Origin of the sequence: Pseudoselenomonas ruminantium, from assembly GCF_900113715.1 — a bacterium.
Lineage (GTDB): Bacteria > Bacillota > Negativicutes > Selenomonadales > Selenomonadaceae > Selenomonas_A > Selenomonas_A caprae.
Map to the genome: position 1 here is coordinate 1 of NZ_FOQK01000001.1, position 57671 is coordinate 57671.

Below are 57671 nucleotides of genomic sequence, written 5' to 3' on the forward strand. Positions count from 1 at the left end.
AAGTTAATATTATTCCTAGGTGATGTAGCGCTTATTATTGCTGCTTATATTATTGCCACAAGCATAGCTCTGGATCGTGATATTATCGTTAGCAATATGTATCTTTATTCGGGGATGCTGCCGATAATCTTGATTATCAGTAGTTTGCTTTTGAATATCAATGGTTTGTATTCTATTGGTAGAAAACGTTTTGCAGAAATTATTTTAAGCACGGCTGTGGCTACACTATGTACCTTTATTCTCGTTACTGCATTGAGTTTTTTTATGCATGAGTTTTCGTATTCGCGAATGGTGATTGCGATATGTTCTATTTTGCAGGGAATCATGCTTATCGCTTGGCGGTATATTGGTTGGCAATTAGAGCAGAAGTTGCATGCACAACGCACTGTAATGCTGATGGGAAGTGCTGAGGAGTGCGAGCATGTATATAACCGATTGCGCGTACAACCACAGCTGAATCTCAAACTCAAATACATTTGTACAGATATAGAGTCAAGCGACTGGCGTAAGGCAGCAGAAGATATCGATGTGATCATCCTCTGCCCTGGGATGCGTCATCGCTACAAAGTGGCTGTGATTAATCACTGTCATCAGACGGGGAAAACAACACTATTGATTCCTAATACCTACGAAATCTTTTGCACAGGTGCAGAACTGGACAAGATTGATGATATTCCCGTATTTCGCCCACAAAGTCTTAATCCCAGCTTAGAGGTGCGTACGCTAAAACGAATGATGGATATCGTAGTAGCAGGTATCGGCTTTATCTGCGCTCTGCCCTTTATGATTGCCACAGGGATAGCAATAAAAATCTTCGATCCTGGTCCTATGCTATACAGTCAGATTCGGACTGGCAAGAACGGAAAAGAATTTCGCGTCTACAAATTCCGCACCATGCGGGTAGATGCAGAAAAATACACGGGGCCAATGCTGGCACAGGAAAATGACCCTAGAATCACTAAGCTGGGGAGATTCTTACGTGCCGTAAGACTTGACGAATTGCCACAGATCTGGAATGTAATCATCGGCGATATGAGTATTGTCGGCCCCAGACCGGAGCGGCCTTTCTTTGTGGAACAATTTGTCAAGGAAACACCAGAATATGCCTATCGCCATAATGTCAAACCTGGCATTACAGGCATGGCCCAAGTTTATGGGAAATACAATACAACTGCTTTCGATAAGCTGGTTTATGACCTGATGTATATCGAAAAATGCGGACTGCTGACAGACTTAGCAATTATCATTCAGACGGTGAAGGTTCTGTTTACTAAGAGTGCTACAGAAGGTGCTGGTGTTGGACAGAAACCGCTGAATTTAGAAAAGTATGATATTGGCAATAATATTTATGGAGACTTTTAAGTACTATGGAGACTTTTAATCAATTTTTAGATGATATGGTTTCTATAATAATGCCGGCATATAATAGTGATAATACAATTTCAGATAGTATAGAGTCGGTGTTGAAACAAACATATGAAAATTGGGAATTGATTATTATAGATGATTGCTCAACTGATAATACAATAAATGTTGTTTTGTCATTTGATGACGAAAGAATATGTTTAATCAGGCAAAATAGTAATCGAGGAGTTGCAGAAGCAAGAAACATTGGCATAAAAAAAGCAAAAGGGAGGTTTTTAGCATTTTTAGATAGTGATGATGTTTGGTCGGAAATAAAGATAGAAAGACAAATGAGTTTTATGAAGACAAATGATGTAAGTTTTTCTTATACTTGGTATCATCACTTGGATACGGAAAATAATGGTAAAATTAAGGTTATTAAAACACAGCCATATGTTAATTATCAAAAATTATTGAAAGGTAATGATATTGGTTGTTTAACTGTCATGATTGATCATGCTGCATACCCTAATATTATGATGCCTAATAAGCGTCATGAAGATTATATAACATGGCTAAATATTTTAAAAGAAAATAATGGTTATGCATATTCTATTAATGAAGATTTAGCGGCTTATAGGAAAAGTTTAAATTCATTATCAAGTAATAAAATTAAGAGCATAAAGTGGACTTGGGATGTCTATAGAAAAGATCAAAATCTATCTTTTTTTTCTTCTTTGTATTACTTAGCATTTTATGCTATAAGAGCTATTCAAAAACACATAAAATGAAATGAAGTGAAAGAAAATATGAACATTGTGATTTCCTCGATGCATTTTTCTCCAGCATTTATATCGCATATGGGAGGATATGGTAATTTATGCAGGATGATTGGTGCTGATGTTAGTTTTTTGATAGATGAAAAATATAAAGAATTCGGAGAGTTTAATAGGCAAAAAATATATACGGATATTCCTAAAAATGAAATAAGTAAATATGATTTGATTATTTTTGTAAATTTTGCTGTAGAGAATGTTAGAATAGCAAGATTATGGAGAAAACAGGGGAAAAAGATTATATATGTATTACATGAATCGGATTTGGGGATGAGGAGACTATATCATGAATCTTTTGTAGGCGCAGCAAAAATTATTATTGCTGGAATTATATCTAAATACATATGTAGATTAAGTGATTTAGTTTTAGTAGCTTCGCAACAGGGAATGAATAGTTATAAGAAGTATTATAGTATGTACAACTCTAATGTACGATTGATTCCTCTGATTTTTGATGATGAAATAAGAAGTGAAGATATAAGAATTGGGAAGAAGATATTTTTTTCATATATTGGAAATATTAGTAAATCACATGCTTTTTTAGAATATATAAAAGCTATAAAAAAAATCCACGAGATAAATGGTAAAGCGAAGTTTCTTATAGCAACTAGAAATGATATTAATAATTTAATAAACAATGATAAATATGTTAAGACTATGATTGAAGATAAAACATTAATTATACAGTCTGGAAGGGATTTGAGTAATGAGGAAATTAATCATTACTATTTGGATAGTTTTTGCGTGTGGACGGCATATACATCTAGTACACAGAGCGGGGTGTTAGGGAAGTCTTTTATGGCTGGTACACCAGTTCTTGCATCACGTGTTGGTAGCTTTAATGAATTTGTGATTGAAGGTAAAAATGGAGAAATAATAAATTCATACTCTTTTGAAGTTATTAATGAAAAGATTATGCAAATATTTAATAATAAGAGAGAATATGTAAAAAATGCTAGAGATACGTACGAAAAGATATATTCATATAAAAGTTATAAAAAAACTTTTGCTAAAATTGTTGATGAATTAAATGGATAATGGAAAACAGAGGTAAATAATGGAAATATACATTTTTCTATATGGATGGAGCATTATTTTAGCCTTGTTTTTTCTGTTGCTTTGTAAAAATAAATTCAAGAAAATCTATATTCTATTAAATGCAATACCAATGATTACGGTTTTGGGGTTTCGAGGAATATATACTGGGGCAGATACATATACTTATGTTTCTGCATTTGAAATTATCGGAGTACATGGCAACGGATGGTTAGACTGCGTTGATATGGAATATGGCTATATCATATTTAATAAAATAGTATATACTTTGTTTGGGGATGTTAGATATTTATTTATTTCTATTGCAGGATTAAGTATTGGAATTTTATGTTGGTTTATAAATAAATATTCATGTAATATTTATTTATCGCTGATTGTGTTTAATGGAATAGGTTTTTTTATTTCTAATGTAAATACAATAAGACAATGCTTAGCGACTTCTATCTTGTTAATTGCATTAAATTATATTATTGAAAACAAAAAATATATAGCAATATTGTTTGTCATGATAGCTGGATCGTTTCATATGACGGCGTATTTGTTTTTTCCGTTGGTCTTTTTACAACCATTAAATATGAAAAAAATATTTTTAGTGATAATGTCATGCGTATATGTTGTTTTTTTGGTACATGATGCTGGATTGATGGCTGTAGCATCAATCCTTCCAGAAAAATATTTGCTATATATAGGAAGTGTACATGATGTTGAAAGTAGCAAAATAGGTTCTGTAATTCGAGGTGTAGCATATATATTCATTTCTCTTGTTAGTATTTGGCAGTATCATACTGGAAATACTTCTCTTGATAAAGAAATTGATAATAAATTAAATAGTCAATGTGTGTTATGGTTTGCTATGCTTGTTTTTCTCTCAGGGCTAATATTATGCATTCAATATGATGTGGCGATTATAGGACGAATAGGATATACTTTTACGATTTTTATCTGTTTGCTAGTTCCGATTTTCTTTTATGGAATGGGAAAAGTGGCAAGGATGTTCGCTATACCAATATTTATCATCGTGTTAACGCTTCAATTTTTTTATATGATTCAAAATCTACCTAAAGACAGAATATATTATTTTTTATATTAGTGGTTACATTTTTTTACTATTGTATGGGGGGATATATGTGAAACGAGTATTATGTCTTATTGCAAATATGGACACAGGTGGAGCAGAAACATTACTTATGAAACTATATCGAACAATGAATGTTGAAGAATATCAGTTTGATTTTTTAACATATGCTGGGAAAAATGGATATTATGATAAAGAGATTATTAATCGAGGTGGCAAGATATATCCTATAACACCTGTAAAAAAAATCCTATAAAATGTTTTTATGATGTTTATACTGTTGTGAAAGGCGGAGGATATAAATCAGTTCTTTTGTCTGTTCCATTTTCTGTTTATTCGATTATGTTATTAATAGCAAGAATGGCTGGAGCAAAAAAAATAGGTTTACGTTGCACTAATACAAAAGTCGGTGATGGAAAAATATCTTACACAGTATTGCATTACATTTTTAAACCTTTTGCAAAAGTAGTGACTAATGTGAAGTTATCGCCATCTGTTCTAGCTGCAGAATGGATGTTTGGTAAAGGCTGCGTTTATAAAAAACAAGCAGTGATATTAAATAATGGAGTGCAGTTAGATAAGTTTATTTTTTCTATACAAAGAAGAAAGATGATTCGAGAAGAATTTAATGTTTCAAATAAACATGTTTACGGGCATGTTGGTCGGTTTGTAAAACAAAAGAATCATATATTTCTATTAAAGATATTTCAAGAGATATGTAAACAAGACTCTGAGGCGGTTTTGCTTCTGGTTGGTACGGGAATGTTATTAGAGGATATAAAAAAGAAGGTTTATGAATTAAAGATAGAAAACTCGGTTATTTTTGCTGGGGTTAGAAAAGATATTCCAGATATTATGATGGCACTGGATGTTGTTATTTTTCCATCTTATTATGAAGGTATGCCAAATGTGATTATTGAAGCACAATGTACCGGTTTGCCATGTATTATTGCAGATACAATTACACGTGATGTTCAAGTAACAGATCTTATTGAATTTCTAAGCTTAGAGGATGATGCTTTGATTTGGGCAAATACAGCAATGAAAAAAATGACGCTATCTAAAGATATAAAAAGAAATATTTATAATAGTATCATGAAGGAAAAAGGATATGATATCAATGATGTTACTTGTAAATTCTTGGAATTAATGACATAAAGGATAAATATATACTATCAAATATTTCGATTATATAATTGGGAGTTGTTAATTTTGTTGAAATGGATATTAGATAAGTGGAATAAGAAAAAAAATACAATAGATTACTGGAGGGGGGAAGGTACAAGAATTGGTGAACGTTGTTTTGTACATCCTGATGCAGATTTTGGATCAGAACCATATTTGATTTCTTTGGGGAATCATGTTCGAGTTAATAATGGCGTAAAGATGATAACACATGATGGTGGTGTCTGGGTTTTGCGAGAGTTTCCTAGTATTAATCGTCATAAAGAAATTGATTTGTTCGGGAAAATTTCGATAGGGGATAATGTTCATATAGGAACTAATGCTATTATTTTGCCAGGCGTGTCAATAGGTTCAAACTCTATTATTGGAGTCGGTGCAATTGTTACGCGTAGTATACCGGAGAATTCTATCGCAGTTGGTATTCCAGCACGTGTTATTGAAACTGTAGATGATTATTATGGAAAAAATAAATATAAATTATTATACACTAAACTAATGACTGATATTGAAAAAAAGAATTATTTATTAAAAGAAGATATTGAGTTAAAAAACAAATAATAATGGGAAAAGGACAGAAATGAAAAAGGTACTTCAAATTATAGAACATATGGGAGCTGGTGGAGCACAAAAGATTATTACAGATACATTGATTCTTATGAAAAATGATAAGAAGATTAAATTTTCGCTATTGGTGCTAACAAGCAAAAGTAATTCTAGTTATGAACAACTTTTAGATAAAGAAAATATTCCCATTGTATATTTACATTCTACAGAAGGTTACAATGGTAATAATATTATTCGTAAAATTTTAAACAAAGTTAAGAATAGAATTATAGATCAATATTTGATTTATAAAAAACTAATGGAAATCTCCCCGGATATCATACATAGTCATATTACTCCTATACAGATTAAGCTGTTTATTCCTTTTTTGGTTTCTAGAATTCCTATATGGATACATACTATGCATTCAGACCCGCTAAGATTTTCCTGTTTTATAAGATGTTTTACTAAAATATTATGCCGGTATATTAATTTTTTTCCAGTGGCCGTAACAAAAGGACAATTGAATCGCATAAATAAATATTATAATATAAATAATTGCTATTTATTGCGAAATCGTATAAATGTATTTTTAATAAAAAAATATATAAAAGCACTTGATAAAAAACATGCTAGACGATTGTTTAATATACCAGAAAATGCCTTTGTAGTTGGTGGAGCAGGACGATTTGTACAAATAAAAAAATTTGACAAACTTGTAGAGATTTTTTTCGAATATCAAAAATACAATAACAATTCTTTTTTGATTTTAGTTGGTGATGGCCCGGAGAGAAGAAAAATATCGGATTTGATAATTCAGTATAAATTGGAGAAAAAATCGATAATTATTGGGAGCCTACCTACGGATAAGATGATTATGTTCTATTCAAGTATTGATGTGTTTTTACAGCCATCTATTTCTGAATCATGTTCATTAGTTGCTCTTGAAGCACAAGCTGTAGGCATACCAGTCATTGTTTCAGATGCAATACCAACAGACATATTATTTAGCAACAAAACTGTTCAGATGAAAAAAGATGCATCTATTCGTGAATGGGCTGCAGAAATTTATAAACCTTCTTATCTACAACCGCAGGCATCAATAGATAATTATGATATAAATACTTTAAAAAATGATATATATAATATATATCATTCGATTTTATTGAGAGTAAAAAATGGAAATTAAAACTAAAAAATCAGATATTATTTGGAATTATTTAGGTGTTTTTCTTGTAATATCTTCACAAATTATATGGTTGCCTTTTTTGTTACATTATTTATCTAATGAGTTATTGGGGATTTGGTATATTTTTGTTAGTATTGGAGGCTTAGTTACATTATTTGATTTTGGATTTTCTTCTCAATTTTCGAGAGGAGTAAGTTATGCATGGAGCGGTGTAACGGAATTAAAAAAGGAAGGAATATCGTTAGTAAGAAAAGAATCATTACCCAATATTAATTTGATTAAATCTATCATTAAAGCTTGTAAGATGATTTATTTTTTTTTAGCAAGCATTGCTACATTAATTATGTGTACAGGTGGTTCTTTATATTTATATAATATAGTACCTAGATCATTACATAATGAAATTTTACTTGCATGGCTGGTGTATATTATTGCAGTATTCTTTAATTTATATATAGGATATTATGTTGCAGTTCTTCAAGGAATTGGAGATATAAAAAAAATGAACCAAGCAAAGGTAATAGCAAGAGTTGTTATGCTATTTGGAGGGATTGTTGCATTAATTATGCAATGGGGATTATTAGGTTTGGCAGTATCCTATCTTTTAAGTGGCTTTATCCAACGGATTTTATGTAAATATTTCGTTTCTTTCCAAGTGCGGAAAAATTCAAACGTAGAATATGAAAATTATGTGTATAAACCTTTTGAAATTGTAAAAATATTATGGCACAATGCTTGGCGGGATGGGCTAGTAACAATATCACAGTATATAACTGGTCAAGCAAGCGTTTTGCTTTGTGGTGCGTTTTTAACCTTATCGGATACAGGAATTTATTCGGTATCGTTACAAATTATAAATGCAATAGTACAGATAGCCCGCAGTATGAGTTCTTCATATATGCCAGCAGTACGTTCAATGTTTGCTAATAATAATTTATTATCAGCAACAACAGTTATTTCGAAATCTGTGGTTTCTTATTATATTATTACTTTATTATCTATTGTTGTATTTATTTGTTTAGGGATACCGATAATTCAGTATATAAAACCAAATTTTTTAATTGATAGGTGTGTATTCGTGGTATTGTCTATTCATTTAATTTTAATAGATAGACATCGCTTGTCGGCTGCATTTATATCGTCATTAAATGAGTTACCATACACTTCGGCATTTATAGTTTCGAGTTTTCTGGGAATTTTTTTTGCCTGGATGATGATGTCCTTTTTTAATTTAGGTATTTGGGGACTGATTCTTGCACCACTTACCATTCAATGCTTATATAATAACTGGAAATGGCCATTATATTTAAATAAATATTTAAACACATCAGAATATACTATCTTAAATAATGGGGTTGTATGGATACGACTAACTTTTATTAAATATATCCGTAGATAAAAAGTGTGTAGAAGGTGAAGTTGTACTTCACTGATTATGGACTTGGATAAGAAACTGGTGTATTGCCTTCTTGATATGTTAAAAATAAACTTCGTACATTTAAAACAAGCTTGCAGTAATACATGGCAAAGGAATGTAATTTATTAAATGCTAACCTTATGTATGGTTTTTTATAGGTGTGCCATAATATAGCAGTTTCTTAACTGTGAATTTAATTATAAAGGTGTGAAAAAGTATTGAAAATAATAATAATGGCCGGTGGTGGTGGTTCTCGATTATTTCCGTTATCCCGCAGGTCTTATCCAAAACAATTTTTGAGATTGGAGGATGATATCTCTTTGCTAGCGCATACGGTAAAACGATTTATGTCGTTTATTCCAGCTGAGGATATTATTGTCATTACCAATCAAAAATATCTGTATCATGTGAAAAATGAGCTGAGTGAGTGTCATGCAGAAGATGCTCATGTTTTATTAGAGCCAGTAGCTCGAAATACGGCTCCAGCCATTGCTTTGAGTGCTGAATTTTGCCGTTCTGCTTTAGGCTGTGATGAAGAGGAAATTTTGTTAGTGGCTGCGGCTGATCATGTGATTCGCCCATTGGATAAATTTCAGCAATGTGTGAAGGCAGCCGAGCAGGCAGCAGAAACAGGCAAGGTTGTTACCTTGGGTATCCCGGCTAAACAGCCGGAAACAGGGTATGGTTATATTGAAGCCGGGAAAGTGTGTGGTAATGCTAGGCTAGTAACTTCTTTTAAAGAGAAGCCAGATTTAGCGACTGCTGAAAAATATGTGGAGGCAGGGAATTACTATTGGAATTCTGGTATGTTTGCATTTTCTCTAAAAACTATTACACAAGAATTGACAGCATATCAACCAGAAATAGCCCAGCAAATGGCTAGGGGATATGATTATATGCTAGCTAATTTCAATAAGTTGCCAGAAATTTCCATTGATTATGCTGTAGCAGAGCGTTCGCGTAACGTATGCATGGTGGAACTGCTTTGTTATTGGAATGACATTGGTTCTTGGGACGCTATGTATGATATTTTACCCAAGGACGGTGATGGCAATGCAGTGAAAGGCGATGTTTTAGCGCTTGAATGCAAGGATTCCTTGATCATGGGACGCGACCGTTTGATTGCCGGTATTGGTCTTGACGATTTGTTGCTGGTAGAAACCGATGATGTAATCGTCGTAGCAAAAAAGGGGGAATCACAAAAGGTCAAAGATGTAGTGGAAAAGCTTAAGGCTATGCACCGTAAGGAGGCTGTTGAACATACGACGATTTATCATGCATGGGGAACCTCATCCATTATTGGACAGGGGAAGGGGTATTGCATGAAAAAAGTTCGGGTTATGCCGGGAAAAAAATTATCGTTGCAGATGCATTATCATCGGACGGAACATTGGGTTATACTGCGTGGTACTGCGGAAGTTATACGAGATGGAGAACGTATGTTTATTCATGAGGAAGAATCTGTATTTATTCCGCAGACAGTAAAACATCAGTTGTCGAATCCCGGAAGAATACCATTGGAGCTCATTGAAATTCAGAATGGCGCTTATATTAGCGAAGATGATATTGTGAGATTGTCTAATTGATACTTTTTAATGCGTAAGGAATGATTTGATGAGTTATTGCACAAAAGCGTTTGGAGCGTATGATATTCGGGGGATTTATCCCGAAACAATCAATGAGGAAATCGCTTATAGGATTGGTAGATTTTTTCCAATGTTATTTGCCGCAAAGAGAGTAGTTGTTGGTCATGATATCCGATTGTCTGGACCGTCAATAAAAAAAGCCTTGATACAAGGTTTAGTGGAATCGGGCTGTAATGTTATTGATATCGGTCAATGCGGTACGGAGATGATTTATTTTGCGACGTTCCATTTGAAACTCGATGGCGGCGTGATGATTACTGCCAGTCATAATCCGCGAGAATACAACGGCATGAAGTTTGTGCGACAGGAGGCAAGGCCTATCTCTGGGGATACCGGTCTGCTGGATTTGAAGCAGCAGGTTGCAGATGGTGAACTGCCTGCTATGGCAGAAATTTATGGTAAAGTAGAATCGATAGACATTACGGAAAGATATGTGAAGCATATCTTGTCCTATGTGGATGTGACGAAACTGAAACCTTTGAAAGTGGTTGTCAATGCTGGTAATGGTGCAGCAGGGCCAATTCTTGATGTGATGGAAAAATACTTGCCATTTGAGTTAGTAAAGGTTCACCATGAACCGGACGGTAGTTTCCCTCACGGGGTTCCTAATCCGCTACTCTTAGAAAACCGTGATGCAACGGCAAAAGCTGTACGGAAGCATGGTGCTGATGCAGGCGTAGCATGGGATGGCGATTTTGATCGTTGTTTTATGTTTGATGAGCAGGGCAACTTTATTGAAGGATATTACATGGTCGGCTTTCTTGCGAAAGCATTTTTGCAAAAGAATCCCGGTGAAAAGATTATCTATGACCCACGCCTTACCTGGAATACGGAAGAAATTGTTATAACTAATGGTGGTATACCAATTATTTCTAAAAGCGGCCATGCATTTATCAAGGAAAAGATGCGTAAGGAAAATGCTATTTATGGGGGCGAAATGAGTGCCCATCATTATTTTCGAGATTTTTCCTACTGTGATAGTGGCATGATTCCGTGGCTTTTAGTGCTGGAATTATTGTCTCAAGCCAATGGTATCCGGTTATCCGGATTGATGCAGGAACGTATGAAACGATATCCTTGTTCTGGGGAAATAAATAGCAAGGTTAAAGAGGTTGATGAAGTATTAGCACGGATTGAAGCCGAATATGGATCACAGGGCAAGGTTACGAAAACAGATGGTTTATCGGTAGAATATTCCAATTGGCGTTTTAATTTACGTAAATCTAATACGGAGCCGGTTATACGTTTGAATGTAGAAACGCGGCGTGATGAAGTGTTGATGGAAAACAAAACACAAGAGTTGCTGGCAAAAATTCGCGCATAAGAGGAGTGTTTTCCGTTGATTAAAGAGGAATCAAGAATGTGATTATGAAGATATTTTTGGGGGTGAGGGAATGTTCGTAGTCAAGAAATCATCCGAAATGATGAATAAGACGTTTCGCTTGCCAGTCGATTTACTAGAAAGGTTGACCGAGGTGGCTAAATCACAGGATGTGTCGGTCAATAACCTGGTGCAGCAATGCTGTGAGTATGCGCTTGGAGACATGGCAGGGGGAGAAAAGCCGGAGACGAAGCAGAGGAAGTGAGCTTATGACGGAGCTTTCGAAGAATCTCCAGCATATCCGCGCGGCGCGTGGTTTGCGGCAGCAGGATGTAGCGGATGGACTAGGCATCAGCAGAGCTACCTACGCAAACTACGAGGCGGGGCAGCGAAGCCCGAATAATGTCATGCTGATGAAGATTGCGGCATTGTTTCAGGTGCGTGTCGATGATTTGTTAGGCTTTCAGCCAGATGACAGCCGTCTGTTGCCAGAGGAAATTTCTCTGCTTGAGCGGTATCGGCGCTTGCCAGCGTCCAAGCAGGAGTTCTTTTCGCGGCTGGTTGATTTTGAGCTACAGGAAAATCTGAAGGTAGACAGCAAGAAGGCATCGTTCTCCAAGAAATGAGAACGATGCCTTCTGTGCGGTGTTATTGAAATAAGTCACTATGTGTTCCTGTACGATAGGCGAGTAGTTCTAGTTCGTTGTTGTCTATGCGGTAGATGAGCAACCAATCAGGCAGGATATGACATTCGCGGAACATGGCATAATTGCCGGAAAGTGCATGATCGCGGTGCTTTGGTTCTAAGGCTTTTTCCGATGCAAGTGTTTCAATGATTTTCTTGAGTTCGTGCATCGGAAGACCACGCTTTTTGGCTAGTTTGAAATCTTTTTTGAACTTTGTAGAGTAACGGACGTTAAGCATTCAGGTCATCCCACATTTCGTCTACTGTAGAAAAGGAACGACTAAGATTCTTTCCTGCCAGAGCGTCGTCTAAAACTTTTCTGGTTTCTGCATTGGGGATGTTGGGGGCGACAATATCAAAAGGAATGCGCCCTTGGTTCACAACCTGACGGCAGAAAAGATGGATTGCTGTGGACATGTTGAGTCCCATGCTTTTGAGTGCAGCTTCGGTTTCTTTTTTCAATGCTGAATCCATGCGCACTTGTATTGTTGCTGTAGCCATACTGATCCCTCCTATACGTATATTTTACAGCTGATATGTAGGTAAAGTCAATGAAATCGCAATGACTTGTAGTGCTTATTTTATATATGTGCAATAAAAAACATCGTTCTCGAAAAAGAGAACGATGTTTCAGTATTCGATTAAGCGAAGTACATGCCTTCACTGATGGTGTTGGCGAGTTCTTCTTCGTTCATGTCGCTGGTATCTTTTGGCAGGGCTTCGTAGACGTCCATGCGGTTCTTGATGAACTGGGTGTCGATGTTGCCCGTGCGGAAGTAGGTGTCCTTGAGGATTTTCTTGTGCAGCGATACGGTGGTCTTGACGCCGTCGATGCGGAATTCCTTGAGGGCGCGCTCCATGATCTTGATGGCGTCGCCACGCGTGCGGCCATGGGCGATAATCTTGGCGATCATCGAGTCATAGTACGGCTCGATGGCAAGGCCAGCCGTCACGCCGCTGTCGAAGCGGACACGCGGGCCGCTCGGCTCATGCAGGAACGTGATGTCGCCCGGGGACGGCAGGAAGTTGTTGTCCGGGTCCTCGGCGTTGATGCGGCACTCGATGGCGTGTCCCGTGAAGGTGACGTCCTTCTGGGTGAATTCGAGGGCTTCACCGGCAGCGATGCGGATCTGCGTGCGGACAAGATCGATGCCCGTGACGGCTTCGGTGATGCCGTGCTCGACCTGGATGCGCGGGTTGATTTCCATGAAGTAGAATTCGTTGTTCGAGAGGTCGAGCAGGAATTCTACGGTGCCGATGTTGGAGTAGTGGACGCTCTTGGCGGCCTTGACGGCGAGCTGGCCGACGCGCTCGCGCATATCCTGCGTCAGGGCAATCGATGGCGACTCCTCGAGGAGTTTCTGGTTGCGGCGCTGCAGCGAGCATTCACGCTCGCCGAGATGCAGGACTTCGCCGTAGTTATCGGCGACAATCTGCACCTCGATATGGCGGGAGCGCTCGATATAGTGCTCGAAGTAATATTTCGTCTTCGTGATGTCGACGAGCAGGTGCAGGATGTTGCGCAGGTCTTCTTCGTTGCGCGCAACGCACATGCCTTTGCCGCCGCCGCCAGCGACCGGTTTGAGGATGACCGGGTAGCCGACTTCCTCAGCAGCCTTCATCGCTTCCTCGTTGCTCGTCAGCGGATCGCTGCCCTTGGCCATCGGGATGCCCGAGGGTGCAATGGATGCGCGGGCGATGTCCTTATCGCCGACGAGGCGGATGGTTTCTGGCATCGGTCCAATCCAGGTAATGCCAGCATTCGTGACCTGCTCAGCAAAGTCAGCATCCTCAGAGAGGAAACCATAGCCCGGATGGATGGCATCGGCGCCGGACTCGCGGGCAGCAGCGAGCAGTGCTGCTTTGTTGAGATAGCTTTCCATGGCATCGGCCGGACCTACGCAGATGGCGTGGTCAGCCAGACGGACATGCAGAGCCTTGGCGTCGGCTTCGGAGTATACGGCTACCGTCTCGATATCGAGCTCCTGGCAGGCGCGGATAATGCGAACGGCGATCTCGCCGCGATTCGCGATAAGAATGCGTTTAAACATAGGATTACCTCCTAAACTTAACAAAGTAAATATAAATAAGTTTAAATAAGTCTATTAGTGTCAAGTAACTGGTATTAGTACCTGTTCCTAACAAGACTTCATGAAGGAATTCTAGCACAGTTGTCTGATAAATGCAATGATAATTTTCGGTTATTGTAATAATTCTTTAGAAGAATTATTTATACTGTATACAGATTTGGCGTTTCATTTGACCGGTCAAATGGAGTATAATAAGAAGCATCGATTATAAGTGACGACAATACAGGGGAAAGGAAGTGAGCCGATGAACGAGACGGTGGAGGAAAAGCTCAAGCTGCTGCCCGATAAGCCTGGCGTCTACATCATGAAGAATGAACAGGGCAAAATCATTTATGTGGGCAAGGCCGTGGTGCTCAAGAACCGTGTGCGGCAGTATTTCCAGTCGAATAAGAACCATACGCCGAAGGTGCGGGCGATGGTTTCGCATATCGCGGACTTTGAGATCATCATGACGCATTCTGAGGTCGAGGCCTTGATTCTTGAGTGCAATCTTATCAAGAAGCATCGGCCTCGCTATAATATCAGTCTCAAGGATGATAAGAGCTATCCTTACGTCAAGGTGACGGTGCAGGAGGATTTTCCGCGCGTGTTCATCACGCGGCGGGTCTTGAAGGATGGGGCGCGTTATTTTGGCCCGTATACGAATGCGACGGCAGTTCATGAAAGCCTAAAGCTGCTGCGGCGTCTGTTCCCGCTGCGGACCTGCAGGCATCTGCAGGAGCGGCCGTGCCTTGAGTACCATATCAAGCGCTGCCTGGCACCGTGTGCCGGCAAGGTCGAGAAGGACGATTATGATGCGATGATCCGTGCGGTGCTATTGTTTTTGGAAGGGCGCACCGATGATGTGGAGCGGGAGCTGCAGTTCCGCATGGAGGCGGCGGCCGATGCCTATCATTTCGAGCTGGCGGCGCGATTGCGCGATCAGCTGCTGGCTGTGCGCAAGGTAGCGGAGAAGCAGAATATCGTCACAGGTTCGGGCGATCAGGATGCCGTGGGCATGGCGCGTTCGGAAATCGGCGTCGTTGTGCAGATTTTCTTCATCCGTGCAGGCAAGATGATTGGCCGTGAGCATTTCCTGTTGCAGAGCACGGAAGAGGAAAGCGACGAGGCAATTCTTGCGGCTTTCTTGCAGCAGTATTATCATCGGGCCGCGTTTATTCCACGCGAGGTATTGCTGCCGTTGGAGCTGCCAGCAGCTGAGCGCGAGCTGCTCGAAGCCTGGCTCAGTGAGAAAAAGCGCAAAGCCAAGGTGCAGATTTTGTGTCCGCAGCGTGGGACTAAACATGATATCGTGGCAATGGCTGCGGGCAATGCGCAGAAATATCTGGCGGATGAGGCTGCACGCATCAAGCAGGCCAACGATCAGACACGCGGGGCAGTCGAGGAGCTCGGGCGTTATCTGGGGCTCAGGAATCCGCCTGACCGCATGGAGTGTTTCGATATTTCACATATCCAGGGCAGTGAGACGGTGGCGTCGATGGTCGTCTTTGAAGGCGGCCTGCCGAAGAAGTCAGACTACCGGCGGTTCAAGATCCAAAGTACGGAGGGAAAGCCTGATGACTTCCTGTCGATGCGCGAGGTGACAACGCGCCGTTATGTCGGTCTGCCGGAAAATGAGCTGCCTGACCTCATCGTCATTGATGGTGGTAAGGGTCAGCTCTCATCGGCACTGGAAATCATCCGCCAGCATGCCGGACATAAAAAGGTGCCGGTGGTTGGCCTGGCCAAGCAGTTTGAGCTCGTATTCCGTGAGGGCGAGTCAGAGCCGGTGGTACTGCCGCGCCATAGCCAGGCATTATACCTTATCCAGCGCATTAGCGATGAGGCCCATCGGTTTGCGATTACCTATCATCGCAAACTGCGCGGCAAGCGCAATCTTGTCTCGGTGCTTGACCATATCGTCGGTATCGGGCCGAAACGCCGGCAGGCGCTATGGTCGCATTTCGGCACGCTCAGCCGTATCAAGGCGGCTGGGGTTGAGGAACTCATGGCGGCGCCAGGCATGAATCGGCCAGCGGCGGAGGCCGTCTTTAATTTCTTTTTGGCACAACAGGAATTTCGAGGGAAGGATAAAGATATAAATGAAAACAGTTGATTTGCATGTCCATTCGCTGGTATCTGATGGCAGCTACCGTCCGGCTGAGCTGGTTAGGCTTGCCAAGGAGCGTGGCCTTTCGGCTTTGGCGCTGACCGACCATGATGTTATTGCGGGCAATGCGGAGGCCGCTGCAGCGGCAAAGGAAGCTGGTATCGAATTCATCCCGGGCATGGAGCTTGCGGCGACTTTTGGCGAGCGCAAGGTGCATATCGTCTGCCTTGGCTTCGATCCAAAACATCCATCGTTTCAGAAGGTCTATAAGAAGATCCGCGCGGTCAAGGAAGGAAAAATCGAGGAAATCATAGCCTACGTCAGGGACAAGGGCGTAGATATTTCCGTAGAGAAGGTGCGTCCCTTTGCCTATGATGGCCCGTTTGACCGCTATGCCATCATGCGCTATCTGGTGTCGCTGCACATGTATGACCGCGCCCAACCGCTCTGGGATAATTATCTCGATCCGGCGGCTGCTGAACTCGGGCTCAATAAGACGATTACGGTCGAGGAAGCGCTGCCGCTTATCCATGAGGCGGGTGGCGTGACATCACTGGCGCATTTCCATAAGAATATCGGCCTCAAGGGTTTGACGCGTGAGCAGCAGGAAGAGGCTATCTGTTATCTGCATAGTCTTGGCCTTGATGGGATGGAGCGTTATTATCCAAACTATACCGAGGAAGATAAGGCGTTTGCTGCGGCCATGATTGACAAATACAGTCTGCTGCCAACGGGCGGCACGGATTTCCATGGTACGAACCGTCCGGGAATCGAACTCGGGACAGGTATTGACAATAATATGGCCGTGCCGTATGAGTTCTTTGCCCAGGTCAGGGCGCATTGCGGGAAATGATAGGATAAGACACGGGATTAGAGGATAGCAATGGTTAGGATAAAAGATGTAGCGAAAGAAGCAGGGGTAGCAGCAAGTACTGTATCATTGGTCATGAACAAGAAAGGCTATGTTTCGGAAGCCACACGGCAAAAAGTCGAGGCTGCCATGAAGAAGCTCAAATATGTGCCGAGTGAGGTAGCGCGCAATCTGTCTCTTAGCCGGACAAATACGATCGGTGTCATCATGCCATCGGTATCGCATCCATTTTTTGGTGAGGTCATCGAAGCACTGGAGGCTGCGCTTTATGACCAGAATTGCAAGATGATGCTATGTTGTACGCAGCATAAAGAAAATGGGGAGCGGACCTTTGTGGATATGCTCAAGCGGCGGACTATGGATGGCATCATCATGGGCGCCCATTCACTGGATGTTTCGCTGTATGCAGATGTCCAGCAGCCGATTGTGGCCTTTGACCGTTATCTGAATGATCGGATTCCGATTGTGCATTGCAATCATAAAAAAGGAGGACAATTGGCGGCGGAGCGCTTTTTGGCGCATGGGTGCAGGCATATTGTCGAAGTCATAGGTTATCAAGGGGTACAGACGCCAGCCAATGAATATCATTTCAATGCGGCAGATATCTTACACGCGCATGGGGTAAGGGTGGACGTGGTTGAGATGCCGTGGAATGCGTTTGATTATCCGAGTTTTGCAGCGGCAGCACAGCAGTTATTCCAGCAGTATCCGGATGTAGATGGCGTACTGGGAGCAGATTTGGCTATTGCGGCGTGTTTGCATGTCGCTGCCGCGCTGGGGCGGCGTGTCCCTGATGATTTGCGCTTGCTTGCCTATGATGGCACAGCAGTGACGCGGATGGGGTTAGAGCCGATCACTGCTGTGCGGCAGCCGATTCGTGAATTGGCGGAGCTATCGGTACGTAAAGTGCTGCAGATGGTCAATGGTATGTATGAAGACGGTCCTTGGGTTATCGATCCGTTTATCCTGGATGGCAATACTTGTTGAGTCCTATTTTTTATTATATGCTATATATTTGCCGCAAATACTATTGACAAATCGTATTTGCGGCGTTATTATTAATACATCGAACCGATTCGATATTGGTTCGATGTATTTTCGAATAAATCTCGAACCGGTTTGAGAAAAAGAAGAAGCTATGGGGGATAATCGATGAAAGAAAAAATACGGGTGAATAATCAAAGATATAGACTAGGGTATCATTTGATGACCAGCGGCGGATGGATGAATGATCCCAATGGTTTTTCCTGGTTCAAAGGCTATTATCATATGTTTTATCAGTATTATCCATATGCGGCTGAATGGGGGCCGATGCATTGGGGGCATGCGCGGAGCAAGGATTTGGTACATTGGGAGACGCTGCCTGTGGCGTTGACACCAGATGAAGCGGAGGATGGCTGCTTTTCTGGCAGTGCGGTTGTCTATGAGGACAAACTTTGGCTGATCTATACAGGCCATCATTTGACCGACCCTGCAGACAGCGAGGCGTTTTATCAGGATCAGAACCTTGCGTGGTCAGAGGATGGCGTTCATTTCGTAAAATATGAAGGAAATCCGGTCTTGCAGGTACCGGCGGATAATACAAAACATTTTCGCGATCCTAAGGTTTGGCAGGAGGCGGGGACTTTCTATATGGTGCTGGGGAGCCAAGGGCAGGACGGCTTAGGACGGGCGCTGCTCTATCAGTCGAAGGATCTCAAGCAGTGGGAGAAGGTCAGTGTCTTAGCAAAAGCTGCAAATGTAAAAAGTGAAGGTTATATGTGGGAGTGTCCGGATTTCTTCCCTCTGATGGGGCAGGACGTTTTACTGATGTCGCCGCAAGGGTTAGAAGCGCAGGGCGATCGGTTCCGCAATCTCAATCAGACGGGCTATATGCTGGGACAGGTTACAGATGACAAGGAATTCATTCGCGGCCAGTTCGAGGAAATCGACCATGGGCATGATTTTTATGCTACGCAGACCATGCTGGCACCAGATGGAAGAAGAATCATGGTAGCGTGGATGAATGCTTGGGATTCGCCCATGTATGAAAAGACAGATGGCTGGGCGGGGGCTTTGACGATTCCTCGGGAATTATCCATAAAGGATAATCATATATATCAGCGGCCGATTCAAGAAATGCAGCTGCTGCGCGAGAAAAAATTATGGGATGGCAATCTGGCTGCTGGAAAACAGCTGGCGATACCACGTACGGCTGAAGTGGAGCTGGTTTTTGGGGATATCCCCGATGGCAAGCAAAAGCTTTTGGAATTGAGTGATGGACAGCAGACGCTTAGTTTGGAGATAGATAGGAGGGACAGGCGTCTGATGCTTAGGCGTACGACGGAGGATGGTGAGCGGTCGCTCACCATGCGTTCGGCGGCGCAGCTGGATTTGACGGTGTATATTGATAATAGTTCTGCAGAATTGTTTGTGAACGAGGGGGAATTTACGTTTACCGAACGGATTTATTGGCAGAACGATTTGACGATGCAGCTTCCCTGGGGGGCTGAAGTTGCTAAGGTTTACGCCTTGGAGGCACAGGCCAATCAATATTGACCGCTAGATAATCGGGGCAGAAATGGTATGGATAAAGGGGGATTTACCATGAAATTTCTACAGGCATTTCAAAATCCATTTTATCGTGTTGGTTCTACACAGTTGTTGTTATTCTTTATGGGCTGGGGAATCTGGTGGTCATTTTTCCAGATATGGCTCACGACAAAACAAGGTTTTTCGGGGACTCAAGTAGGTACGATTTTTTCGTTTGGCTCGGCGGTCGCGCTGGTCTTGATGTTTGTTTATGGTTCGATTCAGGATAAACTTGGCATGAGGAAAAATCTGTTGCTGGCTTTGATCGGGTTACAGATATTCATAGCACCGTTCTTTACCTGGGTGTATGTACCGATGCTGGAAAACAATTTTTTCCTTGGTGCGATGGTTGGTGCGGTTTATTTGGCAATTTCGTATTTGGCGGCTTGTCCTGTGTTTGAGGCTGTGACTGAGCGCATGAGCCGGCGGTATCATTTTGAGTATGGACAGGCAAGAGCATGGGGCTCCTTTGGCTATGCTGTGGCAGCGCTGGCCGCCGGATTCCTCTTCACCATCAATCCGTATCTGATCTTTTGGACGGGGTCGGCGATTTCTGCCATATTGTTCGTGAGCTTGCTGGTATGGAGACCTGAGCGCGACACGACAAATCTGGCGCATTATGAGGATAAAGAAGAGAGCAGAAAAGATAATAAAACACCATCGATGCGAGAGATCCTGGGTGTATTCAAAATCTTTGACGTTTGGAAGATCATACTTTTTGTGGTTATGAGCTGGACGTTTTATACGGTGTTCGATCAACAGATGTTTCCGGAGTTTTTCACCCGTTTCTTTGCAACGCCGGAACAGGGGCAGCAGGCTTATGGTGTGCTGAACTCCGTTGAAGTATTTTTGGAATTCCTGATGATGGGGTTGGTGCCTGTATTCATGAGAAAGATTGGTGTCCGCAAGGCCATTCTCCTCAGCTGTGCAATCATGATCTTGCGTATCGGCGGCTGCGGCTTGGTTACGAATCCGTTCGGTGTAGCAGTGATCAAGCTGTTGCATGCTCCGGAGACAGCACTGTTTATTTTGGCCATCTTCCGTTATTTTACGCTCCATTTCGATACGCGTATCTCGGCGACGCTCTATATGGTGGGCTTCCAGATTGCTGCGCAGGTTGGCCAGATTATTTTCTCGGCTCCTTTAGGAGCACTGCATGATTCAATTGGTTATCAGCCGACATTTCTGGTGATCTCTGGAATCGTGTGTGTGGCAAGCGTGTATGCCTTTGTTGTTCTGCGGAAGGATGATCAATGCGTAGAAGGCCAGCCGCTGGAGGCGGTGCTCGAGTGACGTGGCCTCGCTGCAGCCGGGAAAAATAATTGCAGGGAGGCAGGAATTCATCTTTGGTGAGGCGAAGTGTACTCCTAGGATAACAGGTGTGTAGATATTTTAGGAGGTTCGGTTATGAAGACTTGGGTTTGCTCCGTTTGTGGCTGGATTTATGATGAAGAAAAGGGAGATCCGGATTACGATCTGGCTCCAGGCGTTCCTTTTGAAGAGCTGCCGGATGATTTCGTCTGCCCGCTCTGTGGTGTCGGCAAGGACATGTTCGAGGAACAGTCGTGACGAGTGGATAGGGATGGATCCTGTCCACTCTGTATGGTCAAAGAGGCCCTTTACGAAAGGGGCCTCTTTTATTTTCTGACGAATTGTTAGCAGGTCTTATGATAATAATCATAATTTATGATAAAATAAGAAATTTCAAGGAAAGTCATTGCTTTTTTGGTCGTACTTTGTTATAATTTACACGTAATGAATCATAAGTGTGATTCATAATAATAGGCATTCCGAAAGCGGTTTCCATTATGGTAGTGGAGGTGCCGTTTTCAAATTATAAGGAGGCAATCTATTATGAAAGTAACAGTTGTTGGTGCAGGTAACGTTGGTGCTACCGTTGCAAATGTCCTGGCAGTCAAGAATTTCTGCAGCGAGGTCATGCTCGTGGATATCAAGAAGGGCTTTTCCGAAGGTAAAGCCATGGATATCATGCAGACGGCACATATGCTGAACTTCGACACGCGGGTCATCGGTGTAACGGCCGAGATCGGGGATGAGAATGGCTATGCGCCGACGGCTGGTTCTGATGTCGTTGTCATCACGTCCGGCATGCCGCGTAAACCGGGCATGACGCGTGAGGAGCTCATCGGCGTCAATGCTAAGATTGTCAAGAGCGTTGTTGATCAGGCGCTCAAATATTCGCCGGATGCTATCTTCATCATCATTTCCAACCCGATGGATGCTATGACGTTCCTGACGCTCAAGGACTCCAAACTGCCGCGCAACCGCGTCATCGGCCAGGGCGGTATGCTCGACAGCAGCCGTTTCCGTTATTTCCTGTCCAAGGCTCTGCAGGAAGCTGGCTATCCGGCTACGCCGACCGATATCGATGGCACGGTCATCGGCGGTCACAGCGACAAGACGATGGTTCCGCTCACGAGCCTTGCTACGTACCGCGGCATCCCTGTAACGCAGCTCCTCTCCAAAGAGCAGCTGGATGAGGCTGTTGCCCAGACGAAAGTCGGCGGCGCTACGCTGACGGGCCTGCTGGGCACCTCCGCTTGGTATGCTCCGGGCGCTGCAGCAGCTGCTATGGTCGAGGCTATTGCCCTTGACTCCAAGAAGCTCATGCCGTGCTGCGTATACCTCGATGGCGAGTATGGAGAGAAAGACCTCTGCATCGGTGTACCGGTTCTGCTCGGCAAGAACGGTATGGAGAAGATCGTCGAGTACAAACTCGAGGGCGATGAGAAAGCTAAGTTCGATGAGAGCGTAGCTGCTGCTCGCAACACGAACGCAAAACTCGGTGATGCACTGAAATAATCCAGTGATGAAACTGGATCAATAGAGATAGGGGCATGTGCGGTTGGCACATGCCCCTATTTTCATAAAATCTTGTAAAATATCGGCAAAATGCTTAATGTTTGCTGGAAATTTGACGATATAAACTATGTAAGGTATGATAATAACCGCTGCCATCACCAGGGAGGTGGTTGATATGGTAGACCGCATTGAAAGAGTATCCCGTCTCAAGGGAATCGATTCAGGCATTGGCAAGTTCTTTGAGCGCAAGGAAGGCTATGAGGACGATCCAAAGAAAAAGAAACAGTTTGCTGACGTGCTCGACCGCGAGCTGGCCAAGGATACACGGCCAGAGAACGAGGCAGGGCCCGGCGCGCCGAATGCTTACCGTTTGGAGATTTCGGCCCGGCCTACCCAGTCGTTGTTCTATCGTGGAGGCGTGGACCTCAGCAAGGTAGAAGGGAAGATCCATGACGCTGGATGACGAGAAGTATATGAGGCTGGCACTGGCGGAAGCGCAGAAGGCCTATGACAAAGAAGAGGTGCCCATTGGCGCTGTCCTTGTGGATGAGGATGGCGCTGTTGTGGCGCGTGGGCATAATATGCGGGAGAACTGGCATGATGCGACGGCACATGCCGAGCTCATTGCTATCCAGCAGGCGTGCAAGGATCTGGGGCGCTGGCGTCTGTCAGGGCTCACGCTCTATGTGACGATCGAGCCGTGCCCGATGTGTGCCGGGGCTATCGTGATGAGCCGCGTCGACCGCGTGGTCTACGGCAGTACCGATGCCAAGGCCGGAGCCTGTGAATCGGTATTCAACATCCCGGGGAATCCGACGCTCAATCACCGGCCTGAGATCACGGCAGGGATCCTGCAGCAGGAATGTGCGGACATCATGAAGCGGTTCTTCAAGATGCGACGGGAGCAGCGCAAAGCCGCAAAAAAAAAGCCTTCCCCTATGGGGAAGGTGGCAGACGAAGTCTGACGGATGAGGTAAAGGGTTATCAGATATCCCAGTGCAGTTTTTCCGGGTTTGGCGTGGCTTTGTCGACCTCGCTGAGGATCCACGAGGCATTGTCGTGGGTGGCAGCAAAGGCCTTTTCGAGACCTGCTTCGTATCCGGCAGGGATTTCCATGCTATGGATGGCCATGTGCATGTAGTCCTTGGCGACAAGCGTCACACCGCGTTCGGCTGAGAGCTGGGCCTTGAAGCGGTAGCCATAGTAGAGATAGCTGTTGTGCTCGACCGGGATGTCCTTGTAGGCGGCGATGCGCTCATCGGCCTCGCTTTCGGCTTCGCTGGTCATGCCCAGTTTGTGCATGAGATTCCAGCGGTCAGCCCAAAGCTCGCCACGCAGGATGTATTTGTAGAGGAAGTCTGTGCCCTCGGCGAGTTCGATGGCCTGATTGATATGCGTCAAGGCCTCGTCGTTTTGGCCAAGGTCTTTTTCAAGTGAGCTGAGGCGCTGCAGTGCATAGACCTTCTCTTCGACTTCTTCGGATTTTTCCTCGTCGGGCTCAGCCTCGACGACACTGTGGAAGAGTTCGAGGGCTTCGTTGGTTTTGTCGATGCCCTGCATGGCGAGGAAATGCGCAAGACGCGCGCGGGCCTGCCAACTGTCCATACCGCCCATGAACAGCGATTCGGGCGGCTTGGCCGGGGAATCCATTACGACGTGCACCAATTTATGAAATTCATCTTGAGTCATGAAAAAAACCTCCTGAACGTGATATAATGATAACATTATATCATGAATCCTGTGATTTGGCAGGGCAGGAGGTCTTTTTGTGCGATTGAAGGCGTTTATTCTCAAGCTGTGGGCCCGGATGCAGCAGGTCGTTGAGTCAAGGTCAGGCTTGATCCTCAGCCTGTTTGGGCTGAATTTCTTTACGATTGCCTGGCAGAATATCCACATGTACAAGGGCAGCCAGCTCGATGTGCTCGGGGTGGATGCCTTGTTCCTGCTGGCGGCAGCGACGCTGGTGGTCAGCGTGCTGGGCTGCGTACCTCTGCGGAAGGTGCGCACGATGCTGGCAGCGCTCTTGCTGGGAATATCCGCTGTGCTGGCGGCGCTGGAGTGTTTTTCCATCTACCACTATGAGGCGCTGGTCGGTGCGGGCATCATCACGGCTGTCTTGCAGACGAACAGGCAGGAGGCTGGCGAGTTTTTGCGCATGTATGTGGGCTGGCCGGGCTTGGCGATTGGCCTGCTGTTCTTGGGGGCATGGGGCGCCTTGCACTGCCATCCGCTCAAGCTGCAGTTCCGGCCCTGGACACGGCACTGGCGCAGCCGGGCCCTGCCGCTGTTCTTGTTGGCTGGTGGTGCTGCGGGCGGCTGCCTGTGGCAGTTCTATCATTCGTTTGTCATCAACGATTCGCTGGATATTCCGGCTGTGCGAGTGGCCCGGGCCATGGATACGTCGGTGCGCAACATTCGGGCTTTCGAGGAGCTGCGCCAGCAGGCGGCTGCGGATGTGACGCTTACGGCTAACGGCAGCGATGTGCCCTATGTCGTGTTCATCCTCGGCGAGTCGACCAACCGGGAGCGCATGCACCTGTATGGCTATCCGTTGGAGAACACGCCGAATCTCGATGAGCTGGCAGCGAAGGGGGAGATCGCCGTGTTCCGTGACACCATCGCGCCGCAGGGCGCGACGGTGGCGGTGCTACGCGAGCTGATGACCTTCAATGATGCGGAGTCGGACAAAGAGTGGTACGAATACAACAATCTCATCGATGTCATGAAGGCTGCGGGCTATCGCACGTACTGGCTGTCCAATCAGGAAAGTTCGGGCATCTGGGGCAATGTCGGGCAGCTGTTCGCGGAACGCAGCGATGTGCGCCGCTATACGCAGCTGCGCGAGTCCCATGAGGAAGGGGGCAGGCTCGATGAGGAGCTGTTCCCGCTGGTCGACGAGGCTTTGCAGCAGCCTGCTGCGAAAAACTTCTATGTATTGCACCTGATGGGGGCGCACAGCCTGTACTACTTGCGCTTCCCGTATATCTTCACGAAGTTTTCCCTGGACGATATCCCTACGCCGCAGAATGACCTGTCAGAGGAAAAGCGCACGGAAATCGCCCAGTATGAGAATGCACTGTTCTACAATGACTTTGTCGTAAGCTCGCTGATGGGGAAATTCCAGGATAAGGAAGCCCTGGTCATCTACTTGCCGGATCATGGGGAGACCATCTACGACAACGGCAGCAATTTTGCTGGTCATGTCGAGGAGAACCCCAATCGTCAGCAACTCGAAGTACCGTTGGTGTTCTGGGCCTCGCCTGCATACCGCCAGAAGCACCCGGAGAAGTGGCAGGCCATTTGTGCGGCTGTGAACCGGCCCTATATGACTGATGATATGATCCATACCCTGCTGGATATCCTGGATATCCGGACGCCGGAGTTCAATCCAGCGAAAAGCGTCATCAATCCGGCCTTTGCTGCTGACCGCAAGCGCATGGTGCGCGGGCGTGACTACGATGCAGATATGAAAACGAAATGATTCAGAGTCTCACGACTTGCTGGACGCGGGCTGCGGCCAGCGGATCGTGGGTAATGATGAGCAGCGTCCGCTGCTTTTCATCGAGTTCGTCAAGAACAGCGGTGAGAAGGGCGGACGCTGTTTTTTCGTCGAGCCCTGCGGTCGGTTCGTCAAGGAGCAGGATGGGGGCAGGGCGGGCGATGGCCAGCGCTGTCAGCAGCCGGTTGCGCTCACCACCCGAGAGATTTCCTGCACTGCTGGTGAGCGGGCTGTCGAGTCCTGCTGGCAGCTTTCCGATGACGGCGGCTAGCTGGGCAACCTGCAGGCTGTGCCAGATCGCTTCGTCGCTGATGCCGGGGATGAGCCGCAGAAAGAGGGAGCGGATGCTGCCGGCAGGAAGATCGCAGCCTTGCAGGGGGGCGGAGAAATATTCTCGCTGCTGGGCAGGGGACAGGCTGGTGCTATCCTGCCCCTGCAGGCGGATGGTACCGGCAGGAACTGGCCAGCAGGCCGTGAGCAGGCAGCCAAGCGTGGTCTTGCCACTGCCGCTGTCCCCGAGGATGGCAGTATGTGCTCCTGCTGTCACCGTAAAGGAAATGTCGTGCAGGATCGGCATTTGCTCGTGGTAGCCAAAGGTCAGATGGCTGACGGCAAGCAGTGGCGCCGTGGCAAGCGGGGAAGAGGCCGCAGATGCGGGGGGAGGGCAGGTGGCGGCAACGGGGACGGAAAAGAGCGGCGCTGCTGCCTGCTGGCTCTCCTGGAAGGCGCGGGCGGCTGCTGCCAGCGGCTGGAACTCGCTCTGCAGGGCCAATAGGAGAAAGAGCCAGACCGTAAGCTCGATGAAGGTCTGTGTCCCGGAAAGGGCGGCAGAGGTCAGGCTGGCGAGGAGCAGGATGAGGACGAGTGCATCAAGGACTTGCAGCAGGAGGTCGCTGTATAGTGTCTGGTGCTGGCCTTGCTGCTGCTCCTGACGCAGCTGGCGGGCAAGTGCTGCCAGGCGAGATTGTACGGCTGGCAGACTGCCAGCCACCAGCAGTTCCGCCTGGCCTGAGGCGGCATCCAGGAGCGCACTGCGATAGGCGGCCTTGGCTTGGCCGCCAGCTGCGCCATGGGGTGTTTCCAGCAGACAGGGCAGGAGCAGATGGGAAAGCCAGAGCAGCGGCAGCAGCAGGCTGACTGTGCCGATGGTGCCGAAGAGCACAAAGGAGGTCAGCAGGCTGAGCAGCAGGCTGGCAATGGGCGGCAGCAGCGCACGCAGGTAGAACTCACGCAGAGTCTGGCAGCTGCTGGTCAGCTGATGCAGCCATAGTCCCTGGGATGCCATTCCCGTGCGCAGGGGCAGGGTGGCGGCTGCCTGGTCGTAGAGCTTCAATTGCAGCTGGGTATGGCTGTGGAAGGCTAGCTGATGGGAGAACCAGCGGTCTGCGTAGCGGAAGACTGCGCGGCCGATGCCGCAGGTGCGGACGATGGTGATGCCGAGAGCCAGCTCAGCCAGTGGCGGCTGCAGTGCGGCCGAGGTTATGAGCCAGGCGGCTGCTCCCATAAGGCCGAGCGCACAGATGGCCGCGGTCAGGGAGGCGGTTGCGGCAGCCGCCAGCTGGCCGGGGGCTGCCAGCCGCAGCAGAGGGCAGAATAGCTGGTAAACGGATTTCATGGGCGATCGGCTCCTTCCGTAGGATAGGGGGCAAGGTGGATGATCTTATCGGCTATGGCCTGGATGGCGGGATGATGGGAGATGATGACGAGGGTGCGCCGGTGGGCAAAGGCGGTCAAGGCGCGGATGATTTGCTGCTCCAAGGCTTCGTCCATGCCGGCGGTGGGCTCGTCGAGCAGGGTGACCGGGCGGTTCTGCAAGAGGGCACGGGCAAGGCCTAGGCGTTTGCGTTCGCCCTGGGAAAGGGGCAGGCCGTTGCCGCCGAGTTTAGTATCAAGCCCTGCAGGCAGCCTGTGCAGAAGGCCGTCAAGGGAGGCGAGACGCAGGGCCTGGCGGATGCGTTCAGCTGGTACCTCTTGGAAAAGGCTGACGTTCTCTTGCAGGCTCGCAGCGTAGAGATGCGGCTGCTGCGGGACATAGGCGATGAGTTTTTGCCGGCTGGCAGCCGCCATGGTCGCCAGGGGCTGGTCGTTCAGCAAGACCAGCCCTTGGTCGGGCGGCAGCAGGCCAGCCAGGAGCTTCAGCAGGGTGGATTTGCCGCAGCCGCTGGGGCCTGTGATGACGGAAATCTTATGGGCGGGGAATGTTTCCTGCTGCAGGCCGAGGAGGATGTCCTTGGTGCCCGGATAACGGTAGCGGATGTCTTGCAGATGGATGGCTGGCGGCAGCTGCAATTGTTCATGATGGCCATCAGCCGCAGCTGGCTGGGGGGCGAGGACAAAGGCCTGCAGTTTTTGCCAGGCGGTCAGGGATTCGATGGCGGCATGGAAGATGATGCCGCCTTGCCGCAGGGGCTGGTAGAATTCTGGGGCCAGAAGCAGGAGCAGGAGCGCCGTGCGGAAGGCGAGGGCATTGTCCAGCAGCCGCAAGCCGGTGCTTACGGCGACGATGGCAATCGACAGGGTCGTGATGAGCTCCAGGGCAAAGGAACTGGCGAAAGCCAGCTTGAGTACCTGCAGGGAGGTCTGCGCAAAGCCCTGGCTGAGCGTTCGGAGATCCTGACGCTGTGCTTGTTCTTGGGCGAAAAGCTTCCAGGTCATCATGCTGCGCAGCATGTCGTCGAAGCCGGCATTGAGCTGCTGGAGACGATGCCATTCCCGGCTGCTGGCGGTTTTGGTGGCCTGGCCTATCAGATAGAGCAGGAAGGGGGCAATCGGCAGGGTAAGGGCGAAGAGCAAGGCGGTCAGCGGATCGGCTGCAAGGGCAGCGGTGAGGATGACCGGTGTGCGGAACAAGAGTGCACTGGTCACTGGCAGTGCCTTGCTGAGCAGGTGGTCGAGCCTATCGACGGTTTCGGTAGCCTGCAGTGACAAGGCTGCCGGTGATGCGGACGTATGGGGAACGTGCTGGTGCAGACGCAGGCGGCACGTCTCGCGCCAGCTGGCGGACAGGCGGATGATGATGCGGCGCTGCTGGAAGCTTGCCAGCAGCTGCAGGCAGAGCATAAGAAACAGCGCCAGCAATACTGGCGCTGCAGCAGGAAAGCCCGTGAATGCATGCTGATAGACATTGGCAACCAGCCCGGAGAATTGCCAGGCGATTGCCAGCAGCAGCAGGCTGTGCAGGAGTTCCAGGCCGGCAAGAGCGAGCAAGGAAGTCTTATAGGTGGTGATGATTTCTTTGCAAAGTTGTTTGGTCATGATTCCTCACTGTTCTTGACCGGTCAGTTACTCAATGGGTGTCATTGCAATCGTTGGGGGAAATGCGCTGGCGGAAGATCCAGTAGGTCCAGCCTTGATAGATCAGGACGACAGGAACCAGGCAGGCCGCTGCGATTGTCATGATGGAGAGTGTGTAGTGGGTAGAGGCGGCATTGACGATGGTCAGCGACCAGGCAGGATCGAGACTGGATACCATGAGCCGCGGGAACAGTCCGGCAAAGAAGCCGACGGTAGTGGCGGCGATGGCCAGCGAGCTCAGTACGAAGGCCAGGCGGGAATGCCCTTGGAACAGGCGCAGGTACCCCACGATGAATGCGGCACCAGCGGCCAGGAGACACAGTCCGCCTAGAGCGCTCTGGAAGAGATCGGTGTTGAGGAAGGTCAGCAGCAGGCAGAAGACAAAGGCGATGATAGCCAGAGCTCCAGCCTTGGCTGCGAGTGTCCTGGCCCGTAGGGTGAGTCCGTGGCTGGCCAGCCGTTGGGTCAGGAAGGCGGCCCCGTGGAAGGTGAAGACAAAGAAGAAGGTCAGTCCGCCGATGATGGTATAGGGGGTCAGCAGGTCAAAGAAGCCTCCCAGATAGATCATTTTCTCGTTGATGGGCAGCCCCTGGATGAGGTTCGTGACGGCAACACCCCATAAGAAGGCGGGGACAGCACTGCCGAAGCAGATCGCCCCCTCCCAGAAATGGCGCCAGCACGGCGACTCATGACGGCCGCGCAGCTCGAAGGCCACGCCGCGCAGGATGAGGGCGACGAGCATCAGGAACAGGGCGAGGTAGAAAGTCGAAAACATCGTAGCGTAGACGTGGGGGAAAGCAGCGAACAGCGCACCGCCAGCAGTAATCATCCAGACTTCGTTGCCATCCCAGACTGGGGCAATCGTGCGCAGTACCTGTGAGCGCTCGCTGTCGTGCGGGCTCATGAAGGGCAGCAGTATGCCGACGCCGTAATCAAAGCCTTCGAGCAGGAAAAAGCCTGTGAACAGGACGACGATGAGCACAAACCAGATCAGATTGAGTTCCATCATGAATCCCTCCCTTCAACAGGAATCGAAGTCGTGCGGATATGGCGCAGAGCGATGTAGAGAGCGGCGATGGCCAGCAGCAGGTAGAGGGCCGTAAAGCCGATCATGGTCAGCCAGACTGAACCGGCAGTGAGATTGGGCGAAACCGCATCGGCTGTCTTCTGCAGGCCAACGACAATCCAGGGCTGACGGCCGGCTTCTGCGATGAACCAGCCAGCCGAATTGGCAAGGAAGGGCAGTGGCAGCAGGAAGGGCAGGGCCTTGAGCAGAAGCGGGAAGGCCATGACGCGATCCATCTTCGCCAGCAGTGCGATGGCGAAGGCCAGCATCAGCATGAAGCCGCCAGCTGCCACCATGATGCGGAAGCTCCAGAACAAGGCCGGCACGTCTGGGCGATAATCACCGGGGCCGTACTTTGCCTGGTATTCTTTCTGCAGGGCGTTGATTCCCTTGACCTCTCCTTCGGGCTTATTGTAGAGCATGAAGGAAAAGACGCCGGGCACAGCCAGCTCGCAGTCGTTGCGGTTCTTCTCCATGTTGATGTCGGCCATGATGGCAAAAGGTGCCGGATCTTCGGTTTCCCAGAGGGCCTCCATCGAGGAAAGCTTCATGGGATTGGCCTCAGCAAGATACTGCGTGTGCATATGGCCGCTGCCCATGACTCCGAGGAGCCCGATGGCCATGTAGATGGCGCCGGCCTTGAGCGTCTGGGTAAACGCATAGCGTGAAGCCTCGTCGTGGAGAACTTTCCAGGCAGAAATAGCCAGTACGACAAAGCCGCCTGTCGAGATACCGGCAAATAATGCATGTGAATATTCGCCGAGGACATAGTGATTGGTAAGCAGGGCGAAGAAATCGGTCATGACGGCACGCCCGTTTTCAATGGCATAGCCGACTGGATGCTGCATGAAGCTGTTGGCGACGAGGATCCAGAATGCCGAGATATTGCTGCCGATGGCGACAAGCCAGATGCAGGCGCAGTGGAGTTTCTCAGACAGCTTATCCCAGCCGAAGACCCAGATGCCGAGGAAGGTCGACTCAAGGAAGAACGCCGTGAGTGCCTCAAGGGCCAACGGCGCGCCGAAGATGTCGCCCATGAAGCGCGAGTACTCGGACCAGTTCATGCCGAAGTGGAATTCCTGCACGATGCCAGTGACGACGCCCATGGAAAAATTGATCAGGAAGATCGTGCCGAAGAAGCGTACCAGCTTACGGCAGGTTTCCTTCCAGGCCGGGCGCTTGGTGCGCACATAGCACGTCTCGAGCAGGGCGACGAAGATCGACAAGCCCAATGTTATCGGGACGAACAGGAAGTGATACGTTGTCGTGATGGCGAACTGCCATCGGGATAAGAGCAAGGCTTCCATATGATTCCCTCCTTTGCTATATAGATGCAGACATAAATTCACCTTTATTATAAATCAGAAAATTAAGAATTACAATAAAATAAAAACACCGCTTCCGTTTGCGAAAGCGGTGCTGGCGACAATCAAGCGCGCAGTGAATTGAGCAGGATGAGGATAGCGGCAAGGAGCTGTCCGGCAGCTGCGCAGAAGGGAGGCAGGAAGGGCCCGCCAAAGACGTGCAGCAGACCCAGGGCTGGCGGCAGCAGCAGGAGCCAGGCAATGGCGGCAAGGATGCGATTGGCCTTGACGATGCTCATGGTACTGCGGCTGATGGTAAGCAATGACGAAAAATCCCAGAGCTTGCCGCTTTTGAGGACGATGGAAAAAGCGGGCGGTGCCTGCGGGGCGTCCGCCGAGACGGGAGTTTCGGGCAGCGCGCCAACGTGGATGCTGAGATCGGCAGCAGCCATGGCGGGCATATCCGTAGCCGGATTGCCTGCCATGGCCAGCGTTGCACCATGGGCACGCAGCAGCTGGATCTCGCGGACCTTGTCCTGGGGGGAGAGGTTCGCATGGGCTTCATCGATAGCAGCCTGTTTGCGGACTGCGTTGGCTGTGCGGCGGCTGTCACTGGTCAGCATGACAAGTTTCAGCCGCTGGCGGTGGAATTTGTGGAAGGCCGTGATGTTGTCCTGCGGGATCTCGTCGGCCATGGCGATGATGCCACGGCAGTATTTATCGTTGGCGACGAATACAGTTGTCTGTCCGCGCTGGGATAGCTGGTCGGCCTTGGTCAGCAGGTTGGCACTGATCTCGATGCCTTCTTCCTGCAGCCATTCGCCTCTGCCGACCCGCAGCGGTGAGCGGTTGATCAGGGCCTCTACGCCGTAGCCGGGGAATTCGTTGGCGGCCGACAAACGCTGGAGATGCAGCCGGCGTTCGATAGCGGTCTGGTAGATGGCCTGGTAAAGTGGCTGGCTGGAATCGCGTACAGCCGAAGCGGCGAGCGCGAGCAAGGCGCCTTGGCTGATGCCCTCCGGAACGAGCGCGGCGACATAGGGATGGCCTTCTGTGACGATGCCGCCCTTGGCGACGGCAAGCGTATCGATTTTTGCCGTCTCGGCAATCACCGCCGGACTGGCAAGATCGATGTCCTCCTTTGCGGCCCGTTTCGCACCGCGGGCAAGGGCGACGGGGCGCGAGAGCCAGAGCGGTATGGGCAGGCCAGCCAGCAGGATGGCAGCAAAGATATTGATGGTTTCGGGGAGCGGCAGTCCGGTGGAATACCAATAGCCGCTCATTCCGGCAGCGAGCAATACGGCCAGGACGGTGAAATAACGGATGTTTGCTTGTTTTTTCATGCGTATGACCTCATTTTCTCAGTTTTCTGATTCTTATTATCCTGCAAAAAGCAGAAATGTGCAATAGATTAGGGGGAAACACTTGAACCCGTGGGGAATTATTGCTATCCTTATAAAGAAAAGTATGCGAAAGGACGTGGTTTCGTGATTAAAGTGGAGGGCAATGCCAAGATAAATCTCACCTTGGACATTCTGGGCAAGCGTCCCGACGGCTATCATGAAGTGGCGATGGTCATGCAGTCAATCGGCCTCAGTGATACAGTGGAAATGGAGAAGACGGATGGGCCCATCGAGCTGACGATCAATGTGCCATGGCTCAAGGCCGATGAGAAGAATCTGGCCTGGCGGGCAGCGGCATTGATCAAGGAAGAATACAAGCTGGCGGGTGGCGTGCGTATGAAGCTCACCAAGCGCATCCCGGTGGCTGCGGGCCTGGCAGGTGGCAGTACCGATGCTGCTGCCGTGCTGCGCGGCATGAAGGAGCTCTATGCGCTGGATATTTCGGAGGAAAGACTTTGCGAGCTGGGCTCTCAGCTGGGCTCGGATATTCCCTTCTGCCTGCTTGGCGGTACGATGCTGTCGACGGGGCGCGGTGAAGTGCTCAAGCGGCTGCCGGATCTGCCAGCAACGTGGGTCGTGCTGGCGAAGCCGCGTATCTCGGTCTCGACGGCCTGGGCTTATCAGAATTATGATGCACAGGGAGCAAAGGAGCATCCGGATAATGAGAGAATCCAGCAGGAAATTGCCCGCGGCGACCGAAAAGCTGTGGCCGGATTATTGTGCAATGTGCTCGAAAGTGTTACTATTAAAAAGTATGATGTGATTTCCCAGTACAAGCAGATGATGATGCAGCAGGGCGCCATGGCCAGCATGATGTCTGGCAGCGGGCCGACCGTTTTCGGCTTGGCAGAGAGCAAGGAGACGGCTGACAGGATTGCTACGCATATGCGCGAGCATACCGATGCCTATGTCTATGTCATCCGCACGACGGGGAAGGTACAGTAAACGTAGAATATCACTAAGCTACCAGAATTGAGGGAATCGTAAATGGACAACAGATTAGCTCCCATTAAGCTTGACAGCTATCAGCCGTTGCGCGAGGTCGTGTGTGAGTCTCTGCGCGAGGCTATCCGCAATGGCGTCTTGAAGCCAGGTGAACGCATCATGGAAATCCAGCTGGCCGAGGAACTCGGCGTCAGCCGTACACCGGTACGTGAGGCAATCCGCAAGCTGGAGCTCGAAGGCTATGTTGTCATGATGCCGCGGCGTGGTACTTACGTGGCGAGCATGTCGATACGTGACATCAATGAAATCTTTGAAATCCGCACGGCGCTGGAATCGTTGTCGAACGGGCTGGCAGCCGATCACATCACGGATGAGGAGCTTGAGCACCTGCAGCGCCTGCTCGTCATCATCGGCGGTTATATCAAAGAGGGCAACATGGAAAAGATCGTCGAGACGGACATCGAGTTCCATGATACGATGTACCATGCTGCCCGCAATACGCGGTTGGTCGGTATCATCTCGAATCTGCGTGACCAGCTGACGCGTTTCCGCACGCTGTCCATGTCGTATCCGGGCCGCCTCGAGGCTACGCTGGAGGAACACCGCTTGATCGTAGAAGCCATTGCCCAGGGGGATCGCAAGGCAGCCAGCAAGGCCGCTGAGCGTCACATGGAGAATTCGGAGAAGACGCTGCTCAAGGCGATGGAGATCATGGACAAGAAGAGCGAGACCAAGACGAAAGCGAGAAAGAAAAAAGCCGAGGACAAATAAGCCTTGGAATGATAAAGGAGTAATTTCAACATGTCTGATTTAGTTACAGTTATCCTGGCTGCCGGCAAGGGCACCCGCATGAAATCCAAACTGCCGAAGGTCCTGCATAAAGCAGCTGGCAAATCCATGGTACAGCATGTCATCGATGCCGCTAAGGCTGCTGGAGCCAAGCGCAATATCGTGGTGACGGGCTTCGGCGGCGATGTCGTCCGCGAGGCCATCGGGGCTCAGGCTGAGTTCGTCGAGCAGAAAGAGCAGCTCGGCACGGGCCATGCGGTCATGCAGACGGCAGACCTCTTGCAGGACGAGACGGGCACGGTCATGGTGCTCTGCGGGGATACGCCGCTCCTGACGGGGGACCTGCTGAAAAAACTCTTTGATTCCCATGTCGAAGCACAGGCGAAGGCCACGGTACTCACGGCTATCATGCCGGATGCTACGGGCTATGGCCGCATCATCCGCATGGCGGATGGCTCTGTGCAGAAGATTGTCGAGCATAAGGATGCTACGGAGGAAGAGCGTCAGGTAAAAGAAGTCAACTCCGGCATCTATTGCTTCGATGCCAAGGCTCTGTTTGAGTCTCTGAAGAAAGTCACCAATGACAACGCGCAAGGTGAGTATTACCTGCCGGATGTCCTCGAAATCCTGCAGAAGCAGGGGGAGAAGATCTGGGCTGTGGCTGCCGATGATTACGAGTCGACGCTGGGCATCAACTCCCGCCAGCAGCTGGCCGGTGCGGAAAAGATCCTGCGCCGCCGCAAGAATGAGGAGCTCATGGCTGAAGGCGTAACGCTGATGGACCCGGATACGACTTATGTCGATGCCGATGTCAAAGTCGGCCGCGATACGGTCATCTATCCGATGACCTGGCTTGAGGGCGATACGGTCATCGGTGAGGAATGCGAGATCGGTCCGAGCATCCGCTTCCAGAACGTCAAAGCAGGCAATCGCGTGACGGGACAGTTCACTTATGCCCATGACTGCGAGCTGGAGGATGGCGTCATCCTCGGCCAGTTTACCCATATCCGTCCGGATACGCATCTGGCTGAAGGCGTCAAGATCGGCAATTTCGTTGAGGTCAAGAACTCCACGGTCGGCAAAGGTTCCAAGCTGCCGCACCTTTCCTACATCGGCGATACCGATATGGGCTCGGGCTGCAACATGGGCTGCGGCACGATCACGGTCAACTATGATGGCAAGACCAAGTTCCGCACGAAGATCGGCAACGATGCGTTCATCGGCTGCAACTCGAATCTCGTCGCACCGGTCGAGGTTGAAGATGGTGCCTATGTAGGGGCAGGCTCCACCATCACCAAGAAGGTGCCGAGTAACACGCTGGCCATTGCCCGCGCACGCCAGACGAACATCGAAGGCTGGAAAGACAAGCGCAACAGCTAAGCAAAGTTTTAATAAATTTTTAAAAACAAATAGAAAGCTTTATGTTATTTTGGTACAAACAGTGCTATACTGTTGTATAAAGGGTGACTTTGCTCACTCAGGAGAAGAAAACTTTTAGTACAAAACGATTTGGAGGATTTTTACAAAATGGCTTTAGACACTGGAAATTTATGCATCCTTACCGGTAACGCGAATCCGGAACTGGCAAAAGAAATCGCTGACCATATCGGCGTCAATCTCTGCGATGCATATGTCGGTCATTTCAACAATGGTGAGACGCAGGTCATGATCAGCGAGAGCATCCGTGGCAAGGATATCTTCATCATCCAGCCGACGTCCTATCCGGTCAATGACAACCTGATGGAGCTGCTTATCATGGCAGATGCCTGCAAGCGCGCTTCGGCACACAGCGTTACGGCTGTAGTCCCGTACTATGCTTATGCCCGTCAGGATCGCAAGACCCGTGGCCGTGAGCCGATTTCCGCAAAGCTCGTCGCTAACCTCATGGTTACGGCTGGTGTTACCCGCGTGGTTACCGTTGACCTCCATGCCGGCCAGATCCAGGGCTTCTTCGATATCCCGGTCGATCATCTGGCAGCAGCTCCGGTCATTGCCAACTACTTCCGCGAGCAGAAGCTCGAGGATGTCGTCGTCGTATCGCCGGACCTCGGCGGTGTTACGCGTGCACGCGTACTGGCTGACCATCTCCATGCGCCGATTGCCATCATCGAGAAGCGCCGTCCGAAACCGGGCTGCGCTGAGGTCATGAACCTCATCGGCGATGTTGAGGGCAAGACGGCTATCATCATCGATGATATCGTTGATACGGCTGGTTCCCTCTGCGAAGGTGCTAAAGCCCTCCAGAAGCGCGGTGCAAAACGCATCTTTGCTTCCTGCTCCCATGCAATCCTCAGCGATCCGGCTGTTTCGCGCATCAACGAGTCGCCTATCGAGAAGCTCGTCATCACGAACACGATCCCGCTGCCGCCGGAGAAGAAATCCGACAAAATCGTTACGCTGTCCTTGGCCGATGCTCTTGGTGACGTAATCATGCGCATCCAGAGCCACCGTTCGGTCAGCCAGCTCTTCCGCTAATCGTATAAAGTGGTTTTCCAAGCAGTCTGCTCGCAGGAGCAGGCTGCTTTTGTGCATGAGTTACAGAATCCGGCGCTGCGTTCCAGTATAATAGGAACAGAGAGTTTCTGAAGGGGAGGAATATGTTTGGAAATGAATTCGAGTGTTACAGACTTGTTCATCCAGCACTTTGATTTTTGGCCGCATCTGTCGGAAGCGGAGAAGGATCTGATCAGTGCACATACCAATATTGTCCGCTATGCGAAAGGGACGCAGGTCCATCAAGGGCCTTTGGATTGTATCGGTGTCCTGCTCATCAAGAGCGGGCAGCTGCGTGTCTACACGATGTCTGAGGATGGCCGTGAGGTCACGCTCTACCGCCTGTTCCCTGATGATGTCGGCATCCTGTCGGCGGCCTGTGCCCTGGATGCCGTGACCTTTGATGTCTATATCGATGCCGAGGAGGATACGGAGGTGCTGTTGACGGATGCCGTGGCCTTCCGCAAGCTGGCAGACACCAATGTGTATGTGCGCTGCTTTGGCTACGAGAAGGCATCGAACCGCTTGTCAGAGATGCTCTGGAAGATGCAGCAGGTCCTGTTCCTGTCCGCCGACCGGCGGCTAGCCATTTTCCTGCTCGAAGAGAGTGAGAAGCTGGGCGGCGATGAGATCCATATGACCCATGAACAGATTGCCCGCTTCATGGGGACGGCCCGCGAGGTGGTGAGCCGGCTGGTCAAGTATTTCAGCCAGGAGGGCTGGGTGAAGACGGCCCGTGGCTGCATCCGTCTGACGAACCGTGAGGCTCTGCGCGATTTGGCTGGCTGAGCAAAATAGCAGGAAATACGCTGAGAGATGGCGAAAAAAGTCATTATCTCAGCGTTTTTTAGTGTATGTATTGTATAATGAGGGCGTTTTGTTGATGGCAGGCAGAGAGCCTGAGCCAGAAAGGGGAAAGAATATGGGACTGATCAAAGCAGCTGCTGGCGCTGTAGGTGGCGTATTAGCAGATCAATGGAAAGAATTCTTCTACTGTGACAGCCTGACGGCAGATGTCCTGGCAGCAAAGGGACAGAAGCGTACGAGCGCCAGGAGCTCGAATACGAGCGGTGAGGATAACATCATTTCCAATGGCTCGACCATCGCTGTCAATGACGGGCAGTGCATGCTCATCGTCGAGCAGGGCAAGGTTGTCGATATCTGTGCCGAGCCGGGCGAGTATGTCTATGACAAGTCAACGGAACCTTCGATATTCGGCGGCAACCTGCGCGAGGATATCCAGGCAGTCTTTGAACGCATTGGCCATCGTTTCACCTATGGCGGCGACACGGGGAAAGACCAGCGCGTCTACTATATCAATACGAAGGAAATCATGGGCAACAAATACGGTACGCCGAGTCCCATTCCCTTCCGTGTCGTCGACCAGAACATCGGACTGGATGTGGATATTTCCATCCGCTGCTTTGGCGAATACAGCTATCGGTTGACCAATCCAATCCTGTTCTATACGAATGTCTGCGGCAATGTGGAGGAAAGCTATGATCGTAGTGCGATCGACAGCCAGCTCAAGACGGAGCTCATGACGGCATTGCAGCCGGCCTTTGCCAAGATTTCAGCAATGGGGATCCGTTACAGCGCTTTGCCGGGACATACGCAGGAGATCGCTGATGCCCTCAATGAGGTGTTGAGCCAGAAATGGGGACAACTGCGCGGCATCGATGTCGTGTCGTTCGGTGTCAGCAACGTCAGCGCCAGTGAGGAGGATCAGCAGCTCATCAAGGAAATCCAGCGCAATGCGGCCTTCCGCAACCCGACGATGGCGGCTGCTCACCTTGTGGGCGCTCAGGCCGAGGCGATGCAGGCTGCGGCGGCCAATGAAGGCGGCATGGGAGCGGCCTTGGGCTTCATGGGCATGAATATGGCTGGCCAGGCTGGCGGCATGAACGCTGGCAATCTCTACGCGATGGGACAGCAGCAGGGGGCGCAGGCACCTGCTGCGGCAGCCGGCAGCTGGACCTGTGAATGCGGGACAGTCAATGAGGGCAAGTTCTGCTCGGACTGTGGCAAGGCGAAACCAGCAGCGGCAGCTTGGACGTGCAGCTGCGGGCATGCTGGCAATACGGGCAAATTCTGCTCCGAGTGTGGCAAGCCAAGGCCGGCAGGTCCCTGGACCTGTGGATGCGGCGCGGTGAATGAAGGCAGATTCTGTTCGGAGTGCGGCAAGCCGCGTCCATAAAAGGAGGGAGATTGATGGCGGAGACCTCTGTGAATTACAAGTGTCCGAATTGCAGTGCACCATTGGTCTTCCAGCCTGGCAAGGACAAGGTAAGCTGTGAATACTGCGGCAATGAATTTGCTGTGTCGGCCATCGAGGAGCTGTTCCAGAAGGAACAGGAACGTGCCGCCAGGGCGGCTGAGGCGCAGGAAGCCAAATGGGCGACGGAGCAGGCGGGAGGCCAGTGGGCAGAGGAAGAGGCTGCGGTCCTGCGCGTCTGTACTTGTCCTTCCTGTGGTGCCGAGCTTGTCTGCGATGGCAATACGATGGCGACTGAGTGCGTGTATTGTGGCAATCCGACCATGATACCGCGGAACTTTGATGGTATGCTCAAACCGGACTATGTCATTCCGTTCAAGAAGACAAAAGAGGAGGCAATGGCAGCTCTTAGGGAATTCTACAAAGGCAAGCTGCTGCTGCCGGCTGAGTTTAAGACCCAGAACCGCATTGAGGCAATACAGCCGATGTATGTACCATTTTGGCTGTTTGATTCAGCTGTGAAGGCGCATGCCGGATTCCAGGCGACGCGGGTACGTGTCTATGAGACTTCGGATGAGCGCGTTACAGAGACTTCGTATTACGACTGCGAGCGCAGCGGGACGATGGCTTTCGCCCGGATTCCCGTCGATGGCAGCGAGAAGATGGATGACAGCTACATGGAGAGCATCGAACCCTTTGATTATACGGAGATGGTACCGTTCAGCTCCGCGTTCCTGACGGGGTTCCTCGCGGATAAGTACGATGTGGATGCCCAGGCGTCTGGCCCGCGGGCGGATAAGCGGGTGGAACACAGTGCTGTCGGGGTGCTCGAAGAAAGTGTCACAGGCTATGATACCGTAGCGTGCCAATCCTCAGCTGTCATCAAGGAGGGGGGCGAGGTGGCTTATGCCATGGCACCTGTCTGGATCTTGACGACACGTTATAAGGGCACGCCGTATACGTTCATGATGAATGGACAGACTGGCAAGGTCGTTGGCAGCCTGCCCAGTGACAAGCGCAAGGAAGTCCTGTATCCGGCGGCGGTCTTTTTGCTGGTGCTGCCGATGCTTTACTATCTGGCGAAATGGATTTTTGCGTGAGGAGGAGAAGCGATGAGGAAAAAAATCTTTATGATGCTGTCGGTTCTCGTCCTGACGGTCCTGCTGCCGGCGACGGTTTTGGCAGCAGCCAGCAACCTGACCGTGCCGCAGCATGCGGGAAGCCCGGTGTCCAGCGTGGTAGACCAGGCGAAGCTGCTCAGTGACAAGCAGCGGCAACAGCTCAGTGCGCAGATCGAACAGGTGGAGCGCAACCACGGCGTCAGGATTGCGGTGGTGACGCTGCAATCCCTGCAGGGGAAGGAGCCAGGACAGGCAGCTGATGCCATCCTTGACCGTGATTATGCGGATGGTGCGCATGGCAGCATGGTCTTGTTGCTGGCGATGGATACAAGGGACTGGTATGTGTCGACGGATAACTCGATGCGCAAGCGTATCACCGATGATGGTGGCTTTGCCTATCTTTCTGATGCGTTCCTGCCGTCTCTCAAGGACGGCGATTATGCTGGGGCTTTCCGCCAGTATGTGGCGACAGCCGATGCTATGCTGGATTATTATGAAGAACAGGGCGAGCCATACGATCCAGCAAGTGAATTCAGTTTATTAGCGTTTATCGTGGCCGTTGTTTTGGCGGGACTCGCGGCCATTGGTGTCTGGCAAATTCTGCTCTGCCAGCTTAATAACGTGACGCGCGCTGTCGCCGCAGATTCGTATCTGCAGCGCGATAGTGTGGCGCTTACTGAACAGAGCGACACGTATCTTTATACCGATGTTACGCGTACGCCGAAAGCTAAAAGCAGCAGCGGCAGCAGCAGTTCAGGTGGAAGCCACGGTGGTGGTGGCGGCAAGTTCTGAGACATAGAAAAAGCCCTCCCGCAGGGGAGGACTTTTTCTATGGAATCACTGGATGAGTGTTTCGATATTTTCCTTAGGGATAAGGCCGACCGATTCGTTGACTTTCTGGCCGTCCTTGAAGACTACGAGGGTAGGGATGCTCATGACGCCGAATTGTGCGGCGAGCTCCTGCTGCTCATCGACGTTGATCTTGCCGACTTTCACTTCACTGTGCGCAGCGGCGACTTCATCGATGAGTGGGGAGAGCATGCGGCAGGGGCCGCACCATGGTGCCCAGAAATCGATGAGTACTGTGCCTTTGGCATCGAGGACTTCGGCTTGGAAATTTTCATTGGTGATGGTGATTGCTTCCATGAGATACCTCCTAGGTAAGTGACAGGATTTTGTATGGTTCGTTTCGTTACCTGCATTATAGCAGTGGAGGAAAATTGTTTTCAGTGACCGGCTCACACAGAGGCTGTGCAGACAATAAAAATATGCTGATTTTTTGCTGATACGCATGCATAAGGACGGCGGCTGTGCTATAATGGGATTTGTTTTTGAATCTGAACACGGATTTTAGGAGGAAGTAGTACAGTGGATCTAAGTATCATAGAATTATTGAAAACAATCATCCTAGGTATTGTCGAGGGCTTGACCGAGTGGCTGCCCGTATCGAGCACAGGCCATATGATTCTCGTGGACGAGTTCATCAAGCTGGATGTCAGCAAGGCATTCATGGATATGTTCCTCGTGGTTATCCAGCTCGGTGCTATCCTGGCGGTCGTGGTGCTGAATTTTGAGAAGCTCAATCCCTGGTCGTCGTGGAAGTCGCGCCAGGAGAAGCGCGAGACGATGCAGCTCTGGGCCAAGGTCATCGTAGCATGCCTGCCGGCAGCTGTCATTGGCCTGGCGTTCAACAAATACATGGAAGAGCATTTCATGACGGCACCGGTCGTTGCAGCAACGCTTATTTTCTATGGTATCATGTTCATCCTGGTCGAGAATTATAACAAGCGCCGCCGTCCGCGCGTCAATGAGCTTCGCCGTCTCGACTACAAGACGGCGCTCATCATCGGCATGTTCCAGGTATTGTCGCTGGTCCCGGGAACGAGCCGTTCGGGAGCGACGATCCTTGGTGGTATCCTGTTCGGCACGAGCCGCTATGTAGCTGCTGAGTTCACGTTCTTCCTGGCTATCCCGGTCATGTTCGGCGCGAGCCTGCTCAAGATGGTCAAGTTCGGCTTCCATTATACAGGGGCGGAGATCGTCATCCTGCTGGTCGGCATGGTGACGGCTTTCATCGTTTCCATCCTGTCCATCAAGTTCTTGCTCAGCTACATCAAGACGAATGACTTCAAGGCCTTCGGCTGGTACCGTATCGTTCTCGGTATCATCGTCATCGCTTATCTGCTCTTGGTTGGCGATCCGACGGCTGACAACTGATGCATACAGCAGCTTTCCTTTGGGAGGGCTGTTTTTTTATGGCTTGCCGTTGCTGGATAACTTTACTATAATGGGAGTTACAGTTTTGATGGGAGTGAAAACCAGAATGAAGATAATTGCAGGCCTGGGAAATCCGGGCAGTGAATATGCCAAGACGAAGCATAATGTCGGTTTTATGCTTGTCGATGCACTGGCCGAAAAGCTGGGGGTGACGGAGTGGAAGGATAGATTCGACGCGAAGATCGGCGAGGCCCGGATCGGTACCGAGAAAATCCTGCTGGTGAAGCCGCAGACTTATATGAATGAGAGCGGACAGGCTATTGGCCCGTTGATGAATTTCTACAAGTCAGCGCTGGAAGACCTCATCGTCGTCCATGACGATATGGACATCCCCGCTGGCATGATCCGCATCCGCAAGAAGGGCAGCGCAGGCGGCCATAACGGCATCAAGTCGATTCTCGCGCATGTGGGGGATGAGCATTTTGCCCGCGTGCGCATCGGCATTGGTCGTCCGCTGCCAGGCTGGACGGTGGTCAATCATGTACTGGCACCGTTTACGGCTGAGGACGAGCCGAAGATCCGTGAGGCCATCGCCTATCTGCTGCCCGCGGTGGAATGCATCGTGCGCGATGATGTCGATATGGCGATGAACCAGTATAACCCGAAGAAGCAGAAGAAAAAGAAGGCGGCACCAGCCGGCGGGGAACAGGAAGGAGAGGCAGTCAATGCATGAGAGGATTACGGCAGTCTATGCCGATGAAGAGGGAAATATCCTCGATGCGCCAGGCATGCAGGGCATGGGGCGCACGGGGCGTGAGAATATCCTGCTGAAGCCTGAGGATCTGATTCCGCTGCCGGAGAGTGCAGATCTCATGCTGCTGCCGGATCGCCTGGCTGTGGGCTGCACGGCAGATGGCGAGGTCATGCCGATAAGCGGCCTGGCCGTTGCGGCCATCCTGCCTGCCGGCTATACGCGCCTTTACATGCCCGCCTATGAGCGGGCCGAAGAGGCTGAGCGCCTGCCGCTCTATGGCTATACGGCCGTGGTGGTCTACAAGGATGAGCTCTATTGTGCGGCGGTCTATACCGATGAGAACGACAAGTGGGATCCGGTCCACTACAATACGAAGGAACTCAAGAATCTCGTCAAGCGCACGAAAAAAGATCTGCCGGGCAACCGCATCGTCGAGCAGGTCGGCGGCTGCTCCCTCAACTGGCATTGCTGCACGGCACAGAATCTCTTCTATCGCCGCTGGGAGTGCGGCATCCCGACCTCACCAGTCTGCAATGCCAACTGCTTTGGCTGTATTTCGCTGCAGCCGGCAGAGTGCTGTCCTTCGCCGCAGGAGCGCATCAAGTTCCGGCCGACGCCTGAGGAGATCGCCGAGGTGGGCATCTACCATCTGAGCGTGGCTCCCGATGGCATCATCAGTTTTGGCCAGGGGTGCGAGGGCGAACCGTCGTTGGCGGCTGACAATATCGCAGCCGGCATCAAGCTGATCCGTGCCAAGACGAGCAAGGGGCAGATCAACATGAACTCGAATGTCGGCTGGACTGAGGGCGTAAAGAAGATCGTCGATGCCGGGCTCGATTCGTTGCGCGTCTCGATCATCAGTGCGCGTGAGGAAGGTTATGATGCTTATTACCGGGCCAGCTATCATCTGGAGAACGTCAAGGACTCCATCCGCTATGCCCTGGAAAAAGGTGTCTATGTATCCTTGAATCTCTTGTACTTCCCGGGCTTCAATGACCGTGAGGAAGAGCTTGCCGCTTGGCAGGAATTCTTCCGGGAGCTACCTGTGCAGATGATCCAGGTGCGCAATCTCAATATCGATCCCGATGCGTTCCTCGATATCATGCCGGAGCCGCAGGGCAAGGCCGTGGGCACGCGCAGATTCATCGAGACGCTGCATGCGGAGTTCCCGCAGCTGGTCATCGGCAGTTTCAGCCACTATGTGGAGGATTGACGCTATGATTGCAATCATCAATGGCCGGTTCATCCTGCCCGATGCCAAGGGGGACTTTGCCATCGTGACGGACAAGGCGATCCTTTGCGAGGGGGAGCGCATCGCAGACATCGTTGATGCGCAGGAAGCGGCAGCTCTGCCCGCAGAAAGCATTATCGATGCTGGGGGCGGCTATGTAGCGCCGGGCTTCCTCAATGTCCATGTGCATGGCTGCGATGGGATGGATACGATGGACGACGATGCGCAGGCCTTGCCGCGCATGGCAAGATTGCAGGCCAAGACCGGTGTCACGGGCTTCCTGCCGACGACGATGACCTGTGCCTGGACGGAAGTGGAAACGGCGTTTGCCCATATCCGCCAATGCATGCAGAAGCAGCCAGAGGGAGCGCGCGTGCTTGGTGCGCATATGGAGGGCCCCTTCATCAGTCCGGCCAAGAAAGGGGCGCAGGCCGAAGAGAATATCCGCCAGGCGGATTTCTCGCTGGTCGAGCCGTGGCAGGATGTTGTGCGCATCATTACACTGGCACCTGAGGAGCTGCCGGATCCTGCTTTTGTTGCATCCTGTGAGCAGGCAGGCATCACAGTCTCTATCGGCCACACGGCGGCTGACTATGATACTGTGATGGATGCCATCGAAAACCATGGCGTCCACCATATCACGCACCTCTACAATGCGATGACGCCGTTTCATCATCGCAACCCCGGTGTGGTCGGTGCGGCACTGGATTCGGCGGCCAACTGTGAAATCATCGCCGACAATGTCCATGCGCATCCAGCCGCCCAGCGGCTGCTGTACCGGGCCAAGGGCGGCAGGCATATCATCCTGATCACCGATTCGCTGCGGGCCTGCGGCATTGGCGACGGGCCATCAGAGCTTGGCGGGCAGGCGGTATTTGTCAAAGGTGAGCTGGCGACGCTGGCCGATGGGACAATCGCGGGCAGTGTGGCGACGATGAACCGGTGCGTGGCCCACTTCTGGGAGAATACAGGAGCGCCGCTGCCGCTGGTCATCGAAATGGTGACGAAGACCCCCGCACAGGAATTGGGCCTTTATGAGGAGCTCGGCTCGCTGGCGGTTGGCAAGCGGGCCGACATCGTGATTTTTGATGATGCGGTCGGTATCCAGCGGACAATCATTGGCGGCAAGTCGTTGGACTGAATCTGACGGCCGTCACATAAGAGATACAGAACTGTTGAGCAATCGGCAGTTCTTTTTTTATGCAAAAAGTGCGCAATCTGACAAGTGATTGATTTTTATCACAAAATTTTCAGACGCGTGACTGCGGCAACATCAGACAATGATAATAACCGCTATAATTATAGTAATAACTGCGGCCATTTGCGCTGCAACAAGAATGACAGGGGATTATGGGGAAGGATGACTATGGAGAGACGCACGTTTATCAAAATGGCGGCAGGTGCGGGACTGCTCGGCTTGGTCTTTGGCGTCAGCAAGGGCAGAGCGTCGCCCAGGCTCAGGCCGCCGGGGGCGGAGGATGAGGAGATGTTCCTGGCCAAATGTGCCCGTTGCGGCAAATGCGCCGAGGTATGCCCGCTGGGCTGCATTCAGATCGCACACGCGGAGGATGGCATTTTGTCGCTGGGGACACCGTATATGACGCCGCTGGAACATCCCTGCGACCTTTGTATGAAATGCACTGAAGTCTGCAGTACAGGTGCATTGAAGACAATTCCGAAGGAAGAGGTGCGCATGGGCATTGCGGTCATCGACAAGGATCTCTGCATTGCGCGCCGCGATGATGACTGCCAGACCTGCTATCGCACTTGCCCGCAATATGGCAAGGCAATCAAGCTCGAGAAGCTCAAGTACCCGGTCATCGATCCGGACTACTGCACCGGGTGCGGCATGTGTGAACATGTCTGTCTGGGCAATCCGAAGGCAGTCCATGTCAAGGTGCGGGAACAGGAGGCGAAGCTATGAAGTATAAACGTAAGTACATTCGCCGCCTGATCCAGCTGGCAGCTATCGGCTGGCTGCTGCCGCCGGTATATTTCCTGGGGACGGTTTGGATAGGGACGTATATATCGGCCGATTTCCTTGGGGTCGGTTTGACCGATCCGCTTTCGGTATTGGAGATCACCCTGGCGGGCAGGGCCTTTTGGCCGGCCCTGTGGCTGTCGGCATTGCCGCTGGTTGTGCTGGCGCTGCTCTTGGGGCGCGTATTCTGCAGCTATATCTGTCCGTTGAATTTCCTGCTGGAGCTTTTGCCGCGCAGGCAGGACAGGCAGCTGACGCTGAAGATACTGCCCATCGTTATCTTGATCCTGGTGCTGCTGCTGTCGCTGCTGTTGGCGGTTCCCGTCAATAACACGCTGTCGCCGGTCTTTGCGCTGATGCGTGTGTTGTTGTTCGGCTGGGGCCTTGAGCTGCTGCTGGTGGCAGTGGCAGCAGCCAGCGCATTGCGCTGGGGGCAGAAGATATGGTGCCGGGCTATCTGTCCGCTCGGTGCGGTGTATGGATTGCTGGGAATCAAGCGCCGCTTGTTCCTGCAGGTCGATGCAGCCAAATGCGTCCGCTGCGGCAGATGCCGGGCGGCATGTTCGATGGGGACATACCCAGGGGGCAGCAGCTGGAAGGAAGCGTATATATGCACGAACTGTGGCGACTGCTTGGATGTCTGTGACAAGGATGCAATCAAGTTTATATGGAGTGGAAAGGGAAAAGACACTCTAGGGGAGGGAAAGTAAGATGAAATTATCAGAATTGCCAGATAAGAAATTCAAGCTCAAACACATCGCTATCGCAGGCCTGGCCTGCATTGTCCTGCTCGGTGCGTCGACGGTTATGATCGAAGCGACGAATACGACGTCGTTCTGTTCAACGACTTGTCACGAGATGGAGCCGATGGCGAAGAGCTATGACCATTCGATCCATGCCAAGGCCGGTGTCGGCTGTGCTGACTGCCATGAGAAGCCGGGCCTTCAGGGCACCATCGCCTCGAAGTGGCAGGGCACCCAGGAGCTTTTCCTGCATGTGACCGGTCAGGTGCCAGATCCGATCAAGATGACCGATGCGCATAAGAAGGTCAACTGCTATATCTGCCATCAGGATAAGATCATGAACAGCGAAGTGGCGGCAAAACACAAAGACCCGCATACGGCCAAGCACTTTGAGAATGGCATGAACTGCCTGACCTGCCATACGGGTGTGGTCCACGATGATAAGGTCAATATGGATGTGCCAGGGCGTGAGCGCTGCTATACCTGTCATCTGGATAATATGGGCAAGCTGTAAGGAGGCATAATGATGAAATCGATAACGCGTAGAAATTTCCTGAAGGCGATGGCCGTTTCCTGTGCCATGCTTACAGCCGGATGTACCTCGAAAGACCGCGATACACAGAATGGCCCCAAGGGGGCCGAAGATGCCGAGAAATGGGTGAAGGGCGTCTGCCGTTACTGCGGTACTGGCTGCGGTGTGCTGGCTGGTGTCAAGGGCAATAAGATCGTGGCCGTAAAAGGCGATCCGGATTGCGCGGTCAACAAGGGACGTCTTTGTGTCAAAGGCATACTGCTGCCGAAGATCATAAACACGAAAGACCGCGTGCTGCATCCATTGATCAAGAAGAATGGCGAGTTCGTCGAGGCTTCCTGGGATGAAGCCCTTGACCTCATCGTCTCCAAGATCAAGGAGTCGGTTGACCAGTATGGCCCGGATTCCATCGGTTTCTACGGTTCGGGGCAGACGTTTGCCGAGGAGACTTATGTAGCGCAGAAGGTCATCCGTGCGGGCATCGGTACGAACAACATCGATGGCAATCCGCGTACCTGCATGGCGTCGGCTGTCGCAGGTTTCATGACTTCGTTTGGTGAGGATGAACCGTCGGGCACCTATGCCGATATCGAGGAGGCCGATACATTCTTCATCATTGGTGCCAATCCGGCCGAGGCGCATCCAGTGCTGTTCTCGCGCCTGATCGACCGCAAGAATTCCAACCCCGATGTCAAGGTCATCGTGGCAGACCCGCGCAAGACGCGCACGGGCGATATCGCCGATTACTATCTGGAATTCATTCCAGGCCGTGATCTGGCCCTGCTGAACTCGATGGCCCAGGTCATCATCGAGGAGAATCTGATCAATCAGGGCTTCATCGACCGTCATACGGAATTCATGAAGGGGACGGATAAGCTGTCCTTTGATGCGTATAAGGCCTTCCTGCAGGATTACACGCCGGAGAAGGTCGAGGCGGTTTCGGGGATCCCCGCACAGACTATCCGCGAGGTAGCAAGATTGTTTGCTGCTCCGGGGCGCAAGACCATGTCGCTTTGGTGCATGGGACTCAACCAGCGCACACGCGGCGTCTGGGTCAACAACCTTGTCCACAACCTGCACCTGCTGACGGGCAAGATCTGCTCACCAGGCAATTCGTCCTTCTCGCTGACTGGCCAGCCAAGTGCCTGCGGCTCTGTCCGCGAGACGGGTGGTCTTTCTCATATCCTGCCAGCACACCGCCTGGTGGCAAATGCAAAGCATCGCGAAGAGCTGGCGAAGATTTGGGGCATAGATCCTGCGCGGATGCCGAGCAAGCCTGGTTATCATACGCTGGCGATGTTCAAGGCTGCTGTCGAAGGCAAGCTCAAGTTCCTTTGGGTCATGTGCACGAATCCTGGACAGTCGCTGCCGAATCTTGAATATTACCGTCCGGGCATGGAGAAGACGTTCATGGTCGTTTCGGAGGCGTATCATCCAACGCGCACGTCCGAGCTGGCTGACGTTGTCCTGCCTGCTGCCTTGTGGATGGAGAAAGAAGGCGTCTATGGAAATGGTGAGCGCCGCACGCAGCATCTGGCGAAGGCAATCGATCCGCCGGGGGAGGCCAAGCCGGATCTGGAAGTCCTCATCGAGGTGGCAAAGCGCCTCGGCTATGAGGAGCTTGTCCCGTTCCAGACCCCAGAAGATGTCTGGAAAGAATATCAGAAATGCCAGGAAGGTACAGCGATGCAGCTGGCTTCGTATGACCGCCTGCGCAAGGAGCATGGCCTTACCTGGCCAGTGCCGGGGGATGACAAGCCAGAGACGTATATCCGTTACGCACGTCCTTGGGATCCGTACGTCAAGGAGGATGCGCCGGATGGCATCGAATTCTACGGCCGTCCGAACGGGCGCGCAGTCATCTGGGCACGGCCGCAGGTCGACCCGCAGGAGAATCCGGATGCGGAGTACCCGTTCTATCTGACGACGGGACGTATCCTGGAGCATTGGCATACGGGAACCATGACCTTCAATGTGCCGGAGCTCAAGAATGTTGTCGGGGAGATGTATGTCGAGATCCATCCGGAGGATGCAGCTGGTCTGGGGATTGCAGATGGCGATGAGGTGGATGTGATTTCACGCCGTGCGACTTGTACGCTCAAGGCGCATCTCAACGGTCGTGGCCGCCCGCGCAAGGGCCTGGTCTATGTGCCGTTCCACGATCAGGTCAAGGAGCGCATGATCAACCGTGTGCTGCTCGATGCCTTTGATGCGGCATCCAAGCAGCCTGAGTATAAGGTCTGTGCTGTGAGACTGCAGAAGCATCAAGCCTGAAGAAGAGGCATCTTGTTTGATGGGATAAAAAATATAGAGCCGCTTGTTTTGGCAAGCGGCTCTATATTTTTTGTCAGCGTTTCTGGTGATTGGCATATCTGGCCAGAGCCAGCGTGTAGGCATCGGGGCGCTGCCCTTTGGGAGCGATGCCTGTGCGCAGGTAGTCCTGTGCTTTCTGGAGGTCATGTTTCATCTTCCCATAATGCTGGCAAGTGTGCCAGACGGAGAGGATTCCCCAAGCTGCGCCGAAAGCGACATGCAGTTTCTTCCCGGCGAAGATGGTGGCGATGGTGCCGGCTGAGGCCAAGGCTAGTGGCCAGCCGAGCGGCATGGTTTGCAGTCTGTTCTTGACATTCATGATAGTTCCTCCCTTATGTTGGAATGGTTAGCGGTTCTTTTCTGATTATATCATCTTTGGGGATGCAATTACCATAGCACGAGTTTGGACTTTCCTGGGGAACTTTGCTATAATGTAATGATGTATAAATAGAAATATTGATCGAGGTGTTTTATCCATGGAACTGGAAATGGATGTATTAGTAAAACGTTTTAAGGACTATATCAGCTTTGATACGCAGTCTGACGAAGAAAATGATAAGGTCTGCCCGAGTACGCCGGGACAGTTGGTACTGGCCAAACATCTCGCCGAAGAATTGAAGGAAATCGGCCTTACGGAGGTCGAGCTTGATAACCATGGCTATGTCATGGCAACCCTGCCAGCAAATGGCGTCACGGAGGCGCCGGTCGTCGGCTTCATCGCGCATGTGGATACGAGTCCTGATGCCTCTGGGGCGGACATCAAACCGCAGATCGTCAAGGATTATGATGGCAAGGATGTCGTGCTCAACGAGAATGGTCCGATTGTTTTTTCGACGAAGGATTTCCCCGAGGTGCTCAAGTACAAGGGCCAGGACATCATGTTCACCGATGGCACGACGCTTTTGGGCGCTGATGACAAGGCTGGCGTCACGGCTATCGTGAGTGCTATGGAATATCTTGTCAAACATCCGGAAATCAAGCATGGTAAGATCCGCGTCGGCTTCACGCCCGATGAGGAGGTGGGACGCAGTGCCGACCGCTTCGATGTTAAGAAGTTTGCGGCTGATTTTGCCTATACGATTGATGGTGGCGAGCTTGGCGGACTGGAATATGAGAACTTCAATGCGGCGAATCCGACTATCACGTTCCATGGCCGCAGCATGCATACGGGCAGTGCCAAAGGAAAGATGATCAATGCGCTTAGCGTGGCCGCTGAGTGGCAGCAGATGCTGCCAGCCGGGGAGAAGCCGGAGTATACGGAAGGCTATGAAGGCTTCTATCAGGTACACAAGCTCGAGGGCGGTGTGGAGAAGTGCACGATGCATATGCTGATCCGCGACCATGACCGTCAGAAGTTTGAGGCCCGCAAGGCCATGCTGCAGACGATTGCCGATTTCCTCAATGCCAAGTATGGTGAGGGCACAGTAGAGATCACGCCGCATGATGTCTATTACAACATGCTCGAGAAAATCGCGGATGGCAATATGTATGTGGTGGAATTGGCCAAGCAGGCCATGGAAGGCTGCGGCGTTACGCCGGATGTGCAGCCAATCCGTGGTGGCACGGATGGTGCGCGCTTGTCCTTCATGGGACTGCCATGCCCGAATATCTTTACGGGCGGGGCCAACTTCCACGGCCGGTTTGAGTATCTGCCGCTCGAATCCCTCAAGAAAGCCGGGGAGACGGTTCTCGGCATCGCGGTGGGAGCGGCAGCGTTGAAGAAATAAGGGATAGCGATGAAGATCATTGACGCGCATCTGCATATGGGGGCGGACGCCTATTTCGATGAGATCGCCAAGGCGGCGGGCCACGAGAACAATGCAGAGCATTTGGCAGAGCAGTACCGCGCCCGAGGCATGGTGCATGGCATCATCATGGGCAATCTGCCGCTGGAGAATACGGCGCCGCAGTACCCGCGCTTCATGAGTTATTGTGTGGGCATTGACAGCCGCACGGGCTTTGACCGTGAAACAATCAAGGCCCAGGCGGCGCTGGTGAGGCAGCACTTCCAGAATCCACAGTGTGTGGGGCTCAAATTGTATCCAGGCTACAATTATTTCTATATCTATGATGACTGCCTGGAGCCCTTTTACGAGTTAGCGGAGAAGTATGATAAGCCCGTGGCTGTCCATATGGGGCTTACGGCATCAAACGACGCGCTGCTCAAGTACAGCCACCCGCTGGTCATGGATGAGGCGGCCACGAAATTCCGCGGGGTGCAGTTTGTCATGTGCCACTTTGGCGAGCCGTGGTTTGAGGATGCAGCGGCGGTGATTGAGAAGAATCCCAATGTCGTGGCTGACCTGTCGGGGATACTTACGGCTAAGATCCCCGATTTTGCGGCATTCCTGCAGAAGAAGCATTTCTATATCGACCGTATGAAGGGATGGCTGGAATACCTGGACAGTTATGACCGGTTCTTGTTCGGTACGGATTGGCCCTTGGCAAATCTTGGTGACTATATCAAGTTCACCAAGGAAATCATCCCCGCCGGGCATTGGGAGGCCGTGTTCGCTGCAAATGCCCAGCGTGTCTATCATCTGCAGTTGACGGAAGAGAATACCATAAATCGATATCAAGTGAAGGAGTAATGGAATGGCATTATTAGAGATAAAGAAGGCCGGCGATCCGGTCTTGAAGGAAGTCTGTGCGCCAGTCGAGAAGATTGACAAGCAGCTGAAGAAACTGATGGATGACATGGCTGAAACCATGTATCAGAACGATGGTGTGGGCCTGGCCGCACCGCAGATCGGCAAGTCTATCCGGCTTGTCGTCATCGACTGCCAGGATGACCATGGCCTCATCGAGCTCATTAATCCGGTCATCACGTTCCGTGAGGGAACGGCGCTGGATACGGAAGGCTGTCTTTCGGTACCGAATATCTTCGGTGAGGTCGAGCGCTCGGCCAAGGTCAAGGTAGAGTTCCTGAACCGCCGGGGCAAGAAACAGCATTTGACGGCAACGGGGCTGCTCGCACGCTGCATCCAGCATGAGCTGGATCATCTGGAGGGGCAGCTGTTCATTGATGTGGCAAAAAGCATCCGCAGGGGGAATCAGGAATGAAGAAGTTCCGTGTAATCTTTATGGGGACGCCGGAGTTTGCCGTGCCGTGCCTGGCTGCCCTGCATGAGCAGTGCGAAGTCATCGGTGTCATCACGCAGCCGGATAAGCCACGTGGCCGCGGGCAGAAGCTGATGCCGTCACCGGTCAAGGCTTGGGCGGTAGAACATGAGCTGCCGGTCTATCAGCCGGAAAAGATCAAGACAGAGGAGTTCACGGCCAAGCTCGAGGAGCTCAAGCCGGATCTGATGGTCGTCGTGGCTTTTGGCCAGATCCTGTCGCAGCGCATCCTGGATATCCCGCCCTATGGCTGCATCAATGTGCATGCATCGCTGCTGCCGCGCTACCGTGGGGCAGCACCGATGCAGTGGTGTGTCATCAATGGTGAGGTCAAGACCGGCGTAACGACGATGTTCATGGATGCTGGCCTTGATACGGGCGATATGCTGCTCAAACAAGAACTGCCGATTGGTCCGGATATGACGCTGGAAGCAGTCCATGACGGCCTGATGGCGATGGGGGCGGATGTGCTCATGACGACGCTGGAGCAGCTGTCCGAGGGGACGCTTACGCGTACGCCGCAGACTGGTGAGTCGAACTATGCGCCGATGCTCACGAAGGAGACCGGGCATATTGACTGGTCAAAGCCAGCGCAGCAGGTCCATAATCTCGTGCGCGGCCTGAATTCGTGGCCGGGGGCATTCACGGAGCTGGATGGCAAGAAGTATAAGATCTGGCTGACGAAGAAAACGGGCTGCAAGACTGAAGCCGTTCCGGGGACGGTCGTCAAAGCGGACAAGAAGGAAGGACTTCTGGTAGCTGCTGGCGATGAACTGCTGGAGATCCTGGAACTGCAGGCACCGGGGAAGAAGAAGATGCGTGCAGCCGATTACTTGAATGGCCATGGCATCAGCCTGCCGGCGGCATTTGCCTGAGGGATTTTGAGAAGCAAGATGCGAGAAAGGTGAGATTTGTTGGAGGTTGACAATGGCAGATCAATCCATGAATAAGAAGAAAATCGTGATTCCCGGACGGCCGAAGAAACGCTTGTTTCTGGCGATGCTGTCGCTGACTGTGCTTTTGACAGCTGCCGTGCTCTATGGCATCTGGTATATCGCGTCGCCGGGTCTTTCCAATATCGCTGCGGTGCTGCCAATGGTGGCCGGTGTCATCTTTGGTGCTATGGTGGCAGTTTCCTTGCTGGGCATAGCCAATATGGTGCTGGCCGTGATGGACCTGCCGTATCTGCCAGTGCTGCAGCGCCAGACCTATGAGCTCATCAATCTGCTTTTTCCCGTTGCTGTGCGGCTGGCAAAGCCGTTTGGCATTGGGCGGCGGAAGCTCGAGGGCTCATTCATCGCGACGAGCAACCTGATGTTTGGCCGCATGGGAATCCGCGTGCCAGCTGACCGGCTGCTCGTGGTTACGCCGCACTGCCTGCAGCTGGCGACCTGTCCGCATAAGATCACGCGTGACCCGAATAACTGCAAGCGCTGTGGTGGTTGTGACATCGGTGCGCTCGTGACGCTGGCTGAGGAAATGGGCTTTCACTTTTTCGTGGCGACGGGGGGCACACTGGCCCGGCAGATTGTCTATCAGACACGGCCTAAGGCTGTGCTGGCGATTGCCTGTGAGCGCGATCTCATGAGCGGCATACAGGATGTCTATCCGCTGCCAGCGGTGGGGGTGCTCAACATCCGACCGAACGGGCCGTGCTATAACACCCATGTGGACATCGACGAAGTGAAGGCCCAGCTGGAGAAGATTATCATACCGAAGGAGAAATAAATGGACAAAGCGCGTGACACCGCGGTAAAAATCTTGAATGAAGTGCATGAGAAGGGTGCATATGCGAATGTGGCGTTAGTCAGGGAGCTGCGCCGCGCTGGCCTTGAGGACCGTGACCGCCGCTTTGTGACGGAACTTGTATATGGTGCCGTAAAGGCTGGTGATACGCTGGATTGGATCCTGCGCCGTTACGTGGACCGTCCGCTCAGGAAGATCGAGCCCATGGTGCGCGATATCCTGCGGCTCGGCATCTATCAGCTGTTCTACCTCGATAAGGTGCCGGCTTCGGCTGCTTGCAATACGGCCGTCGATCTGGCCAAGAAATACAGCAATGCGGGGACGGCGAAGTTCGTCAATGCGGTACTGCGGACGGCTGTGCGGCAGCCGGAGAAAGCGGCATTCCCCAGCGGCAAGGGGCATGGTGTCGAGGAGCTGGCGCTGAAAAGCCAGCATCCATACTGGCTCGTCAAGCGCTGGGTCAAAGAATTCGGTTTCCATGAGGCGCGTGATCTCTGTGCCTTCAATAACGGGGAGCCGACTCTTTCCGTGCGCACGAATACGTTGAAGACAGACCGCCAGGAGCTGCTTGCCAAGCTGGCTGAACAGGGAGCTGAGACGGAGATCTCGGCGTGGACGCCAGAAGGCGTACGCATTACGCGTCATGGTGCCTTGGATGCATTGACGCCGCTGCAGCAGGGCCTCTGCCAAGTGCAGGATGAGAGCTCGATGCTGGTGGCGCATGTCGTCGATCCGCAGCCGGGAGAGTTCATCATCGACTGCTGCAGTGCACCCGGCGGTAAAACGACGCATATGGCAGCACTGATGCAGGATAAGGGGCGTATTGTGGCTGGTGATGTCTACGAGCATAAGCTCGAGCGCATCAAGGAGAACACAGAGCGCCTGGGCATCCACATCGTCGAGACGCAGCTGCTCGATGCGCGCCAGGTAGGCGACGCTTATCCTGACCAGGCAGACCGCGTGCTTGTCGATGCACCGTGCTCGGGACTGGGGGTACTGCGCCGCAAGCCCGATGCACGCTGGAACAAGACGGCGGCTGAGATCGATGCCCTGCCGGCGCTGCAGCTGGAAATCCTCAAGAGTGCAGCCAAGGCCGTGAAGAAGGGCGGCGTGCTGGTTTATAGTACCTGTACGATCGAGGCGGCAGAAAATCAGGACGTAGTCAAGGCTTTCCTAGCGGAACAGCCAGGGTTTGTGCTGGAGGATACAGGAAGTTTCCTGCCAGGCCAGAAGCGGCAGGAAAAGATGGTGCAGCTTTACCCGCAGCATGACGGCACCGATGGGTTCTTTATCGCGCGCATGCGGCGCAGCGGCTAGAAAGGAAAGAAACGTGAAAGATATATTTGGAATGACACTGGCAGAGCTGCAGGAAGTGCTGGCGCCATATAGGGTTCAGAAATTCCGTGCCAAGCAGATTGCGGAGTGGATGTACCAGCGTGGGGCGAAAGATTTTGCAGCGATGACGAATCTTTCCAAGTCTCTGCGCGAGGAACTGGCAAAGCAGCTGAATATCGGCCGCCCGCGCATCAAGGATCGTCTGGATTCCAAGGATGAACGCACGACGAAGTTCCTGCTGGAATATGCAGATGGAACGGCAGTCGAGACCGTGCTGATGCGGCAGCCGTATGGCAATAGCATCTGTGTGTCGACCCAGGCTGGCTGCAATATGGGCTGTGCATTCTGTGCGTCGACGCTGCACGGCATGGCCCGTGATCTCACGAAGGGAGAGATCCTTGCCCAGGCTGTAACCATCAACGATATGCTGCGTGAGGAAGAGAATGGAGCGAAGGTCGATACGATGGTCATCATGGGCTCGGGAGAACCACTGATGAACTATGAGAACGTCATTGCGTTTCTGCGGCTGATCCATGAGGATTATACGCTGGGCATGGGGTATCGCAACATCACGCTGTCGACCTCGGGCATCGTGCCGCATATGTATAAGCTGGCGGAGGAGGGGATGCCGATATCGTTGTCGGTATCGCTGCATGCGCCCAATCAGGAGCTGCGTTCGCAGATCATGCCGATCAACCGCAAGTATCCTTTGGCGGATGTCATAGCGGCGGCCAAGCATTATGCCGATACGACGAAGCGGCGTGTGACCTATGAGTATATCCTCATCGATCAGCTCAATGACGGTGAGCAGCAGGCACGGGAGCTATCC

57 protein-coding genes (1 of these 57 running past the window's edge) are annotated in these 57671 nt (G+C 51.0%); 46 read left to right on the top strand and 11 right to left on the bottom strand.

Annotated features, from left to right (window positions below; genetic code table 11):
- The 13 genes from BM181_RS00005 to BM181_RS00060 all read left to right on the top strand — a co-directional run.
- Positions 1-1362 (top strand): sugar transferase (locus BM181_RS00005; RefSeq protein WP_218150065.1); only part of this gene is annotated, 1362 nt, incomplete at its 5' end.
- 5 nt (positions 1363-1367) lie between these two features.
- Entirely contained in the window at positions 1368-2135 is a 768-nt protein-coding gene (locus BM181_RS00010; protein ID WP_075441297.1) for a glycosyltransferase family 2 protein, read from the top strand.
- 18 nt (positions 2136-2153) lie between these two features.
- Positions 2154-3218 (top strand): glycosyltransferase, encoded by a 1065-nt coding sequence (locus BM181_RS00015; RefSeq protein ID WP_075441298.1) that lies wholly within the window; start codon positions 2154-2156, stop codon positions 3216-3218.
- Between the two features lie 19 nt (positions 3219-3237).
- Positions 3238-4326: an EpsG family protein gene (locus tag BM181_RS00020; RefSeq protein WP_075441299.1), complete on the top strand. Its 1089-nt coding sequence runs from the start codon at positions 3238-3240 to the stop codon at positions 4324-4326.
- A 37-nt stretch (positions 4327-4363) separates the two neighbouring features.
- The gene (locus BM181_RS15020) at positions 4364-4567 is read left to right on the top strand and encodes a glycosyltransferase family 1 protein (RefSeq protein WP_143092062.1); all 204 of its coding nucleotides are present in this window, start codon (positions 4364-4366) and stop codon (positions 4565-4567) included.
- A 26-nt stretch (positions 4568-4593) separates the two neighbouring features.
- Positions 4594-5469 carry a glycosyltransferase gene (locus BM181_RS00025; protein WP_143092063.1) on the top strand — a complete coding sequence of 292 codons (876 nt, stop codon included), beginning with the start codon at positions 4594-4596 and terminating at the stop codon, positions 5467-5469.
- Between the two features lie 54 nt (positions 5470-5523).
- On the top strand, positions 5524-6054 hold the full coding sequence (locus BM181_RS00030) for an acyltransferase (RefSeq protein ID WP_218150066.1): 531 nt from the start codon (positions 5524-5526) through the stop codon (positions 6052-6054).
- A gap of 19 nt (positions 6055-6073) precedes the next feature.
- A complete protein-coding gene (locus BM181_RS00035) occupies positions 6074-7228 on the top strand; it encodes a glycosyltransferase (RefSeq protein ID WP_075441301.1) in 1155 nt (384 codons plus the stop codon).
- The gene (wzx, locus tag BM181_RS15025; RefSeq protein WP_075441302.1) at positions 7218-8627 is read left to right on the top strand and encodes an O-unit flippase-like protein; all 1410 of its coding nucleotides are present in this window, start codon (positions 7218-7220) and stop codon (positions 8625-8627) included. Before BM181_RS00035 ends, wzx begins: the two co-directional genes overlap by 11 nt.
- Positions 8628-8863: 236 nt before the next feature.
- Complete coding sequence (locus BM181_RS00045; protein ID WP_075441303.1) at positions 8864-10231, top strand: mannose-1-phosphate guanylyltransferase/mannose-6-phosphate isomerase; 1368 nt, start codon at positions 8864-8866, stop codon at positions 10229-10231.
- 28 nt (positions 10232-10259) lie between these two features.
- Entirely contained in the window at positions 10260-11615 is a 1356-nt protein-coding gene (locus BM181_RS00050; RefSeq protein WP_075441304.1) for a phosphohexomutase domain-containing protein, read from the top strand.
- A gap of 70 nt (positions 11616-11685) precedes the next feature.
- Positions 11686-11877, top strand: a complete 192-nt coding sequence (locus tag BM181_RS00055; RefSeq protein ID WP_075441305.1) for a toxin-antitoxin system HicB family antitoxin — start codon at positions 11686-11688, stop codon at positions 11875-11877.
- A 4-nt stretch (positions 11878-11881) separates the two neighbouring features.
- Positions 11882-12238, top strand: coding sequence for a helix-turn-helix transcriptional regulator (locus BM181_RS00060; protein WP_075441306.1), 357 nt, complete (start codon positions 11882-11884; stop codon positions 12236-12238).
- Between the two features lie 22 nt (positions 12239-12260).
- Here the strand turns inward: BM181_RS00060 and BM181_RS00065 are convergent, their stop codons facing one another.
- From BM181_RS00065 to BM181_RS00075, 3 genes are all read right to left on the bottom strand, one after another.
- Positions 12261-12536, bottom strand: a complete 276-nt coding sequence (locus tag BM181_RS00065; protein ID WP_075441307.1) for a type II toxin-antitoxin system YafQ family toxin — start codon at positions 12534-12536, stop codon at positions 12261-12263.
- Positions 12529-12798 (bottom strand): type II toxin-antitoxin system RelB/DinJ family antitoxin, encoded by a 270-nt coding sequence (locus tag BM181_RS00070; RefSeq protein WP_075428542.1) that lies wholly within the window; start codon positions 12796-12798, stop codon positions 12529-12531. The genes BM181_RS00065 and BM181_RS00070 overlap by 8 nt, the downstream gene beginning before the upstream one ends.
- A gap of 140 nt (positions 12799-12938) precedes the next feature.
- Positions 12939-14348 (bottom strand): acetyl-CoA carboxylase biotin carboxylase subunit, encoded by a 1410-nt coding sequence (locus BM181_RS00075; protein ID WP_075441308.1) that lies wholly within the window; start codon positions 14346-14348, stop codon positions 12939-12941.
- Between the two features lie 283 nt (positions 14349-14631).
- On the opposite strand from BM181_RS00075, the gene uvrC reads away from it, so the two are divergent.
- From uvrC to tadA, 9 genes are all read left to right on the top strand, one after another.
- A complete protein-coding gene (uvrC, locus tag BM181_RS00080; protein ID WP_075441309.1) occupies positions 14632-16482 on the top strand; it encodes an excinuclease ABC subunit UvrC in 1851 nt (616 codons plus the stop codon).
- Entirely contained in the window at positions 16469-17329 is an 861-nt protein-coding gene (locus BM181_RS00085) for a PHP domain-containing protein (RefSeq protein ID WP_075441310.1), read from the top strand. Before uvrC ends, BM181_RS00085 begins: the two co-directional genes overlap by 14 nt.
- Before the next feature lie 30 nt (positions 17330-17359).
- Positions 17360-18334, top strand: coding sequence for a LacI family DNA-binding transcriptional regulator (locus BM181_RS00090; RefSeq protein WP_075441311.1), 975 nt, complete (start codon positions 17360-17362; stop codon positions 18332-18334).
- A gap of 165 nt (positions 18335-18499) precedes the next feature.
- On the top strand, positions 18500-19885 hold the full coding sequence (locus BM181_RS00095) for a glycoside hydrolase family 32 protein (protein ID WP_075441312.1): 1386 nt from the start codon (positions 18500-18502) through the stop codon (positions 19883-19885).
- A 27-nt stretch (positions 19886-19912) separates the two neighbouring features.
- Positions 19913-21211, top strand: coding sequence for an oligosaccharide MFS transporter (locus BM181_RS00100; protein WP_256211217.1), 1299 nt, complete (start codon positions 19913-19915; stop codon positions 21209-21211).
- Positions 21212-21325: 114 nt separating this feature from the next.
- Positions 21326-21487 carry a rubredoxin gene (locus BM181_RS00105; protein ID WP_075428535.1) on the top strand — a complete coding sequence of 54 codons (162 nt, stop codon included), beginning with the start codon at positions 21326-21328 and terminating at the stop codon, positions 21485-21487.
- Positions 21488-21772: 285 nt separating this feature from the next.
- Positions 21773-22741, top strand: coding sequence for a malate dehydrogenase (locus tag BM181_RS00110; protein WP_075441314.1), 969 nt, complete (start codon positions 21773-21775; stop codon positions 22739-22741).
- Between the two features lie 175 nt (positions 22742-22916).
- Positions 22917-23204 carry a hypothetical protein gene (locus BM181_RS00115; protein WP_075428533.1) on the top strand — a complete coding sequence of 96 codons (288 nt, stop codon included), beginning with the start codon at positions 22917-22919 and terminating at the stop codon, positions 23202-23204.
- Complete coding sequence (gene tadA, locus BM181_RS00120) at positions 23191-23706, top strand: tRNA adenosine(34) deaminase TadA (protein WP_075441315.1); 516 nt, start codon at positions 23191-23193, stop codon at positions 23704-23706. Before BM181_RS00115 ends, tadA begins: the two co-directional genes overlap by 14 nt.
- Positions 23707-23725: 19 nt before the next feature.
- Here tadA and BM181_RS00125 read toward each other — a convergent pair whose 3' ends face one another.
- Positions 23726-24430 carry a hypothetical protein gene (locus BM181_RS00125; RefSeq protein WP_075441316.1) on the bottom strand — a complete coding sequence of 235 codons (705 nt, stop codon included), beginning with the start codon at positions 24428-24430 and terminating at the stop codon, positions 23726-23728.
- A 79-nt stretch (positions 24431-24509) separates the two neighbouring features.
- Here BM181_RS00125 and BM181_RS00130 point away from each other — a divergent pair, with 79 nt between their 5' ends.
- On the top strand, positions 24510-26222 hold the full coding sequence (locus tag BM181_RS00130) for a phosphoethanolamine transferase family protein (protein WP_256211218.1): 1713 nt from the start codon (positions 24510-24512) through the stop codon (positions 26220-26222).
- 1 nt (position 26223) lies between these two features.
- Here BM181_RS00130 and BM181_RS00135 read toward each other — a convergent pair whose 3' ends face one another.
- The 5 genes from BM181_RS00135 to BM181_RS00155 form a co-directional block, all read right to left on the bottom strand.
- Positions 26224-27855, bottom strand: coding sequence for an amino acid ABC transporter ATP-binding/permease protein (locus BM181_RS00135; protein ID WP_075441318.1), 1632 nt, complete (start codon positions 27853-27855; stop codon positions 26224-26226).
- Complete coding sequence (locus tag BM181_RS00140; RefSeq protein WP_075441320.1) at positions 27852-29495, bottom strand: ATP-binding cassette domain-containing protein; 1644 nt, start codon at positions 29493-29495, stop codon at positions 27852-27854. The genes BM181_RS00135 and BM181_RS00140 overlap by 4 nt, the downstream gene beginning before the upstream one ends.
- A 31-nt stretch (positions 29496-29526) precedes the next feature.
- A complete protein-coding gene (gene cydB / locus BM181_RS00145; protein ID WP_075441322.1) occupies positions 29527-30540 on the bottom strand; it encodes a cytochrome d ubiquinol oxidase subunit II in 1014 nt (337 codons plus the stop codon).
- Positions 30540-31907 carry a cytochrome ubiquinol oxidase subunit I gene (locus tag BM181_RS00150; RefSeq protein WP_075441324.1) on the bottom strand — a complete coding sequence of 456 codons (1368 nt, stop codon included), beginning with the start codon at positions 31905-31907 and terminating at the stop codon, positions 30540-30542. Before BM181_RS00150 ends, cydB begins: the two co-directional genes overlap by 1 nt.
- Before the next feature lie 122 nt (positions 31908-32029).
- The gene (locus BM181_RS00155) at positions 32030-33247 is read right to left on the bottom strand and encodes an HAD-IC family P-type ATPase (protein WP_075441326.1); all 1218 of its coding nucleotides are present in this window, start codon (positions 33245-33247) and stop codon (positions 32030-32032) included.
- Positions 33248-33391: 144 nt separating this feature from the next.
- On the opposite strand from BM181_RS00155, the gene ispE reads away from it, so the two are divergent.
- The 8 genes from ispE to BM181_RS00195 all read left to right on the top strand — a co-directional run bounded on the left by ispE (position 33392) and on the right by BM181_RS00195 (position 41662).
- Positions 33392-34252 carry a 4-(cytidine 5'-diphospho)-2-C-methyl-D-erythritol kinase gene (gene ispE, locus BM181_RS00160; protein WP_075441621.1) on the top strand — a complete coding sequence of 287 codons (861 nt, stop codon included), beginning with the start codon at positions 33392-33394 and terminating at the stop codon, positions 34250-34252.
- Positions 34253-34294: 42 nt separating this feature from the next.
- Positions 34295-35023, top strand: a complete 729-nt coding sequence (locus BM181_RS00165) for a GntR family transcriptional regulator (protein WP_075441328.1) — start codon at positions 34295-34297, stop codon at positions 35021-35023.
- A 30-nt stretch (positions 35024-35053) separates the two neighbouring features.
- Positions 35054-36421, top strand: coding sequence for a bifunctional UDP-N-acetylglucosamine diphosphorylase/glucosamine-1-phosphate N-acetyltransferase GlmU (gene glmU / locus BM181_RS00170; protein WP_075441330.1), 1368 nt, complete (start codon positions 35054-35056; stop codon positions 36419-36421).
- 147 nt (positions 36422-36568) lie between these two features.
- Complete coding sequence (locus BM181_RS00175; RefSeq protein WP_075441623.1) at positions 36569-37516, top strand: ribose-phosphate diphosphokinase; 948 nt, start codon at positions 36569-36571, stop codon at positions 37514-37516.
- Positions 37517-37648: 132 nt separating this feature from the next.
- The gene (locus BM181_RS00180) at positions 37649-38323 is read left to right on the top strand and encodes a Crp/Fnr family transcriptional regulator (protein WP_075441625.1); all 675 of its coding nucleotides are present in this window, start codon (positions 37649-37651) and stop codon (positions 38321-38323) included.
- Between the two features lie 133 nt (positions 38324-38456).
- On the top strand, positions 38457-39731 hold the full coding sequence (locus tag BM181_RS00185) for an SPFH domain-containing protein (RefSeq protein WP_075441332.1): 1275 nt from the start codon (positions 38457-38459) through the stop codon (positions 39729-39731).
- A gap of 14 nt (positions 39732-39745) precedes the next feature.
- A complete protein-coding gene (locus tag BM181_RS00190) occupies positions 39746-40849 on the top strand; it encodes a TFIIB-type zinc ribbon-containing protein (RefSeq protein WP_075441334.1) in 1104 nt (367 codons plus the stop codon).
- 12 nt (positions 40850-40861) lie between these two features.
- The gene (locus tag BM181_RS00195) at positions 40862-41662 is read left to right on the top strand and encodes a TPM domain-containing protein (protein WP_082336079.1); all 801 of its coding nucleotides are present in this window, start codon (positions 40862-40864) and stop codon (positions 41660-41662) included.
- A gap of 45 nt (positions 41663-41707) precedes the next feature.
- On the opposite strand, the gene trxA is transcribed toward BM181_RS00195, so the two are convergent.
- The gene (trxA, locus tag BM181_RS00200; protein ID WP_075441336.1) at positions 41708-42016 is read right to left on the bottom strand and encodes a thioredoxin; all 309 of its coding nucleotides are present in this window, start codon (positions 42014-42016) and stop codon (positions 41708-41710) included.
- Positions 42017-42238: 222 nt separating this feature from the next.
- On the opposite strand from trxA, the gene BM181_RS00205 reads away from it, so the two are divergent.
- From BM181_RS00205 to BM181_RS00240, 8 genes are all read left to right on the top strand, one after another.
- Positions 42239-43087: an undecaprenyl-diphosphate phosphatase gene (locus tag BM181_RS00205; RefSeq protein WP_173371064.1), complete on the top strand. Its 849-nt coding sequence runs from the start codon at positions 42239-42241 to the stop codon at positions 43085-43087.
- Positions 43088-43193: 106 nt separating this feature from the next.
- Positions 43194-43820 carry an aminoacyl-tRNA hydrolase gene (pth, locus tag BM181_RS00210; RefSeq protein WP_075441338.1) on the top strand — a complete coding sequence of 209 codons (627 nt, stop codon included), beginning with the start codon at positions 43194-43196 and terminating at the stop codon, positions 43818-43820.
- Entirely contained in the window at positions 43813-45054 is a 1242-nt protein-coding gene (locus tag BM181_RS00215; RefSeq protein ID WP_075441340.1) for a radical SAM family protein, read from the top strand. Before pth ends, BM181_RS00215 begins: the two co-directional genes overlap by 8 nt.
- A 4-nt stretch (positions 45055-45058) precedes the next feature.
- The gene (gene nagA / locus BM181_RS00220; protein ID WP_075441342.1) at positions 45059-46213 is read left to right on the top strand and encodes an N-acetylglucosamine-6-phosphate deacetylase; all 1155 of its coding nucleotides are present in this window, start codon (positions 45059-45061) and stop codon (positions 46211-46213) included.
- 219 nt (positions 46214-46432) lie between these two features.
- Positions 46433-46996 (top strand): 4Fe-4S dicluster domain-containing protein, encoded by a 564-nt coding sequence (locus BM181_RS00225; RefSeq protein WP_256211220.1) that lies wholly within the window; start codon positions 46433-46435, stop codon positions 46994-46996.
- Positions 46993-47763, top strand: a complete 771-nt coding sequence (locus tag BM181_RS00230) for a 4Fe-4S binding protein (RefSeq protein WP_075441346.1) — start codon at positions 46993-46995, stop codon at positions 47761-47763. Before BM181_RS00225 ends, BM181_RS00230 begins: the two co-directional genes overlap by 4 nt.
- Position 47764: 1 nt before the next feature.
- The gene (locus BM181_RS00235) at positions 47765-48310 is read left to right on the top strand and encodes a cytochrome c3 family protein (protein WP_075441348.1); all 546 of its coding nucleotides are present in this window, start codon (positions 47765-47767) and stop codon (positions 48308-48310) included.
- A 9-nt stretch (positions 48311-48319) separates the two neighbouring features.
- Positions 48320-50602, top strand: coding sequence for a molybdopterin oxidoreductase family protein (locus BM181_RS00240; RefSeq protein ID WP_256211221.1), 2283 nt, complete (start codon positions 48320-48322; stop codon positions 50600-50602).
- Positions 50603-50675: 73 nt separating this feature from the next.
- Here the strand turns inward: BM181_RS00240 and BM181_RS00245 are convergent, their stop codons facing one another.
- Complete coding sequence (locus tag BM181_RS00245; RefSeq protein ID WP_075441352.1) at positions 50676-50960, bottom strand: hypothetical protein; 285 nt, start codon at positions 50958-50960, stop codon at positions 50676-50678.
- 157 nt (positions 50961-51117) lie between these two features.
- Between BM181_RS00245 and pepT the strand changes: the two genes are divergently transcribed.
- The 7 genes in view from pepT to rlmN are tightly spaced (at most 52 nt apart) and all read left to right on the top strand, a layout consistent with a single transcriptional unit that may run on beyond the window.
- Entirely contained in the window at positions 51118-52368 is a 1251-nt protein-coding gene (gene pepT / locus BM181_RS00250) for a peptidase T (protein ID WP_075441354.1), read from the top strand.
- Positions 52369-52377: 9 nt separating this feature from the next.
- A complete protein-coding gene (locus tag BM181_RS00255; RefSeq protein ID WP_075441356.1) occupies positions 52378-53232 on the top strand; it encodes an amidohydrolase family protein in 855 nt (284 codons plus the stop codon).
- A gap of 4 nt (positions 53233-53236) precedes the next feature.
- A complete protein-coding gene (def, locus tag BM181_RS00260) occupies positions 53237-53704 on the top strand; it encodes a peptide deformylase (RefSeq protein ID WP_075441358.1) in 468 nt (155 codons plus the stop codon).
- Positions 53701-54636 carry a methionyl-tRNA formyltransferase gene (gene fmt, locus BM181_RS00265; RefSeq protein WP_075441360.1) on the top strand — a complete coding sequence of 312 codons (936 nt, stop codon included), beginning with the start codon at positions 53701-53703 and terminating at the stop codon, positions 54634-54636. The genes def and fmt overlap by 4 nt, the downstream gene beginning before the upstream one ends.
- Before the next feature lie 52 nt (positions 54637-54688).
- Positions 54689-55489 carry a DUF116 domain-containing protein gene (locus tag BM181_RS00270; protein ID WP_075441362.1) on the top strand — a complete coding sequence of 267 codons (801 nt, stop codon included), beginning with the start codon at positions 54689-54691 and terminating at the stop codon, positions 55487-55489.
- Positions 55490-56824, top strand: a complete 1335-nt coding sequence (gene rsmB / locus BM181_RS00275; protein ID WP_075441364.1) for a 16S rRNA (cytosine(967)-C(5))-methyltransferase RsmB — start codon at positions 55490-55492, stop codon at positions 56822-56824.
- A 13-nt stretch (positions 56825-56837) separates the two neighbouring features.
- Positions 56838-57671: the 5' portion of a dual-specificity RNA methyltransferase RlmN gene (gene rlmN, locus BM181_RS00280; RefSeq protein ID WP_173371100.1), read on the top strand. The gene runs 210 nt beyond the window's last position; only the first 834 of its 1044 coding nucleotides appear in the window; its start codon is at positions 56838-56840; its stop codon lies beyond the right edge, outside the window.

What these genes read in the sequence shown, in the direction of transcription:
- BM181_RS00010 (WP_075441297.1), top strand. Translation starts at nt 1,368, where the DNA reads ATGGAGACTTTTAATCAATTTTTAGATGATATGGTTTCTATAATAATG.
- BM181_RS00015 (WP_075441298.1), top strand. Translation starts at nt 2,154, where the DNA reads ATGAACATTGTGATTTCCTCGATGCATTTTTCTCCAGCATTTATATCG.
- BM181_RS00020 (WP_075441299.1), top strand. Translation starts at nt 3,238, where the DNA reads ATGGAAATATACATTTTTCTATATGGATGGAGCATTATTTTAGCCTTG.
- BM181_RS00035 (WP_075441301.1), top strand. Translation starts at nt 6,074, where the DNA reads ATGAAAAAGGTACTTCAAATTATAGAACATATGGGAGCTGGTGGAGCA.
- wzx (WP_075441302.1), top strand. Translation starts at nt 7,218, where the DNA reads ATGGAAATTAAAACTAAAAAATCAGATATTATTTGGAATTATTTAGGT.
- BM181_RS00050 (WP_075441304.1), top strand. Translation starts at nt 10,260, where the DNA reads ATGAGTTATTGCACAAAAGCGTTTGGAGCGTATGATATTCGGGGGATT.
- BM181_RS00055 (WP_075441305.1), top strand. Translation starts at nt 11,686, where the DNA reads ATGTTCGTAGTCAAGAAATCATCCGAAATGATGAATAAGACGTTTCGC.
- BM181_RS00060 (WP_075441306.1), top strand. Translation starts at nt 11,882, where the DNA reads ATGACGGAGCTTTCGAAGAATCTCCAGCATATCCGCGCGGCGCGTGGT.
- BM181_RS00065 (WP_075441307.1), bottom strand. Translation starts at nt 12,536, where the DNA reads ATGCTTAACGTCCGTTACTCTACAAAGTTCAAAAAAGATTTCAAACTA.
- BM181_RS00070 (WP_075428542.1), bottom strand. Translation starts at nt 12,798, where the DNA reads ATGGCTACAGCAACAATACAAGTGCGCATGGATTCAGCATTGAAAAAA.
- BM181_RS00075 (WP_075441308.1), bottom strand. Translation starts at nt 14,348, where the DNA reads ATGTTTAAACGCATTCTTATCGCGAATCGCGGCGAGATCGCCGTTCGC.
- uvrC (WP_075441309.1), top strand. Translation starts at nt 14,632, where the DNA reads ATGAACGAGACGGTGGAGGAAAAGCTCAAGCTGCTGCCCGATAAGCCT.
- BM181_RS00085 (WP_075441310.1), top strand. Translation starts at nt 16,469, where the DNA reads ATGAAAACAGTTGATTTGCATGTCCATTCGCTGGTATCTGATGGCAGC.
- BM181_RS00090 (WP_075441311.1), top strand. Translation starts at nt 17,360, where the DNA reads ATGGTTAGGATAAAAGATGTAGCGAAAGAAGCAGGGGTAGCAGCAAGT.
- BM181_RS00095 (WP_075441312.1), top strand. Translation starts at nt 18,500, where the DNA reads ATGAAAGAAAAAATACGGGTGAATAATCAAAGATATAGACTAGGGTAT.
- BM181_RS00100 (WP_256211217.1), top strand. Translation starts at nt 19,913, where the DNA reads ATGGATAAAGGGGGATTTACCATGAAATTTCTACAGGCATTTCAAAAT.
- BM181_RS00105 (WP_075428535.1), top strand. Translation starts at nt 21,326, where the DNA reads ATGAAGACTTGGGTTTGCTCCGTTTGTGGCTGGATTTATGATGAAGAA.
- BM181_RS00110 (WP_075441314.1), top strand. Translation starts at nt 21,773, where the DNA reads ATGAAAGTAACAGTTGTTGGTGCAGGTAACGTTGGTGCTACCGTTGCA.
- BM181_RS00115 (WP_075428533.1), top strand. Translation starts at nt 22,917, where the DNA reads ATGGTAGACCGCATTGAAAGAGTATCCCGTCTCAAGGGAATCGATTCA.
- tadA (WP_075441315.1), top strand. Translation starts at nt 23,191, where the DNA reads ATGACGCTGGATGACGAGAAGTATATGAGGCTGGCACTGGCGGAAGCG.
- BM181_RS00125 (WP_075441316.1), bottom strand. Translation starts at nt 24,430, where the DNA reads ATGACTCAAGATGAATTTCATAAATTGGTGCACGTCGTAATGGATTCC.
- BM181_RS00135 (WP_075441318.1), bottom strand. Translation starts at nt 27,855, where the DNA reads ATGAAATCCGTTTACCAGCTATTCTGCCCTCTGCTGCGGCTGGCAGCC.
- BM181_RS00140 (WP_075441320.1), bottom strand. Translation starts at nt 29,495, where the DNA reads ATGACCAAACAACTTTGCAAAGAAATCATCACCACCTATAAGACTTCC.
- cydB (WP_075441322.1), bottom strand. Translation starts at nt 30,540, where the DNA reads ATGGAACTCAATCTGATCTGGTTTGTGCTCATCGTCGTCCTGTTCACA.
- BM181_RS00150 (WP_075441324.1), bottom strand. Translation starts at nt 31,907, where the DNA reads ATGGAAGCCTTGCTCTTATCCCGATGGCAGTTCGCCATCACGACAACG.
- BM181_RS00155 (WP_075441326.1), bottom strand. Translation starts at nt 33,247, where the DNA reads ATGAAAAAACAAGCAAACATCCGTTATTTCACCGTCCTGGCCGTATTG.
- BM181_RS00165 (WP_075441328.1), top strand. Translation starts at nt 34,295, where the DNA reads ATGGACAACAGATTAGCTCCCATTAAGCTTGACAGCTATCAGCCGTTG.
- glmU (WP_075441330.1), top strand. Translation starts at nt 35,054, where the DNA reads ATGTCTGATTTAGTTACAGTTATCCTGGCTGCCGGCAAGGGCACCCGC.
- BM181_RS00175 (WP_075441623.1), top strand. Translation starts at nt 36,569, where the DNA reads ATGGCTTTAGACACTGGAAATTTATGCATCCTTACCGGTAACGCGAAT.
- BM181_RS00180 (WP_075441625.1), top strand. Translation starts at nt 37,649, where the DNA reads ATGAATTCGAGTGTTACAGACTTGTTCATCCAGCACTTTGATTTTTGG.
- BM181_RS00185 (WP_075441332.1), top strand. Translation starts at nt 38,457, where the DNA reads ATGGGACTGATCAAAGCAGCTGCTGGCGCTGTAGGTGGCGTATTAGCA.
- BM181_RS00190 (WP_075441334.1), top strand. Translation starts at nt 39,746, where the DNA reads ATGGCGGAGACCTCTGTGAATTACAAGTGTCCGAATTGCAGTGCACCA.
- BM181_RS00195 (WP_082336079.1), top strand. Translation starts at nt 40,862, where the DNA reads ATGAGGAAAAAAATCTTTATGATGCTGTCGGTTCTCGTCCTGACGGTC.
- trxA (WP_075441336.1), bottom strand. Translation starts at nt 42,016, where the DNA reads ATGGAAGCAATCACCATCACCAATGAAAATTTCCAAGCCGAAGTCCTC.
- pth (WP_075441338.1), top strand. Translation starts at nt 43,194, where the DNA reads ATGAAGATAATTGCAGGCCTGGGAAATCCGGGCAGTGAATATGCCAAG.
- BM181_RS00215 (WP_075441340.1), top strand. Translation starts at nt 43,813, where the DNA reads ATGCATGAGAGGATTACGGCAGTCTATGCCGATGAAGAGGGAAATATC.
- nagA (WP_075441342.1), top strand. Translation starts at nt 45,059, where the DNA reads ATGATTGCAATCATCAATGGCCGGTTCATCCTGCCCGATGCCAAGGGG.
- BM181_RS00225 (WP_256211220.1), top strand. Translation starts at nt 46,433, where the DNA reads ATGACTATGGAGAGACGCACGTTTATCAAAATGGCGGCAGGTGCGGGA.
- BM181_RS00230 (WP_075441346.1), top strand. Translation starts at nt 46,993, where the DNA reads ATGAAGTATAAACGTAAGTACATTCGCCGCCTGATCCAGCTGGCAGCT.
- BM181_RS00235 (WP_075441348.1), top strand. Translation starts at nt 47,765, where the DNA reads ATGAAATTATCAGAATTGCCAGATAAGAAATTCAAGCTCAAACACATC.
- BM181_RS00240 (WP_256211221.1), top strand. Translation starts at nt 48,320, where the DNA reads ATGATGAAATCGATAACGCGTAGAAATTTCCTGAAGGCGATGGCCGTT.
- BM181_RS00245 (WP_075441352.1), bottom strand. Translation starts at nt 50,960, where the DNA reads ATGAATGTCAAGAACAGACTGCAAACCATGCCGCTCGGCTGGCCACTA.
- pepT (WP_075441354.1), top strand. Translation starts at nt 51,118, where the DNA reads ATGGAACTGGAAATGGATGTATTAGTAAAACGTTTTAAGGACTATATC.
- BM181_RS00255 (WP_075441356.1), top strand. Translation starts at nt 52,378, where the DNA reads ATGAAGATCATTGACGCGCATCTGCATATGGGGGCGGACGCCTATTTC.
- def (WP_075441358.1), top strand. Translation starts at nt 53,237, where the DNA reads ATGGCATTATTAGAGATAAAGAAGGCCGGCGATCCGGTCTTGAAGGAA.
- fmt (WP_075441360.1), top strand. Translation starts at nt 53,701, where the DNA reads ATGAAGAAGTTCCGTGTAATCTTTATGGGGACGCCGGAGTTTGCCGTG.
- BM181_RS00270 (WP_075441362.1), top strand. Translation starts at nt 54,689, where the DNA reads ATGGCAGATCAATCCATGAATAAGAAGAAAATCGTGATTCCCGGACGG.
- rsmB (WP_075441364.1), top strand. Translation starts at nt 55,490, where the DNA reads ATGGACAAAGCGCGTGACACCGCGGTAAAAATCTTGAATGAAGTGCAT.